At 69.9% G+C, this 54,729-nt stretch carries 37 protein-coding genes and 4 pseudogenes; 18 read left to right on the forward strand and 23 right to left on the reverse strand.

Annotation, left to right across the window (positions count from 1 at the left end):
• A pseudogene (locus tag ACF1A1_RS37650) lies at positions 1-95 on the forward strand (AbfB domain-containing protein); the annotation flags it as partial.
• A gap of 25 nt (positions 96-120) precedes the next feature.
• Here the strand turns inward: ACF1A1_RS37650 and ACF1A1_RS37655 are convergent.
• From ACF1A1_RS37655 to ACF1A1_RS37675, 5 genes are all read right to left on the reverse strand, one after another.
• Positions 121-843 (reverse strand): FadR/GntR family transcriptional regulator, encoded by a 723-nt coding sequence (locus ACF1A1_RS37655; protein WP_392006468.1) that lies wholly within the window; start codon positions 841-843, stop codon positions 121-123.
• Positions 834-1,820, reverse strand: coding sequence for an aldo/keto reductase (locus ACF1A1_RS37660; protein WP_392006470.1), 987 nt, complete (start codon positions 1,818-1,820; stop codon positions 834-836). The genes ACF1A1_RS37655 and ACF1A1_RS37660 overlap by 10 nt, the downstream gene beginning before the upstream one ends.
• A 79-nt stretch (positions 1,821-1,899) precedes the next feature.
• Positions 1,900-3,045, reverse strand: a complete 1,146-nt coding sequence (gene eda, locus ACF1A1_RS37665; protein ID WP_392006472.1) for a bifunctional 4-hydroxy-2-oxoglutarate aldolase/2-dehydro-3-deoxy-phosphogluconate aldolase — start codon at positions 3,043-3,045, stop codon at positions 1,900-1,902.
• Positions 3,046-3,683: 638 nt separating this feature from the next.
• On the reverse strand, positions 3,684-5,066 hold the full coding sequence (locus ACF1A1_RS37670; RefSeq protein ID WP_392006474.1) for a condensation domain-containing protein: 1,383 nt from the start codon (positions 5,064-5,066) through the stop codon (positions 3,684-3,686).
• Between the two features lie 120 nt (positions 5,067-5,186).
• Entirely contained in the window at positions 5,187-8,129 is a 2,943-nt protein-coding gene (locus ACF1A1_RS37675; protein ID WP_392006476.1) for a glycoside hydrolase family 3 C-terminal domain-containing protein, read from the reverse strand.
• 711 nt (positions 8,130-8,840) lie between these two features.
• On the opposite strand from ACF1A1_RS37675, the gene ACF1A1_RS37680 reads away from it, so the two are divergent.
• The 7 genes and pseudogenes from ACF1A1_RS37680 to ACF1A1_RS37710 all read left to right on the forward strand — a co-directional run bounded on the left by ACF1A1_RS37680 (position 8,841) and on the right by ACF1A1_RS37710 (position 19,384).
• Entirely contained in the window at positions 8,841-11,210 is a 2,370-nt protein-coding gene (locus ACF1A1_RS37680; protein WP_392006478.1) for a xyloglucanase, read from the forward strand.
• Between the two features lie 59 nt (positions 11,211-11,269).
• The gene (locus tag ACF1A1_RS37685) at positions 11,270-11,653 is read left to right on the forward strand and encodes a hypothetical protein (protein WP_392006480.1); all 384 of its coding nucleotides are present in this window, start codon (positions 11,270-11,272) and stop codon (positions 11,651-11,653) included.
• 63 nt (positions 11,654-11,716) lie between these two features.
• A complete protein-coding gene (locus ACF1A1_RS37690; RefSeq protein ID WP_392006482.1) occupies positions 11,717-13,852 on the forward strand; it encodes an alpha-galactosidase in 2,136 nt (711 codons plus the stop codon).
• 23 nt (positions 13,853-13,875) lie between these two features.
• Positions 13,876-15,405 (forward strand): glycoside hydrolase family 43 protein, encoded by a 1,530-nt coding sequence (locus tag ACF1A1_RS37695; protein ID WP_392006484.1) that lies wholly within the window; start codon positions 13,876-13,878, stop codon positions 15,403-15,405.
• 225 nt (positions 15,406-15,630) lie between these two features.
• Positions 15,631-15,969 (forward strand): annotated as a pseudogene (locus tag ACF1A1_RS37700) (cellulase family glycosylhydrolase); the annotation flags it as partial.
• Positions 15,970-16,207: 238 nt separating this feature from the next.
• Positions 16,208-16,369: pseudogene (locus tag ACF1A1_RS37705) on the forward strand (hypothetical protein); the annotation flags it as partial.
• 360 nt (positions 16,370-16,729) lie between these two features.
• Positions 16,730-19,384, forward strand: a complete 2,655-nt coding sequence (locus ACF1A1_RS37710) for an RICIN domain-containing protein (RefSeq protein WP_392006486.1) — start codon at positions 16,730-16,732, stop codon at positions 19,382-19,384.
• Between the two features lie 516 nt (positions 19,385-19,900).
• On the opposite strand, the gene ACF1A1_RS37715 is transcribed toward ACF1A1_RS37710, so the two are convergent.
• Positions 19,901-20,176 carry a hypothetical protein gene (locus ACF1A1_RS37715; protein WP_097222335.1) on the reverse strand — a complete coding sequence of 92 codons (276 nt, stop codon included), beginning with the start codon at positions 20,174-20,176 and terminating at the stop codon, positions 19,901-19,903.
• The gene (locus ACF1A1_RS37720; RefSeq protein ID WP_392006488.1) at positions 20,173-20,991 is read right to left on the reverse strand and encodes a phytanoyl-CoA dioxygenase family protein; all 819 of its coding nucleotides are present in this window, start codon (positions 20,989-20,991) and stop codon (positions 20,173-20,175) included. Before ACF1A1_RS37720 ends, ACF1A1_RS37715 begins: the two co-directional genes overlap by 4 nt.
• Before the next feature lie 82 nt (positions 20,992-21,073).
• Between ACF1A1_RS37720 and ACF1A1_RS37725 the strand changes: the two genes are divergently transcribed.
• Positions 21,074-21,895: a helix-turn-helix domain-containing protein gene (locus ACF1A1_RS37725; RefSeq protein ID WP_392006530.1), complete on the forward strand. Its 822-nt coding sequence runs from the start codon at positions 21,074-21,076 to the stop codon at positions 21,893-21,895.
• A gap of 116 nt (positions 21,896-22,011) precedes the next feature.
• On the opposite strand, the pseudogene ACF1A1_RS37730 reads toward ACF1A1_RS37725, so the two are convergent.
• Positions 22,012-22,305 (reverse strand): annotated as a pseudogene (locus ACF1A1_RS37730) (transposase); the annotation flags it as partial.
• 309 nt (positions 22,306-22,614) lie between these two features.
• The gene (locus ACF1A1_RS37735; protein WP_392006490.1) at positions 22,615-23,784 is read right to left on the reverse strand and encodes an ROK family transcriptional regulator; all 1,170 of its coding nucleotides are present in this window, start codon (positions 23,782-23,784) and stop codon (positions 22,615-22,617) included.
• A gap of 586 nt (positions 23,785-24,370) precedes the next feature.
• Between ACF1A1_RS37735 and ACF1A1_RS37740 the strand changes: the two genes are divergently transcribed.
• The 3 genes from ACF1A1_RS37740 to ACF1A1_RS37750 all read left to right on the forward strand — a co-directional run bounded on the left by ACF1A1_RS37740 (position 24,371) and on the right by ACF1A1_RS37750 (position 27,448).
• The gene (locus ACF1A1_RS37740) at positions 24,371-25,720 is read left to right on the forward strand and encodes an aspartate aminotransferase family protein (RefSeq protein WP_392006492.1); all 1,350 of its coding nucleotides are present in this window, start codon (positions 24,371-24,373) and stop codon (positions 25,718-25,720) included.
• 22 nt (positions 25,721-25,742) lie between these two features.
• The gene (locus ACF1A1_RS37745) at positions 25,743-26,822 is read left to right on the forward strand and encodes a phosphotransferase (RefSeq protein ID WP_392006494.1); all 1,080 of its coding nucleotides are present in this window, start codon (positions 25,743-25,745) and stop codon (positions 26,820-26,822) included.
• Positions 26,823-26,947: 125 nt separating this feature from the next.
• The gene (locus ACF1A1_RS37750) at positions 26,948-27,448 is read left to right on the forward strand and encodes a site-specific integrase (protein ID WP_392006496.1); all 501 of its coding nucleotides are present in this window, start codon (positions 26,948-26,950) and stop codon (positions 27,446-27,448) included.
• A 92-nt stretch (positions 27,449-27,540) separates the two neighbouring features.
• Here the strand turns inward: ACF1A1_RS37750 and ACF1A1_RS37755 are convergent, their stop codons facing one another.
• The 4 genes from ACF1A1_RS37755 to ACF1A1_RS37770 form a co-directional block, all read right to left on the reverse strand.
• The gene (locus tag ACF1A1_RS37755) at positions 27,541-28,266 is read right to left on the reverse strand and encodes a DUF6817 domain-containing protein (protein WP_392006498.1); all 726 of its coding nucleotides are present in this window, start codon (positions 28,264-28,266) and stop codon (positions 27,541-27,543) included.
• Between the two features lie 32 nt (positions 28,267-28,298).
• Positions 28,299-29,591: an NAD(P)/FAD-dependent oxidoreductase gene (locus ACF1A1_RS37760; RefSeq protein WP_392006500.1), complete on the reverse strand. Its 1,293-nt coding sequence runs from the start codon at positions 29,589-29,591 to the stop codon at positions 28,299-28,301.
• Between the two features lie 51 nt (positions 29,592-29,642).
• Positions 29,643-30,311, reverse strand: a complete 669-nt coding sequence (locus ACF1A1_RS37765) for a haloacid dehalogenase type II (protein WP_392006501.1) — start codon at positions 30,309-30,311, stop codon at positions 29,643-29,645.
• A gap of 572 nt (positions 30,312-30,883) precedes the next feature.
• Entirely contained in the window at positions 30,884-32,101 is a 1,218-nt protein-coding gene (locus tag ACF1A1_RS37770) for a PucR family transcriptional regulator (protein WP_392006503.1), read from the reverse strand.
• An 884-nt stretch (positions 32,102-32,985) separates the two neighbouring features.
• Here ACF1A1_RS37770 and ACF1A1_RS37775 point away from each other — a divergent pair.
• The 3 genes from ACF1A1_RS37775 (at position 32,986) to ACF1A1_RS37785 (ending at position 38,170) form a co-directional block, all read left to right on the forward strand.
• Positions 32,986-36,012, forward strand: a complete 3,027-nt coding sequence (locus ACF1A1_RS37775; RefSeq protein ID WP_392006505.1) for an aminotransferase class III-fold pyridoxal phosphate-dependent enzyme — start codon at positions 32,986-32,988, stop codon at positions 36,010-36,012.
• Positions 36,013-36,233: 221 nt separating this feature from the next.
• On the forward strand, positions 36,234-37,184 hold the full coding sequence (locus ACF1A1_RS37780; RefSeq protein ID WP_392006532.1) for a succinylglutamate desuccinylase/aspartoacylase family protein: 951 nt from the start codon (positions 36,234-36,236) through the stop codon (positions 37,182-37,184).
• 515 nt (positions 37,185-37,699) lie between these two features.
• On the forward strand, positions 37,700-38,170 hold the full coding sequence (locus ACF1A1_RS37785; protein ID WP_392006507.1) for an Lrp/AsnC family transcriptional regulator: 471 nt from the start codon (positions 37,700-37,702) through the stop codon (positions 38,168-38,170).
• Between the two features lie 68 nt (positions 38,171-38,238).
• On the opposite strand, the gene ACF1A1_RS37790 is transcribed toward ACF1A1_RS37785, so the two are convergent.
• The gene (locus ACF1A1_RS37790; protein WP_392006509.1) at positions 38,239-39,669 is read right to left on the reverse strand and encodes an aldehyde dehydrogenase family protein; all 1,431 of its coding nucleotides are present in this window, start codon (positions 39,667-39,669) and stop codon (positions 38,239-38,241) included.
• Positions 39,662-40,750, reverse strand: coding sequence for a homoserine dehydrogenase (locus ACF1A1_RS37795; RefSeq protein ID WP_392006511.1), 1,089 nt, complete (start codon positions 40,748-40,750; stop codon positions 39,662-39,664). The genes ACF1A1_RS37790 and ACF1A1_RS37795 overlap by 8 nt, the downstream gene beginning before the upstream one ends.
• Before the next feature lie 300 nt (positions 40,751-41,050).
• Between ACF1A1_RS37795 and ACF1A1_RS37800 the strand changes: the two genes are divergently transcribed.
• The 3 genes from ACF1A1_RS37800 to ACF1A1_RS37810 all read left to right on the forward strand — a co-directional run bounded on the left by ACF1A1_RS37800 (position 41,051) and on the right by ACF1A1_RS37810 (position 45,468).
• A complete protein-coding gene (locus tag ACF1A1_RS37800; RefSeq protein WP_392006536.1) occupies positions 41,051-41,239 on the forward strand; it encodes a hypothetical protein in 189 nt (62 codons plus the stop codon).
• Positions 41,240-41,528: 289 nt separating this feature from the next.
• Entirely contained in the window at positions 41,529-42,626 is a 1,098-nt protein-coding gene (locus ACF1A1_RS37805) for an extracellular solute-binding protein (RefSeq protein ID WP_392006513.1), read from the forward strand.
• Between the two features lie 160 nt (positions 42,627-42,786).
• Complete coding sequence (locus ACF1A1_RS37810) at positions 42,787-45,468, forward strand: SpoIIE family protein phosphatase (RefSeq protein ID WP_392006534.1); 2,682 nt, start codon at positions 42,787-42,789, stop codon at positions 45,466-45,468.
• A 51-nt stretch (positions 45,469-45,519) separates the two neighbouring features.
• Here ACF1A1_RS37810 and ACF1A1_RS37815 read toward each other — a convergent pair whose 3' ends face one another.
• The 8 genes from ACF1A1_RS37815 to ACF1A1_RS37850 all read right to left on the reverse strand — a co-directional run bounded on the left by ACF1A1_RS37815 (position 45,520) and on the right by ACF1A1_RS37850 (position 54,601).
• Positions 45,520-46,254, reverse strand: a complete 735-nt coding sequence (locus ACF1A1_RS37815; RefSeq protein WP_392006515.1) for an SDR family NAD(P)-dependent oxidoreductase — start codon at positions 46,252-46,254, stop codon at positions 45,520-45,522.
• Between the two features lie 48 nt (positions 46,255-46,302).
• Entirely contained in the window at positions 46,303-47,712 is a 1,410-nt protein-coding gene (gene aspA / locus ACF1A1_RS37820; RefSeq protein ID WP_392006517.1) for an aspartate ammonia-lyase, read from the reverse strand.
• A 92-nt stretch (positions 47,713-47,804) separates the two neighbouring features.
• Positions 47,805-49,088, reverse strand: coding sequence for an NAD(P)/FAD-dependent oxidoreductase (locus ACF1A1_RS37825; RefSeq protein ID WP_392006519.1), 1,284 nt, complete (start codon positions 49,086-49,088; stop codon positions 47,805-47,807).
• A 49-nt stretch (positions 49,089-49,137) separates the two neighbouring features.
• Positions 49,138-49,803: a haloacid dehalogenase type II gene (locus ACF1A1_RS37830; RefSeq protein ID WP_392006521.1), complete on the reverse strand. Its 666-nt coding sequence runs from the start codon at positions 49,801-49,803 to the stop codon at positions 49,138-49,140.
• A gap of 46 nt (positions 49,804-49,849) precedes the next feature.
• Entirely contained in the window at positions 49,850-50,788 is a 939-nt protein-coding gene (locus ACF1A1_RS37835; protein ID WP_392006523.1) for an aldo/keto reductase, read from the reverse strand.
• On the reverse strand, positions 50,785-52,245 hold the full coding sequence (locus tag ACF1A1_RS37840) for an aldehyde dehydrogenase family protein (RefSeq protein ID WP_392006525.1): 1,461 nt from the start codon (positions 52,243-52,245) through the stop codon (positions 50,785-50,787). Before ACF1A1_RS37840 ends, ACF1A1_RS37835 begins: the two co-directional genes overlap by 4 nt.
• Complete coding sequence (locus ACF1A1_RS37845) at positions 52,242-53,195, reverse strand: succinylglutamate desuccinylase/aspartoacylase family protein (RefSeq protein WP_392006527.1); 954 nt, start codon at positions 53,193-53,195, stop codon at positions 52,242-52,244. Before ACF1A1_RS37845 ends, ACF1A1_RS37840 begins: the two co-directional genes overlap by 4 nt.
• A 23-nt stretch (positions 53,196-53,218) precedes the next feature.
• Complete coding sequence (locus ACF1A1_RS37850; RefSeq protein ID WP_392006529.1) at positions 53,219-54,601, reverse strand: aminotransferase class III-fold pyridoxal phosphate-dependent enzyme; 1,383 nt, start codon at positions 54,599-54,601, stop codon at positions 53,219-53,221.
• Positions 54,602-54,729 lie beyond the last annotated feature (128 nt).

Raw genomic sequence — 54,729 nt, forward strand, 5'->3', positions numbered from 1 at the left:
TGCGCCACAAGAACAACGAGGTGTGGGTGGAGAAGAACGACGGGACGTCGCTGTTCGCCGCTGACGCCTCCTTCACGGCCCGGGCCGGCCTCTCCACAGTGAGCCGGCGCCGCCCGCCCGTCACTTCCGCTCTGTCGTCCGGACGGGGAAGGGCTCGGCCGAGCGCAGGTGTTCCCTCAGCCACTGCTCGGTGTTGCTCACGTGCAGCAGTGCGGCGGCCTGGCTGAGGGCGGCGTCACGGGTGGACAGCGCGGTGAAGATCGCCTCGTGCTCGGCGAGGGTGCGGCCCGCGGCCTTGTCGTCGACCAGGCCGCGCCAGATGCGGGCGCGCAGGGTGCGGCCGGAGATCCCTTCCAGAAGGGTGAGGAGGGTCTCGTTGCCCGTGGCCGAGACGACGGCGCGGTGGAAGGCGGCGTCGTGGGCGTTGAGTTGTTCGACGTCGTCGCGGGCCTCGCGCATGGCGTCCAAGTGCCGCTTCACTTCGGCCAGTTGGGCGTCGGAGATCCGGGGGGCGGCGAGGGCCGTGGCCATCGGTTCGAGGAGCCGCCGTACCTCCATGAGGTCCTGCAGGGCGACCGAGTCGCCCTGCAGCAGCTCCACCGCGCCGCCGAGACCCTCCAGGAGCAGGCTCGGCTGGAGGCTGGTCACGTACGTGCCGTCGCCCCGCCGTACCTCCAGGACGCGGGCGACGGCCAGCGCCTTGACCGCTTCGCGGGCGAGGTTGCGGGACAGTCCCAGCTGGGCGGCCAGGTCCGGCTCCGGTGGGAGCTTCGAGCCCGGCGGCAGCGCACCGGTCCGGATCAGCTCACGGATCTGTTCGATGGCCTTGTCCGTCAGAGACACCGCGCATCCCTCCCCCCACCATGCCCCGACAGCACGTCCGACCGGATCAACCCCTGAGTGCGAAGATCGTCCCAGAGGCCGTCGGGGACGTGTTGACCATGGAGTTCCACGTTTCGTCCGACCTGTTCCGCAGTCCGCATGCCGAGGGTGACGTCGATGATACTGGGATGCGTGTTCGGGAAGGCGATCGCGGCGGCGGGCAGGGTGGTCCCGTGCGCCTCGCAGACCTCGGCCATCGCCCGAGCGCGGTCGACCAGGGCCGGTGGTGCGTCGCGGTAGTCGTACTTCATGCCCTCGGCGGGCCGGTCCCGGGAGAGCAGTCCCGAGTTGAAGACCCCCACCGCCACCACGCTCTTGCCCAGTTCTCGTGCGGCGGGCAGGACGTCGTCCAGCGCCGACTGGTCCAGGAATGTGTAGCGCCCGGCCGGCATCACCACGTCGGCAGCCGTCTCGCGCAGGAAGCGGGCGAGCATCGCCGACTGGTTCATGCCGGCTCCGATCGCGCCGATCACACCCTGGTCGCGCAGCTCGGCGAGGGTGGGGTCGTAGGAGACGGTGACGCCACGGCGGCGGGCCGCGGCCATGGCCTCGTCCGCGACGTCCACCGTGGTGTCGGACAGGCCGGCGAAGATGCCGCCGGTGTGGAACCAGCGCACCCCGGCCGCGAACACCGTGTCCCAGTCGACATCCCCTGTGCGTAGCTGAGATACGGCGGTGTGCGCGCGGTCGCTGACGCCCAGCGCGCCGTGGATGCCGTAGTCGCGTTCGACGAAGTCGAGGCCGTTGCGGGCGGTGCGGCCGATGCCGTCGTCGGGCACCCAGCGGATCAGCGAGGTGTCGACGCCGCCCTGGAGGATCAGGTCCTCGACGAGCCGGCCCACCGCGTTGTCGGCGAGCGTTGTCACGACGGCTGTGCGCAGGCCGCAGCAGCGCCGCAGTCCGCGTACGACGTTGTACTCGCCGCCGCCTTCCCACACCTGGAAGGTCCGGGCGGTGCGAATGCGTCCCTCGCCCGGGTCGAAGCGCGCATCACCTCGCCGAGGGCCACCACGTCGATCACGTCATGCTCCTCTCCACCGCCTCCGCGGTCAGCCGGCGGGTCTCCTCGTGGTCGCCCCGCTCCAGGTGGGCGGCAGTGGCCAGCCAACTGCCGCCGACGGCGAGGACCGCCGGGTCGGCGAGGTAGGCGGCCAAGCGGGAGGCGTCGATCCCGCCGGTCGGTACGAAGCGCGTCCGCGGGAAGGGCGCCGCGAGCGCTCGCAGCGCCCTCACGCCGCCGAGCGGTTCGGCGGGGAAGAGCTTGACGGTGTCGAGGCCCGCCTTCAGGGGGCGCATCAGCTCGGTGGCGGTGGCGATGCCGGGAACCATGGGCACCCCCGGCTCGCGGCACTTCGCGACGACCTCCTCATCGAAGCCGGGCGAGACCACGAAGCGGGCCCCGGCCGCCACGGCCCGCTCCGCCTGCCGGGGCGTGACGACCGTGCCGGCGCCGACGGTCAGACCACCGTGGGCAGCCATCTCCTTGAGCACCGGCTCGGAATCGGGGGTGCGGTAGGTGACCTCGGCGCACCCGGCACCGCCCGCCGCGAGCGCGTCGGCCAGCCGGCCGGCGGTCGAGACGTGCCGCATGGTCAGCACCGGCAGCACACGGGCGCCGTCCAGCACGGAGGCCAGGTCGGTGCCGGTCATCGGCCGAGCCATCCGCCGTCGACGGGCAGGACGACCCCGTGCAGCCGGCCGGGATGCGGTCCAGGATCGCCTTGCGTGGCCCTCGGCGTAGGAGCGCTGAGTGGAGAACGCCTTTGTGTGGCCGTGCCCGTCACGCTGTGCCTTGCGCAGCAGGGCGAGCGTGCCCTCCGGGTCGGCGATGCCGATCTTCCGGCCGCGCGCGGTGCCCGCGGGCAGGAACTGCACGAACTCGTCCACGTGGCCGATGGCGAGCCCTCCGGTGTCGAGCACCCGCGGGTCCTGTGCCTGCCGGGCCCTTGAGGAAGGTGGTGTGCGCGGACAGCCGCGAGCCGTGCCGGCCGGTGATGATCCGGCCCGCCGGGTAGGACTGCTCGGCAAATCTGCGCTGGCCGGGATCCTGCCGGCCGCGGTCCACGACCAGCGCCTGCTCGACGCGCTGAAGATGGTGCTGGCCTCGGTGACACGCACCGGCGTTGCAAGACCAGGCCGCCGGACGGCCGCCGGCTGTCCCATGCCCGGCTCCAGGCCTGCAACGACGCCCAGGGCAACGTCGTACGGACGCCGGAACACCTGGCACCCCTGCGCACGGTCCCGGGCCTGGACGGGCGGGACGTCATACGGGAGGGCTGGGACGGCCGGATCACCGTACGGTTCACCGTCACCGACGGCGGCCGCACCTCCACGGACGAGGTGATGCTGTGTGCCGCCCCGGTCCTGACGCGTTGGGCGGAATCCCCGGTGACGTCGACCGCCCCGTCCCGGTTCACATCGGCGCGAATGTCCGCGCGTACGCCCCGGGTGTCAGCGGCCACGGCGGCCGGCACCGTGCCGGAGACCACTGCCAGGGCTCTCGCCGACACAGGCGCCGTCTTGGGCCCGACGGTGCTCATTCACCCGCTCCTCTCGGCCTTGACCTGCACCTCCATCCCATCGCGGCGCCCGAAGCCGCACACTCCCCCGACCAGCGGGACCACCCCCGCCGACAGGCCGGACTCCGGCCATCCGAAAGTGGGACGCGTTGCACCGACGGCGGCACCGTTGCCCGGAAAACCGCAGCACATGCTCAGTCGGAGAGGCAGGCCGCTCGCATCAGGCAGCACACCCGGCGTCGTGAGTGATCTCGACGCCGGCCATCCGCGCTCCGCCGCGCCCTATGCGCCGGCGAAGGAGGCGCTCCTTGCGGCGTGACCGCCGATCGCGGCTGCGACCAGCCGGCTCTCGAAGGACCGCAGTATCTGTTCGAGATCCGTCGCGTCGAACGACGTCGCGTCCGTCCCGAGACTGATTCCGGCCGTCTCGGACATGCCCCACACATCGAAGGAGAGGTTCCCGGAGTACGCGTCGACGGGTTTGGGAAATCGTCGGTAACGGCTGGAGGCCATGGCTCGGTCGAGGTCCTGCGGTGCCCTGTCCGTGCGAGCCCGGATCAGCGTGCGGGGCGCTATGGGGCGGATGTTGACCACGTACGGGTTGTGTGCGGAGCGGCCCAGTTCGGCGGAGACCTCGTCCAGGGATCTGGCGTAGCGGTCGGGCTCTCGCAGGCTGACGGAGGAGGATCTGACGAGTGCCGCGTCGACGGCTCGGCACAGCGCCGGGAACCGGTCGCTGCCCAGGGACGTGTCGACCGGGACGAGGGCCCTGCCGGCGATATGGGCCACCGCCTCGCGGGCAATGGTGGTGTGCCGGTTGGGCATCACGGTGTTGAACACGCAGGTGCCGATGCCGAGGTGCTCGGCGAGCGTGCGCGCGTATGCGGCGTGCAGGACGGCGGCCGCGGATGTCCGGTACTGCTTCGCCAGAGCGGCTGCCGCGAGGGCGACCGCCGCGGAGTCGAGGCATACGAAGTTGTAGACGGCGGCCCTGTGGCCCGGGGGCGCCTGGAGTTCGGGCATGGCGGACCGACGGAGCATGGCCCGGTCATGGGTGTCGACACGATGGGCGTGCCGCCGCCCCGAGGGACTGGCTTCGAAGCTCGCGATCTGCCGCGGCTGCCACCCCGAGCCGAGGTCGGCGCCCGGATCGGCGACCAGTCGGGCTATGTGTTCGGCCGCGATCCGGGCGCTCGTCGTGTCCGCCGAGAAGTGGTGCAAGGACAGCGCGATGTGGATGGGTCTGCCGTCCACGGTGATGACGGCGGCCCGCAACGGCAGGTCGTCCGGCGCGAATCCGGGCTCGGCCAGTCGGAGCGTGAAGGCGCTCAGCTCGTCGTAGGTCGGCGGGGCGTCGGAGGCGTACTCGTCGATCCGGAGCACGCCGGAAGCCACGACGACCGCGCGCGGGTGTCCGTCCGCGTCACGTGGATAGAGGGTGCGCAGCGCCTCGAAGTGAGCCATGACCGCGGCGAAGGCATGCAGCACCGCGGACATGTCGGGCCGGCCGTCCAGTGCCCGCCCCATCCGTACGTTCCTGTTGCGGGGTCCGTGGAGATGGGGGTGGCATCCTTCGCGTTCATGGGCCTTCTGCGACCAGGTGAGTTCATGCTCTCCGGCGGTGCCGGCGACGAAGACGACGTCATGGCGTGCGGTCTGTCGCATACCCGCCCCGGCCCTCCTCCGGTACGGACGACGTTCATGCAGAGGATAGATCCGTGCGTCACTGCTCGGAAAGTGTGGAACGCGGGGGCGGACCGTCTTCTTGCCGCGTCCCGCCGCTCCTCAGCACGTCCCGCCGGCGATCGCGGCCAGGTGGACGCCGCCCCGCAGAACGAGATGCAGATCGTGCACCCCGGTCACCTCCTCCGGTATCCGCGCGCTGACCGTGCGCCAGTCGCACCGGCCGTCGGTGCCGGTGGTGACGCGGAGGGCGGCGAGCAAGGTTCCGGCACCGGGAGCGCCGTCGGCGTAGATCTCGACGGTCGCGTCCTCCTCCGTCGCGCACGACACCTCGGCCGTGATGACCCGCGGCCCGTCTGCCGGGCTGCCCAGGTCGACTGAGCCGTAGCGCAGTGCGCAGGGGATGTCACCGGTCGCCGGGGTGACCGCCTCCCCCTTCTCCCGGGTGGCGTCGACGAGCGTGCCGCCCTCGCACTCGTCGAAGTCGACGGCCTCCAGTCGTCCGCCGAGGAGAGTGCGGGCGGGGAGCGCCGGCCCCGTCACGGTGAGGGGCGCTGTCAGGGCGATGGCTTCGGCCGAGTGCCCGATCAGGATCTCGTACGGCCCCGGGTCCACGGCGAGGGCGCCCGCCGAGACGGACCAGTGGGCCAGGGCCGCGACGGGCAGGTCGAACTCCAGCCTCCGCCGTTCACCGGGGGCGAGGGAGACCTTGCGGAAGTCCGTCAGTCTGCGCCTGGGCGCGCGATGGCGGGCGGCGAGCGCGCGGGTGTAGAGCTGCACGGTCTCGGTGCCCGTGCGCGTCCCGGTGTTGGTGAGCTCGACGCTCACGGTCAGGGTGTCGTCCTGTGTCGCTTCCCGGGCGGACAGCCGCAGGCCGGAGTAGGCGAAGCTGGTGTAGGACAGGCCGTGCCCGAAGGGGTACAGCGGTGCGGCGTCGTGGTACTGGTACGTCCAGCCGGCGCTGATGATGTCGTAGTCGAGGCGGCCGGGCAGGGGGTCGTCGCCGCGGTACCAGGTCTGCGGGAGCCGTCCGGAGGGTTCGGCCCCGCCGAGCAGGATCGCGGCGAGTGCCCGGCCCGTCTCCTGCCCGCCGTGGGAGGTCCACACCACGGCGGGCAGGTGCTCGTCCGCCCAGTCGACGGCGTACGGGTAGCTGCTCATCACGACCAGTACCGACTCGGGACGCTCGGTGGCGACGGCGCGCAGCAGGGCCTCCTGCGGGGGCGGCAGCGAGATGCCCGCACGGTCCTCGGTCTCGCGGCCGTTGATGTGCGGGTCGTTTCCGAGGACGACCACGGCGACGTCCGCCGAGGCGGCGGCCGCGACGGCTTCGGCGATTCCGTCCCTGACGACCGTTCGGGTCCAGCGTTCCGCCTGCTCGGGGGCTTCGGCAGAGAGGGTGACGCGGCCGGTGGCGGGGTCCACGGCGGCGTAGCGGCCGTTGCTGATGTTGCGCAGCAGTTCCGTGCCGTCCGGCTGGGGTTCCAGCCGGAAGGTCTCGTGGACGAACCAGCCGTTCGGCTGCGTCTGGTCGGCGGCGAGGGTGAGGTCGCCGTCCTTGAGGGTGACGTAGCGTTCCGTGCGCGCGTTGCGGAGGGTCAGCACGCCTTCACCCCAGTCGAACAGGTCGTGGCCGGCGTTGTCGCCCGTCTCCTGCTCGTCCGAGGGAGCGCCGGCCACCATGGGCCCGCCGGGGTCGAGCGCGGGCACGCGCAGGAGGCCTCCGGTGGAGGCGGCGCGCAGCGTGATCCGGTCGACTCCCTCCGCGCGGACCGCTTCGGCGCCGTGCTCCTTGAGTGCCGCCTCCAGGCCGGTCGCAATGGTGATCCGGTACGGCATGGTGCCGCTGTACCAGTCCTCGAAGAGGGTGTCCGCCAACGGGCCGACGAGCGCGACGCGCCCGCCGGGGGCCGGTGACAGCGGCAGTGCGCCGTCGTTCTTCAGCAGCACCACCGACTCCGTGGCGGCGCGCAAGGCGAGCGCCCGGTGGGCGGGGCTGTCCACGGCGTCGTCGCGGATGCCGGCGTAGGGGTCGAGGTCCGGATCGAACTCGCCGAGGCGGAAGCGTATCGACAGGTGGCGGCGCGCGGCGCGGTCGATGTCGGCCTCGGTGAGCAGCCCGCGGTCGACCGCCGTGCGGAGCCTGCCGAGGGTGATGCTGCCGTCCTCGTCCAGTTCGGTGATGCTGTCGACACCGGCCCGTACCGCCGCCGCGTGGGAGGTGGGATGGTCGTCGAAGTAGTGCTCCGATTCGGCGAGGTTGGTCACCGCTCCGGCGTCGCTGCAGACGAACAGCTCGTGGCCGGTGGGCTCGGCCCAGCGCCGTACCTCGGTCTCGAGCAGTGGACTGACATGGCAGGGGCGGCCGTTGATGAGGTTGTAGGCCGGCATGACGCCGGTGGCGGCGCCGGACGCGATCGCCGGGCGGAAGGCGGCGAGGTCGTATTCGTGCAGCACCCTGGGCGGTACCACGGAGGAGGTGATGTCGCGCTCGTCCTCGTTGTTGTAGGCGAGGAAGTGCTTCAGGAGCGGTGCCGTGCGCAGATAGACCGGGTGGTCCCCGGCCAGCCCGCGGCAGAAGCTGACGGAGAGCCGGCCGGTGAGCAGCGGATCCTCTGCGTATCCCTCCTCGTTGCGGCCCCAGCGGGGGTCGCGCAGCAGGTTCACCACGGGGGCCCAGACCTGGAGGCTGTGCCGGTGGCCGTCGGCGGCGGGGCGCTGGTGGAAGGCGCGGGCCTCGGTGCCGACGGCCGTGGCGACCTCGTGCAGCAGCTCCTCGTCCCAGGTGGCTCCCAGGCCTACCGCTTGCGGGAACACGGTGGCCGGCCCCAGCCAGGACACGCCGTGCAGCCCTTCGGTCCCGGTCTTGAAGGGGGCCAGTCCGAGGCGCGGGACTCCTGGTGAGTACTGGTAGAGCAGCTCGATGCGCTCGTCGAGCGTCAGCCGGGAGATCAGGTCGTCGACTCGCCGGGCGAGGGGGAGCGCGGGGTCACGGAACGGCAGGTCGGTGGTGGGCGGCTCGGGGGATGTGGCGGCGGTACTCACCTGAGAAGTCCCTTGCAGGAGGTCGACGGAGAAGGCGTGGGAACCGTGGGCGACTGCGGAGCCGGGCGGCGTACCGCTTTTGTCGATCACACTGTCGCGGAGGGAATCGAAGCGCTTCGACGTTGGCATGACGGTGAGTCGTGTGTCAATCACAGGCCGCCCAGCCGTCGCGAGCCATTCGTCCGGCGCCGGCGTTCCTCTTTGAGAGTTCACCTGGAAGACCAGCTCACCTGGGGCAAAGCCACATGGAGGGCGGTGCGTGCTCTCACCCACGACCGTGCCTGTTACCGAAAAGTGACCTTGGCGGGCCGTTGTCGCCCCCGGAAGCACGGCCTTACTCTCACCGAAACGTCGAAGCGCGTCGACTCGGTTTGCTCCCGCCCTCCGGACATGAGACCACCGGACGACGCAGCGTCTGCCCGCCCGTCGGTCGGATCGACGCAAACGAAGGGCCGCAACGACATGAGCAGTGAGATGAACCGCCGAGTCGTCCCGCGAACAGCCGCCGGCGTGGAGACCAACTCCGGCCTCAGCGACGGAGAATCCATCACCGAGCGCCTCGGCGGTCCCCCGACTCCGGCCGCCCCACCGGTACGGCACCCTCGTCGCGCCGGACGAGGCCTGCGGAATCGCCTTCTGGAGCCGGCCGGCCGGACCGCGGCTTGTGCGCAGGCCCCGTACGGACCCGCACCCGAAAGGCAAGGACCCGTCATGACCCATGCCCCGCATCTCTCCCGCCGAGGCCTGCTGGCCGCAGGCGCGGCCACGGCCGCACTCCCCCTGCTCGCCCCCTCCGGTGCCTCGGCCGCACCCGTCACATCCGCCACATCCGCCCGCGTGGCCGGGAAGGTCCGACACACGCCCTACACCTTCCGCAACGCCGAGATAGTCGGCGGTGGCTTCGTCACCGGCATCGTCTTCAACCAGCGCGAGCCCGGACTGGTGTACGCGCGCACCGACATCGGCGGCGCCTACCGCCTCGACACGGCGTCCCGGCGGTGGGTCCCCCTCACCGACTGGATCGGCTGGGACGAGTACGGCCACACCGGCATCATCAGCATCGCCACCGACGAGGTCGACCCCGACCGCGTCTACCTGGCGGCGGGCACCTACACCCTCCCCGACTGGGACCCGACCATGGCGGCGATCCTGCGCTCGACCGACCGCGGCCGCACCTGGAAGACCACTCCCCTGCCGTTCCGGCTGGGCGGCAACATGCCCGGCCGGGGCATCGGCGAGCGGCTGGCGATCGACCCCCACCGCAGCAGGATCCTCTACCTGGGAGTGCGCGGGGGCCACGGGCTGTGGCGCAGCACCGACCACGGCAAGACCTTCGCGCAGGTGACCAACTTCCCCAACGTCGGCGACTTCGTGCCCGACCCCACCGACCCCGACGGATACAACGGCGACAACCTGGGCGTGCTGCAAGTCGTCTTCGACAAGCGCACCGGCAGAGCAGGCAGGGCCACCCGGACCCTCTACGTCACCGTCGCCGACAAGGACAACATCCTGTACCGGTCGACCGACGCGGGAGCGACCTGGGAACGCGTCCCCGGACAGCCCACCGGCTTCATCCCGCACCACGCGGTCTTCGACCACGTCGGCGGCTACCTGTACCTGGCGACCAGCGACACCGCCGGCCCGTACGACGGCTCCAAGGGCGACGTGTGGAAGCTGGACACCGCCACCGGCACCTGGACCCGCATCAGCCCGGTCCCGTCCACCAGCGACGACAACCAGTACGGTTACAGCGGCCTGACCATCGACCGGCAGAACCCGGACACCCTGATGGTGTCCACCCAGGTCAAGTGGTACCCCGACTGCATCCTCTTCCGCTCCACCGACGGCGGCGCGAGCTGGACCCGCGCGTGGGACCTGGGCCCGAATGCCGAGCGCACCCTGCGCTACGACATCGACATCTCCGCCGCCCCCTGGCTGACCTGGAACGCCTCGCCGTCGCTGCCCGAGATGGCGCCCAAGCTGGGCTGGATGATGGAGTCCGTCCAGATCGACCCCTTCGACTCCGACCACTTCATGTACGGCACCGGCGCGACGATCTACGGCGCGGACAACCTGACCGACTGGGACGGCGGCGGCACGGTGCACCTGTCCGTGCGGGCCCAGGGCCTGGAGGAAACCGCCGTCATGTGTGTGATCAGCCCGCCCGTCGGCGCGGCGCACCTCTTCTCCGGCGTCGGCGACGTCGGCGGCTTCCGGCACACGGATTTCCGCAAGGCGCCGAAGATGTACGACAGCCCGACCTTCGGCGGCACCCCGGCCCTGGACTACGCGGAGCTGGCGCCCCACACGATCGTGCGGGTCGGCCACCCCACCAGCGGCTGGACCCAGCACTTCGCCATCTCCACCGACAGCGGCGACACCTGGACGCCGTCGCGCAGTGAGCCGGCCGGCGTCACCGGGCCCGGAGTCGAGGACCAGGCCGTCGCCATCAGCGCCGACGGCAGACGGATCGTCTGGTCCCCAGCCGGAGCGCCGGTGAGCTGGTCCGACGACCACGGAGCGACCTGGACGGCCTCGAAGGGGCTGCCGACCGGGGTCCCCGTACGCTCCGACCGGGTGAACCCGGCGAAGTTCTACGCCTACGACGCCGGCGTCTTCTACCTCAGCACGGACGGCGGCAAGAGCTTCGAGGCCACGGCGGCGACCGGCCTGCCCACCGCGGGCAACGTCCGCTTCAAGCCGGTACCGGGCCACGAGGGCGACATCTGGCTGGCCGGCGGCACCAACAAGCCCACCACCCCCACACCGTACGGGCTGTGGCGGTCGACCGACTCCGGATCGTCCTTCACCGGGTTCGAAGTGGTGGACCAGGGCGACGTCGTCGGATTCGGCAAGGCCGCACCCGGGTCCCCGTACCCCGCCGTCTACACCAGCTCCAAGATCCACGGCGTGCGCGGCATCTTCCGGTCCGACGACGCGGGCCGGACCTGGATCCGCATCAACGACGACCGGCACCAGTACGCCTGGACCGGCAACACCATGACCGGAGACCCCCGGATCTACGGTCGCGTCTACTTCGGGACGAACGGACGCGGAGTCATCTACGGCGGCCCGAGGTGAGCTTCGGCTCCCGGCCGCCCTGTGTGATCCCCCCACTCAGCACACGTTCCGGAGGGCTGATGAAATCCCGTATCGGCTGGGCCGCGCTTCTCACGGCTCTGGCTCTCGTCTTCACCCTGCCGAACTCGGCAGTGGCAGCGTCACGGACGTACTGGTTCAAGCACTACGCGACCGGCAACGCGATCCCGGCCGCGACCAACGTCAGCCTGGGCGGCCGCACCTGGGACATCTACGAGTACACCTGGAGCAATGGCGGCCACACCCTCAGCTTCCTGGACAGGAGCAAGTCCGGCTGGTGGTCAGGCAGCCTCATCCCGTTCTTCAACTACGGGCTGAACAGGGGCTTCTACACAGGCGACCACTACCTCAACAGCGTCATGGCCGGCTGGGAATTCGGGCCCGGCGACTATACGGCTCACTCCTGGGGCGCCGTGGGCTTCTGACGCCGCGCCGCCCTTGTGCATCACCGCGCCGCACACCACGGCCACTGACCTGGAAAGGACACCATGGAGAACGGACAGCGGAGCTTCCGCTGGGGTCACGACGCCCTGCATCTCGAGTTCGTCCTCGGCGACGACGGCAGCGCCCGCCTGACGCATCTCGGACTGCCCGGCGAAGCGGGCAGCGACCCCGGTGCGTCCCTGCCGCTGGTGGAGGTGACGGCCGCGGGTCACGGCCGTGGCTGGTCGGGCAGCCGCCTGATCGGGACAGCTCTCGGCGGGCGGCTGCGCCACCGGGCCCACCGCGCGGCCCGCGACGGCGACTGGCACACGCTGACCGTGCATCTCCACGACCCGGAAACCGGATTGGTCGCGGAGGTGACCTACCGGTCGCCGGACGGCATCCCCGTGCTCCGCAGCGAAGTGACCCTGCGCAATGAAGGGCGGACCACGCTGCACCTGGAGTCGGTCAGCTCGCTCGCGGTGGGCTGCCTCACCCCGCAGGACCCGGCGGCCGTCGACGCCGCCGACCTGCTGTGGGCGGACAACGACTGGCTCGCCGAGTGCCGCTGGCAGCGGCAGCCGATGCGCCGGACCACCCCTGACGTCAGCGGACGCGTGAAGTACGGGCACGGCAAGGCCGGCTTCGCACTGAACGGCCAGGGCACCTGGTCCAGTTGCGGACACCTGCCCATGGGCGGCCTGACGGACCGGCGTACCGGCCGCACCTGGGTGTGGCAGATCGAGCACAACGGCGGCGGCTGGCGCTGGGAGTGCCAAGAGCACGACCATGCGGCCTACGCGGCACTGTTCGGGCCCACCGACGCCCACCACGGCTGGCGCCACCCTCTGGAACCGGGCGCCGTCTTCAGCACCGTACCCGCCGCCCTGTCCTTCAGCGCCGACGGCGGCCCCGACGCCGCGTTCGCCTCACTGACCCGCTACCGCCGCGCCCACCGCCGCCCGCACACCGATCACCGGCGTCTGCCCGTCATCTTCAACGACTACATGAACTGCCTGATGGGCGACCCCACCACCGACAAGCTGCTGCCGCTGATCGACGCGGCGGCCGAGGCCGGCGCCGAGTACTTCGTCATCGACGCGGGCTGGTACGACGGCGACAACGGCGGCTGGTGGACCACCGTCGGCGCCTGGGAACCGGCCGCCTCCCGCTTCCCCGGCGAGAAGGGGATCCACGAGGTGCTGGACCGCATCCGCGAGCGCGGCATGGTCCCCGGCCTGTGGCTGGAGCCCGAAGTCATCGGCGTGCACAGCCCCATGGCCAAGTCCCTGCCCGACGAGGCGTTCTTCCGTCGCAACGGCGTCCGCCTCACGGAGTCCGGCCGGCACCACCTGGACCTGCGCCACCCCGCGGCCCGCGCTCACCTGGACCAGGTCGTGGACCGCCTGGTCGGCGAGTGGGGCGTCGGCTATCTCAAGCTCGACCACAACATCGACCCCGGCTCCGGCACCAGCGCCCACCCCGGCGAGACCCCGGGCGCCGGCCTGCTCGGCCACAACCGAGCGCATCTGGACTGGCTCGACGGCATCCTGGACCGCCATCCGCACCTGGTGGTGGAGAACTGCGCCTCGGGCGGCATGCGATGGGACCACGCCCTGCTGTCGCGGCTGCAACTGCAGTCCACCAGCGACCAGCAGAACCTGCAGCTCTACGCGCCCATCGCGGCCTCCGCACCCACCGCCGTCACCCCCGAGCAAGGCGCCGTGTGGGCCTATCCGCAGCCGGAGGACTCCCTCGACGAGGTCGCCTTCACCATGGCCGGCGCCCTCCTCGGCCGCATCCACCTCTCCGGCAACTTGCCCGAACTGGGGCCCGAGGCCCGCGCCCTGGTCCACGAGGCGGTCGCCGTGTACAAAGCCGTCCGCGCCGACCTGCCGGGGGCCGTGCCGTCCTGGCCGCTCGGCCTTCCCTGCTGGGACGCCCCCTGGATCGCCCTGGCCCTGCACACCCCCGCCACCACTTACCTCACTGTCTGGCGCCGACCGGGCGGTCCGGCCACCACCACCCTCCGGCTGCCCGAGCAGGCGGGCGACGCGGCCCGTGTCGAGGTGCTGTACCCCGCCGCGCGTCAGGCCGTTGCCGTCTGGAACCGGGACACCGCCGACCTCACCGTGACCCTGCCCACCGCGCCCTCCGCGGTGCTGCTGCGCATCACCCGCACGGAGCCGGACGCTCGCTGAGCGCCGTCCCTGCTGCCCACCCGATGAAAGGACGACCAAGGGTGCCCGCCCAGAACCAGCCCGCCAGCGCCACCAACCCCGTGCTCCCCGGGTTCCACCCCGACCCGAGCATCTGCCGGGTCGGCGACGACTACTACCTCGCCTGCTCCAGCTTCGAGTACTTCCCCGGCGTACCCCTCTTCCACAGCCACGACCTCGTGCACTGGCGGCAGATCGGCAACGCCCTGGACCGACCGGAGCAGTTGCGCCTGCCGGCCTCCATGCCTTCCTCGGGCGGCATCTACGCCCCCACCCTGCGCCACCACGACGGCCGATTCTGGCTGATCGTCACCAACTGCAGCGAGGGCGGCGGCAACCTGATCGTCACCGCCACCGCCCCCTCCGGACCGTGGTCGGATCCGATCCCCGCACCCGACGTACCCGGCATCGATCCCGACCTGGCCTGGGACGAGGACGGCACCTGCTGGTGCACTGTCGCCGGGGTCGCACAGGTCGGCCTCGACCCGTCCACCGGGCAGACGTACGGCACACCGCACAAGCTCTGGTCCGGCGGCCCCGGCGCCAAGGCCCCGGAGGCGCCGCACCTGTACCGGATCGGCGACTACTGGTACCTGCTCATCGCCGAGGGCGGCACCGAACGCGGCCACGGTGTGTCCATCGCCCGCGGCCGCACGCCGACCGGCCCCTTCGAGCCGTGCCCGGCCAACCCCATCCTCACCCACCGCGGCACCGACCACCCCATCCAGAACACCGGCCACGCCGACCTGGTCCAGGGCCCCGACGGCTCGTGGTGGATGGTCTTCCTCGGCGTCCGGCCGCGCGGCGGCACCCCCGGCTGGCACGTGCTCGGCCGGGAGACCTTTCTGGCACCCGTGACCTGGGAGGACGACTGGCCCGTCGTCGGCGAGGTCACCACGGACCTCTCCACGCTCCCGTGGCCGCTCTCCCCCGCCCCCGTCGAGGAAGGGCGCGACGACTTCGAGCTCAGCGCACTCGGGCCGACCTGGATCTCCGTGCGGGACCGCCCCACCGAGCTCTGCACCACCAAGGAGCGCCCCGGATGGCTGACGCTCCACGCGCGGGGCGGCTCCCTGGACGAGCCCGACGCGGTGTTCACCGGCCGCCGCCAGCAGCACCTCACCTGCCGGGCCCGCACCCTGGTCGACCCGGAGCAGGGTCGCGGCGGCCTCGCTGTCCGCCTCGACGAGCGGCACCACTACGCGATCGAGGCGTCCGGAACGGAAGTACGGGTGATCGCGCGCGTCGGCTCCCTGCGCACGGTCGTGGCCGAACAAGCCGTACCCGCCGGGCCACTGGTCCTCGCCCTCACCATCTCGGACCCACCGCCTCCGCACGGGCCGTGCACCGGACCCGACATCGTCTCCCTCGGCATCGAGCAACCCGACGGCACGTTCACCGAACTCGCGGCCCTCGACGGCCGCTACCTGTCGACCGAGGTCGCCGGCGGCTTCACCGGCCGCGTCATCGGCATGTACGCGGCTGCGGGCACCGTCCACTTCGACTGGTTCGACTACGAGCCCCTCGAAGGCTGAACCGACAGAAGGGCACGACCAACCGAAAGGGCCCACACATGCAGGACCTACGGCAACCCGCGCACCACCGCGGCCGCGGCACCAGCCGCCTGCCCCCTGTTCCTGGCCCTCGCCGTCATGCTGGGTCTGGCCGGCGGCGCCTCGACCGCCGCGACCGACCACACGGCAGAGCCGACATGGTCCGCCATCAGAGTTCCGGCCCGCGCCATGGACGCCGTCGCCGCGATGCAGCCCAGCTGGAACCTGGGCAACACCCTGGACGCCATTCCCCACGAGGAGAACTGGGGCAACCCGAAGGTCACCCGGGACCTGTTCACCACCATCCGCGGGGAGGGCTTCCGCAGCGTCCGGATCCCGGTGACCTGGTCCGACCACCAGTCGCTGAACGACCGCCATCTGATCGCCACCGTGCACTACTACAGCTGGTATCCGTTCAGCATCAACCTCGCGGGCGGCACCCACTACGACGAGGTCGCCCGCAACGACCTCAACGACGCCTTCGCCCGCATGCGCGACACCTTCGTCGCCAGGGACATCCCCGTCTACCTCGGTGAGTACGGCCTGCTCGGCTACCCCGACCACACCCATCCTTCCCGTGTCGAGCGGGGCGAGGCGCTGAAGTACTACGAGCACTTCGGACACGCGGCACGCCTCGCCGGAGTCACCACCGCGCTGTGGGACCCCGGAACTCGGGCCTACCTGAACCGGGAGACCCTGAAGTGGACGGACCCGGCCCTGGATCGCCTGGATCAAGGCCGGCTGGACCACCCGTTCGGGAACGGCCTCCTTCGACAGGGTCTTTGTGCCGAAGTCGGAACCGATCACGGCCAAGGCGGTCACTCTGAATCTGAACGGGTCCAGGTTCCCGGGACCGTGGCACGGCAAGACGGAGCTCGTCGAGGGACGCGATTACACCCTGTGGGACAAGACGCGGCTCGTCCTCACGGCCGGCGCGCTGACCCGGCTGACGGGTGACCGCGAGTACGGCGTGAACGCCACGCTCCAGGCCCGGTTCTCCCGTCCGACGGCAACTGCGGCGTGGGAGCCGGCTCCTCGGCCGGACAGTTCCTCCCGGAGGTCGCCTACAAGATGATCCACGGCTACTGATCCGGGGCCGCTCGGGCGCGGTTCCGGCACCGGATCAGGGGCGAGGGCCCTCCTCCAGATGGATCAGCGCCTACCGCGCCACGAGGTGATCTGAAAAAGTTCCCGGCTCGCGGCAACCTGTGCGGAACCTGTGGCGACAAGGAAGCGGATCCGGCCAGTTCCGGGGCCGGGATCCTGCTTTCCACTGTTGAACAGCATGCAAGGAGAACGCCTCTCCATGAACAACCCCACGAACGGCGGGCGCCGCGGCCGACACCGCCGTCGCTGGACCGCCACCGCTGTGATGCTCGGCGTGCCCGCCGCGGTCGTGCCGTATCTCCTGTTCGCGCAGGAGGACTCGCAGGCCGCGACGGTCGACGGCGATGCCTACTACCGTCTGGTCTCCGTGCGCAGCGGCAAGGTGCTGGACGTCAGCAGCTTCTCCACCGCCGACGGCACCCGTATCCAGCAGTACACCGACCAGAACGCCGCCAACCAGCAGTGGAGACTGAGACCCACCGGGGACGGCTACTACGAGCTGGTGAATCGCAACAGCGGCAAAGTGCTGGGTATAGCGGGCAATTCGACCGCCCAGGCGGCCGCCGCCGAGCAGCAGACCGACAGCTCCGCCACCTCCCAGGAGTGGCGGATCAGTGATGTGAGCGGTTCCGACGCCGTCACCTTCACCTCCCGCCGGAGCGGCCAGGTCCTGGAGGTCTTCGGAGGCTCCACGGCCCAGGGCGCGGCGGTCATCCAGTATCCGGGCCACGGCGGCACCAACCAGCAGTGGAAGCTGGTGAAGACGGCCCAGACCCAGGCGGCCGGGACCGGCGGGGCGCAGACCACGGCCGCGGCCGGACCGTACAGGTGGCAGAACGCCCAGGTGGTGGGCGGCGGTTACGTCACCGGGCTGGTTTTCAACCCACGGGAGAAGGGCCTGCTGTACGCGCGCACCGACATGGGCGGCGCCTACCGCTGGGACACCGGGGCCGAGCAGTGGATCCCGCTGACCGACTGGCTCGGCGAGAAGGACTGGAATCTGCTGGGCATCGACTCGCTGGCCACCGACCCCGTCGACCCCAAGCGGCTCTATCTCGCGGCGGGCACCTACACCAACGAGTGGGCGGGCAACGGCGCGATCCTGCGCTCCACCGACCGGGGCCGCACCTTCCAGCGCACCGATCTGCCCTTCAAGCTGGGCGGCAACGAGGACGGCCGCGGGACGGGGGAACGGCTGGCGATCAACCCGTCGGACAACGGCACCCTGCTGCTGGGGACCCGCAAGAACGGCCTGTGGCGCAGCACCGACCACGGCAAGACATGGCGGCAGGTCTCCTCGTTCCCCGTCAAGGACGGGGCGAGCAGCGGCGCGGGCATCTCCTTCGTGACGTACGGCCCGGCCGGCAGCAAGACGATCTACGTCGGCGTCGCCGACAAGTCCACCTCCCTCTACCGCTCCAGCGACGGCGGCAGCACCTGGCAGGCCGTCTCCGGGCAGCCCACCGGCCAACTGCCGCAGCACGGCGTGCTCTCCGGTGACGGCTCGCTGTACCTGACGTACACCAACGCCCTCGGACCCAACGGTGTGACGGCGGGTTCGGTGTGGAAGTACACGCCGGCCCGCGGGGCGTGGAAGAACGTCTCCCCGTCCCAGGGCAGCTACGGGTTCTCCGGTCTGGCCGTCGACCCGCGCAAGCCCTCCACGGTGATGGTCACCACCCTCGGCCGCTGGTGGCCCGAGGACGAGATCTACCGGAGCACCGACGGCGGCACGACGTGGAAGGCACTGGCCGAGAAATCGGTGCGGAGCGCCTCCGCGGCTCCGTACGTCGGTACCCACACCGGGCACTGGATGACCGCCCTGGCCATCGATCCCTTCAACTCCGGGCACGTGCTGTACGGCACCGGCAACGGCATCTGGCGCAGCAAGGACGCCACCGCCACCGACAGCGGCGGCACCAGCCACTGGAGCTCGGGGGCCCGAGGGCTGGAGGAGACCGCGCTGCTGGACGCGGTCGCCCCGCCCGGCGGCGCGCAAGTCGTCACCGCCATGGGCGACCAGGGCGGTTTCCGCCACGACTCCCTGACCAAGGTGCCCGCCGGGCGACTGAAGAACCCGCTGATGACCAACAGCACCGATATCGACTTCGCCCAGTCCAAGCCCTCGATGATGGTCCGCGTCGGCCGGGGCGGCGACAAGGACGGCGCCTACTCCACCGACGGCGGCGCCAGCTGGAACGGCTTCAAGGCAGAGCCGGTGGCCGGTGCCCAGGACGGCCATGCCGCGCTCGCGGCTGACGGCTCCACCATCGTCTGGACCCAGGCCGGTCAGGCCCCGTACCGCTCGACCGACAACGGGGCGAGCTGGTCGAGGGTCAGCGGCCTGGGCAACGACGCCGTGGTCGTCGCCGACCGCTCCTCGGCCAGAACCTTCTACTCACTGTCCGGTGGCACGCTCTACGCCAGCACCGACGGCGGCGCGACCTTCACCGCCCGCGCCACCAACCTGCCGGCCGACGGCCGGCTCGAGGCCGTCCCCGGCATCGCCGGGGACCTGTGGATCGCAGGCGGCGGCAAGGGGCTGCTGCACTCCACCGACGGCGGCCGCACCTTCACCACGCTCAAAACGGTGCAGTCCGCCTCCGCCCTCGGCTTCGGCAAGGCCAAGCCGGGCACCAGCTACCAGGCCCTGTACCTGATCGGCACCGTCAAGGACGTCACCGGAGTCTTCCGCTCCACCGACAAGGGCGCCACCTGGCTCCGCGTCAACGACAAGGCCCACCAGTGGGGCGCCATCGGCGGCGTCGGCGTCATCACCGGCGACCCCGACACCTACGGCCGCGTCTACGTCGGCACCAACGGACGCGGCCTCCAGTACGGCGACCCGTCCTGACCCACACACCCGAGCGGGGCCGCAGCCACTACGGCCGGCGGCCCCGCCATGGCTGAGAGACCTCGCGGGAGGCGTAGGCCGCGTCACCTCACCCTGGCAGGGCGTCCAACACGGCCTGCTCGACATGCGCAGCGGCGGAGCGGAGCATGGTCCGAGACCTTGATGACCGATGGCGACGCTCAGCAGACCACCACGGTGAAACGCGGTGCGAGGCCAGCCGTCGAAGGACGTTGGCGGTGACACATCCGCAGGCCGGAAGAGCCGCGGGCATGGAGGCGTCGAGGCCCGGGAGTACGCAAGCCGCCCACACCCCTGGAACGCCGATCTCGTACGACGTGTCGGCGAGGCCGTCTCCCCGCCGTGGTGAGCAGCGCCGTACAACTCCCGTATCTCCGCCACGAAACCCTGAATGTCATATACATGCCCTTCGGGCCGTAGCAATCTCTTTCTCGAGACGGTCTACACGAGGGTGAGGCAGATAAACGCAGGTAGTTCTGTCGAAGCGTGTGACCTGTGTCAAAGGCGAAGGCCGTCCTCCACCTTCTCGAAGAAGAACTCGTGCTTCAGGAAGGAGACGTCGTACTCGTGACCGGGCTGCGGGGGCAGCAGTTGGGAGGCCTGGAACAGACGCCACCCGTCCTGCAACGCGCCAAGCCCGGTGGAATAGGGCGGCTCGTCGCTGTCACCGGTCGTCGGACGGGTCCGGCCGGTCCCGTCGTAGCGGGACCAGCCCACGACGGGGGAGTCCAGCGCCGACGTCGCGAGATAGAGGACCAGAACCTGCTGCCTCATGCGTGACTCCCCAGGGCCGGCCGGTTGCTGACGCGCGTGACCCAGTAGTCGACGTCGAACGAGTCGTCTCCGGTCAGGGCCCGCCACAGCAGGACCCGGTTGTAGATCTCCAGCCGGCCCGTGGCCCACTCGTACCAGGGGAAGTACGTGTTGAGTTCCGCGGTCACCGCGGGGTCGTGCAGGTCGGAGACGTCCCACAGACGCACCTGCGGCACGGTCGGGTTGAGGCGGAGTTTGTACATGTAGCGCCGGCCCGCGGTGTCGTTGCGGCGGCCACTGTGCCAGATGCCGTGATGGACGAGAACGACCGTGCCCGCCGGGCAGGTCAGACGGGTCTGTCCCCGGAGGTTCTGGACGCGGCCGACGTCCGTCTCGTTGATCCTGCGCAGATGGCTTCCGGGCACGCTGAGGGTGCCGCCCATCTCGGCGGTCACCTCGTGCGGGTAGTACATGAGCTGGATGTCGAACGCGTCCTGCCGGACGTCGATGATCGCGTCCCCGTGGAGCGGCTGCGCCTGTCCCTCGTGCGGCTCGCGCACATGAACCGCATGGTGGTCGACGGTCGGCTCGGGGCCGACCAGGCTCTCGACAGCGCCCGCGACGACCGGCAGGGCGAGCAGCTCGTGGACGAAGGTGTCCTGCGCGAACGCCCCGCCCAGCGGAGTGCCGTAGGACACTTCCGGCAGGCCCTCGGTCAAGGCCGCGATGGCCCGCTCATTGATCTCCTGCGGCACCACCCCGTCCAGGCGCAGGAATCCCTGCCCGACGAAGCGCGCCACCTGAACAGATGTCAGGAGTTGCTTGCTGGTTGACATGCGACGAACGTAGGTGCCCAGTCCGGCTCGGTCGTGGGCTGAAATCGTCCAGTGCTGGTAATTTTCCGTCCTCGTGAAACACGTGACGTTGCGGCTCGACGAGGCGCCCACCGTGGTTGATGCCGGCATCGGGGTACACGGCGTCTCCACCGCCCACGATGTCTTCCGGCTGCCTGATCTGTGGCAGCTGCACCTCTACCACTACGTGGGTGCTCTGTCCCTCGGGCAGTCGGTCCACCCCATACGCCCTGGCCACGTCAGCCTCGTGCCGCCGAACACGGAGGTGCACTTTCACTACCGGGGCAGGTCGGAACATTTCTACGTCCACCTGCGGCTGCACGACGGCGGAACCGCGCGGGTGGTGCCGGTGATGCAGGACGCCGCGGCCGAGAGCACCCACCTGGCCGACCTGCTCCGACACGCGGTGACGGCCATGCCGACCTCTGCCCCACGAGCCACGGCCGAGGTCTGGACCGCTCTGTGGCGCATCGCCGAGCTGCCGAGGGGCGAGGGAGCCGGGCGCCGCCACCCCTTCGTGGCCGCAGCCCAGGCCTACGTCGAGGAACACCTGGCAGGCCCGCTGTCCGTACCGGACGTCGCTCGCGCCGTCGGAATCTCCCACACACACCTGACACGCGTGTTCCGTGCGGAAACCGGCCTCACGGTCGTGTCGTACATCCGGCACCGACGCCTTCAGCGCGCCCGTCACCTTCTGCTGTCCTCCACCCTGTCCATCACCGCCGTCGCCGCGGCCGTGGGCATCGCCGACCTCCAGGCCTTCAACAAGGCCTGCCGCCGTGAACTCGGCGCGAGCCCGCGCGACGTACGTGCGGCTGCCCCGACGGGGCTGGGCGACCGAGGCCCGCACGAGAGCCCCATCGAGACGGCACGCCAGTGCCGCTGACGGGGCCTCATTGCTCGGCGTGACCCCGAGCGGCCACGGTCCATACCACGAGTGATCGAATAACCGTCGAAGCGTGCTCCCCGCCCGGCGGGCCCGCGTCGACACGGGGCAGTCTCCAGTCGTTTGTAGCAGCAGAGGGCGGCGGCGAGGCCGAGAAAGGCCAGGTAGTTGCGAGGATCGCGCTCGTAGCGAGGGCTCAGACGTCGGTAGCCGGACAGCCAGGACATCGTCCGCTCGATGACCCAGCGGTGGCGGCCCAATCGTTCGCTGGACTCGATGCCTTTGCGCGCGATCCGTACTCCGATGCGTTTGCCGCGTAACCGTTTTCGCAGGTCGGCTCGGTCGTAGGCTTTGTCCGCGTGGAGACGCCGGGGCTTGAAGTGGCGGCCGCGGTGGGGGTCGTGTCTCGTTGCAGCCGCGAGGAGCTGGACGCCGTGGCCGCCGAGCTGAACAGTCGACCACGAAAGACGCTCGGCTGGGCTACCCCAGCCGAGCGCCTCGCCAAGCTCCTGGCAACAGCCAGTCGATCAACTTGTGTTGCAACACCCCCTCGAATACGCCTCACCCGACGTCGGGCCGCCGACGCCTGCAGCCCTGGGGGTTTGCACGGACCGGGTGGCCAGAGTCGGCACAGGCAGAGTCGTCACCACGAACAGCCACCCCAGCGCAGCGGGGGAACCTCGCTTCAACATGAAGCGTGGGTTGGTTTGGTGGCCGAGTCAGAAGGCTGGTGCGGATCGCTCTGTATGTTGGCCCTGGCGACGCGCCCCGAGCACAGCGTCTCGTATCCGGCCCTGAGCCATGGTCAGGCACGCGTACACCGCTCCTTCTGCCGTCGACAGGCCGATCACCTGCGTCACCGCCTTGATCTCTGGGACCGCCGGAAGGCTCTGGTCCAGTCGCCTGCGCACCTCGGGAAGCACTTCTTCGACAAGCGGGCGCAATCGACCCACGAAATAAACCGATTCAGGGTCCAGCATCACGGCGACGACGCTGACAGCAGCCGCGATTGCCGTGGTGAACGCTTCCAGCACCTCGGCGTGCGCCATCTCTTCGTGTGGTTCCAGCCAGAGGTCTTCGATGCGTTCCAGGTCGAGTCCGCGCCCACGGGCAAAGCGAAGAAGACCTCTCGTGCTCAGCAGCTCATCGAGGATCTCATCGTCAACCCCGGAGGAGAGCACACCAATGTCCCCGAAGGTAGGCGTCCGCCCGCGGGCGAGTTCGTGATCTGTGCAGCTGGCGAAGTTCAGGTTGGTGCTGAGGCTGAAGAGCGCGGCGTTCCTGACGGTGGCGTCGTTGGTGAGGATCCCGAGCAAGGACGCATTGGCGTCACTGTCGAGGAGCACGGGAGCATTGATCAGGTCTTCAATGGCTCGCTGAAGATCAGAGCCAGTGAAGATTTTCATCGGCTCCGCCGGGCCGAAGATCTCCTTGCCGATCCGGACCCGGCCTGGCACCGCGGCGACGACCTGGCGCAGTGGTCCCTGTGCGGATTCGCTGGCCTTCGCAATCAAGCCGACCAGCCATTCGGCGCCTGCCCTGACCTCGTCGTGGTCCTCGGTGGGAACCGTCACGTGCTGGACCTCGCGGCCCCTCAGATCGGTCACGAGGACGCAGGTGGTCTGCGCGCCGAAGCTGATACCCACGACGTGCCCGGTCGTGCCGGGCACGTCCAGATAGGTGGACCGGCGGCCGCGGCCGACAACCTCATCCACTCCGCCGTCGATGACGAAGCCATCCGCCCGAAGCTCCTCTACGGCTCGGGACACCGTGGCCTTGCTCAAGCCCGTGAGCTCGATGAGCTCGTTCCGCGTCAAGGGCGCCCGGGTCAGGACTACATCAAGGACCGAGGCCTTGTTGTAGTCGCGCGATGTGGGGTTGCTGGTCACCTCATGACCATAGCGAGCCCGATACGCCGAGCGAGCCGGGCCCGGTTTGGACGCGACGATCAACGGTCCTGCACCGCATGTCGCCGAGCCGACGCTCACGGTCAGCGCCTTGCCGCCGGCAAGTCGGACCGCCTGAGCCGCAGGAAATCGGGGTGCTTTGCCACGGGCAGGCTCGATGATGTTACGCCCGTCGTCGAAGCTTCCGGGGGCCGCGGCCAGCGAAGAGACAGGAACGCCTCCCGCCGGTCAGCCTACCCCTGGCCGGTAACTCGGGGCCCAGCGTCGCGCTGGTCGGCCGATGGATCAAGGTCTTAGATTGAGACGCTATAGATCGACTTGCCTGACGAACGCAGCAATGATCGGGTCGAAGGGCGGGACGGGCGCCGGCGAAAAGCCCGGGGTCGAGTGAGGCCATGGTCGACATAACCGCGAGGAGACCTCACGGAGCGCCGTACCGGCTCGACGAGCACCGTGCAGCTCCCGCAGGCTTATTGTTTCAGGTTGGAACTGGAACCAAAAACGGGTAGGGTCTCAGCCGCAGCAGCAAGCAACTCCGACGGAACCAGGCCGAAAGGTTGTGCCCACGATGACTTCGACGCTGAGTCGAGCCCTCGCCCACTACCCCAACCGGTTCGACCCGGGCGGCCTGAGCGAGCTCCCCGAACACCTCCAGGAGACCATCCGACGCCGCAACAAGGTGCTCGGTCCTGGTTACACGCTCATCTACAAGGAGCCGGTCGAGTTCGTCTCCGGTCACGGAGCCCACCTGATCGACCGCGACGGCTACGACTACCTCGACGCGTACAACAACGTTCCGTGCGTCGGGCACGCCCACCCACACGTGGCCGAGGCCGTCTCCCGCCAGATGAGTGCAGTCAACACCAACACCCGCTACGTCCAGGAGTCGCTGGTCGACTATGCGGAGCGGCTTCTCGCGACCTTCCCCGAGGAGCTGTCGAAGCTGAGTCTCGCGTGCAGCGGGTCGGAGGCCAACGACCTCGCGGTGCGGGTGGCGAGGTTCCACACCGGCGGTGAGGGCATCATCGTGACCCGCTGGGCCTACCACGGCCTCACTCGTGAGGTGGCGAGCTTCTCGCCGACTCTGGGCACAGGATCACCGCTGGGACCGAACGTCCGGCTCATCGATCCTCCTGACCCGCGGCTCGTCGCGCCCGGAACCACGCTCGCCGAGCACATGCGCAACCAGGTGCGCGGCGCGATCGACGACCTCGAGCGCCACGGTTACCGACTCGCGGCGCTGATCACCGACTGCGCCTACTCCAGCGATGGAATCTTCACGGACCCGGTCGGTTACATGAGGGCCGTCGTGGAGGAGGTGCACGCGGCCGGCGGTGTCTACATCGCGGACGAGGTGCAGTCGGGATTCGCCCGGCTCGGGGATTCGATGTGGGGCTTCACCCGCCACGCTGTGCTGCCGGACATCGTCACCATGGGTAAGCCGATGGGCAACGGATTGCCGATCTCCGGTGTGGTTTTCCGACCCGAGGTCTGCGAGGAGTTCGGACAGAACGTTCGCTACTTCAACACCTTTGCCGGCAGCTCGATCCCTGTGGCCGCCGGCGCCGCAGTCCTGGATGTCTTCGAGAACGAGAACGTGCAGCAGCGCGCTCTCGAGAACGGCACGGCTCTGCGCGCAGGGCTCCAGGAGATCACGAAGGATTCCCCTTACGTAGCTGAGGTGCGCGGCAGCGGTCTCTACGTCGGTGTGGAGCTCGTCAAGGACCGGGAGACGCTCGAGCCCGACCGCTCACGCACCGAAGACGTCATCAACGACATGCGCGACCGTCGGATCCTCATCAGCGGCACGGGCAAAGCGGCGAACGTTCTGAAGATCCGTCCCCCGCTGGCCTTCACCTCCGCCGATGTGACCCGATTCCTGGAGACTTTCTCCGAGATCGCGAAGGACCGTCTGTAGCAGGCTGGCCAAGGAACTGACCATGAACAACTCACCGGCAACGAGAATCGCTCAACGGCTCTTCGAGGAGAGCGGCCTGGCATCGTCTCACGAGCCCATCGACGTCATGCTGGTGAGCGCCCTCCTTGAGCGGCATTACCACGTCGGCGGACGCCTCGATCGACTGGCGACGGAGAAGGACGACACGTTCAGGCTCAGGACCGACTCGAACGACTACCTCGTGAAGGTTTCCCACCCTGACGAGGCAGAGATGACTGTCGCTCTACAGACCGCCGTGATGCGTTTTCTCCAAGGCGCCGCTCCGGAATTGCCGGTCCAGCGGGTGAAGCCGACCGTCGGCGGAGACGACCGTGTGGCCATCGAAACGAACGACGGCAGGACTCGAGTCCTGCGGGTGTTCGACTTCGTCGAAGGTCCGGTCCTGGCACGAACGAATCCAACCGCGGAACAGCTCGCCCAGGTGGGCGAGATGCTGGGACGAGTCGACGTGGCGCTGAAAGCATTTGAGCACCCCGCGGACCGACGAGGGCTGGTATGGGACCTCCGGCATTTCCACCAGCTGACCGGACTTGTCGAGCACACGCCGAATACCGAGCACCGTCAGTTGGCTCAGGAGGTCTTCCGGCTTTTCGACAGAGCCGTCGTCCCGAGGCTGAATGATCTCGAAACGCAAGTGATCCATGGCGACTACAGCCCTTACAACGTTGTGGTGGATCCGCAAGGCGACGACTTTGTCACCGGCGTCATCGACTTCGGTGACACCATGCGCAGTGCCGTGATCTTCGACCCTGCTGTCTCCCTGGCGAACCTGCTCGGCCGGGCGCCGGATCGCCCCTGGCGGGATGCCTGCGCCTTCGTCGCCGGCTACGAACGGGCACGCCCCATCGAGGACTGGGAACTTCCGCTGCTGCCGATTGCCGCGCTGGCACGACTCACGCTGCGCGCGCTGATCACGAACTGGCGCGCGGAGCGCGTACCAGAACGGCGCGACTACCTCCTCGGCCACGCCAAGGACGATTGGGTCAACGTCGGGCGGGCCATGGCCGTACCCCTGGGCGACGTCATTGCGCAACTTCGGGAAGGCCGTCATGACCTCGCCTGAACAGGAGCGACCCCCCGGTCGTGCGCGAGCTCGACGGCGCCCGGCCCGAACAGGGCGTACTGACGTCGAGCCCTGCACACCCATTGTCTCAACAGCATCGCGCAGTTCCCTTTTGAATTGGCGTGTTGAAGCCAATCAAGAAGGGTGCGCTTGCCGTGAATCGGCGCGTGTTCTGGGTACCGCCGGACGCGGTACGGGGAGGGGTCCGGGCGGGTGTCGTCGAGGGATGGGACAACCTCCCATCCCTCGAGGACGCCGTTGGTGAGATGGCCGACGACCCCGTCCTCCTGTCACCACATCACCGGGTAGACCCCCTCCTCAGCCTGTACTGCCAGTCCGGCACCTTCCGCCGCTACGAGGAGGAGACCCGCCGCAACTACGTCACGGACATCACCCTGCTACTGACATTCCTGTGGAAGCGCGGGCGGGGCTGGTTGGAGACGACGCCGAGTGATCTGGAGGACTATGAGCACTGGCGGCGCAGGACGGAGGGGAATCCAAACCGGGTTGGCGGGTCGAAGTGGGGGCGTGAACCGGCCGCGTTCGCCAGCCTGTTCCGATGGGCCATCCGCGAGGAAGTCGCCTTTACCGACTCTCCGAGTGTTCCGGTCGGCCCTGACCTGTGATGATGCGCCACGTAGGTGTTCATGACGAGCAAAGTCCGTCCCCTCTCACGCCAGCTGCTCTAATGTCGCCGACGCTGGATGGGGTGTGGTCTTCATGAGACTGCCTCTGTCCTCAATCTCTGCGGATGGCTGCGAGGTAAGAACGGCATCGCAGGACGACCAGGCAGGCTGGCTGAGCAGGGGGCGAAAGCGGGTGAACAGGGCGAGGAGTTCGCCTCCCTACTGTTCCCGGAAGGACGGGTCGATGCAGACGAGGTCGAGTTCGTTGGCGGCCGTGCGCTCGGCGATGTCGTGACGCCGTTGAGGTTCGGGGAGGCCAGCGTGACCGGTGACCCGGTTGCTCCGATCACCGCCGCGAGTTCGGCACGGCGGTTTAGGGACAGCAGCGCGGTGTGGAAGCCGTCGGTGCCGTAGTACGCGTGGCACAGGCCCGCGAGCCGGAGGGCGGGGCGGGCGCCCCACGCCGCGAGCTGCTCATGGACGCGCTGGAGGCGCGCGAGGAGGCTCCCTCCGGGACGGACGAGCTCCGCCGCACCGATATCGCGCAGGAAGGCAACGGCCTGAGCGATGCGGAGGGGAAGGCAGACACGGGCGGGCTCCTTCCGTCGCTCGGTCGGCGCCCGTCCGTGCCTTCGCCTGGAGCCCGGACCGCGCGAAGACGCCGGACGGGTTGCCGTTGCCTCGGTGTGCGCCCTTGGCCTCGCGCTTTCACACCCCGCCTCGGTCTGGACGGCAGCCGTCGAGTTCGTGACGGGATCCGCGACTGCGCTTTTCGAGTGCCGGAAACGACATGGCAAGGGCCAGTGGCGGGCGGACACCGCCAATGGCCCTTCCGGTGAATCGCTGTTGGTCAGCGCAGGCGGTCCTTGGCCTTGTAGTACGCCCCGCCGAAGGGCAGGAACCAGGCGGTGCCGTTGTAGAAGGGGACGGGAACCTTGGGGAAGCCAAGGTCACGCAGGGGGTTGGCCTCCGGCTTGCCGTCCATCATCTCGGCGACCGCCCGGCCCATGTAGGTGGCCATCTGGACTCCATGGCCGCAGTACCCCATGGAGTAGTACAGGCCCTTGGCCCCCTCGGCCTCACCCGCGTGCGGGATGCGGTCCCAGGAGAAGCCGACCATGCCGCCCCAGACGTAGTCGACCCGGACGTCCGCCAGTTGCGGGAAGATCTCCGTCATCTCCCGCTTCAGGACGTCCCCGCTCTTCACGTCGGAGGCCGGGTTGGAGGGCGCGAAGCGGGCCCGGCCACCGAAGGCGAGGCGGTTGTCGGGGGTGAGGCGGATGTAGTGGCCGACGTTCTTGGAGTCGACCACCAGGCGCCCGTTGGGAATGATGTCGCGAGCGCGCGCCTCGCCGAGCGGTTCGGTGACGATGATGAAGCTGCCGACGTTGATCAGCCGCTTCCGGAACCAGGGCAGCGCCTTGTCGGTGTAGGCGTCGGTGGCCGCCATGACCTGCTTGGCGCGGATGGTGCCGTGCATGGTCTCGACGAGGAAGCCGCCGCCGGGAGTCCTCGTCAGGCCCGTGGCGGCGTTCCGTTCGTGGATCTCCGCACCGGCGCGTTCGGCGGCCTCGGCCAGGCCATGGACGAACTTGCCCACATGCAGGGCCGCGCCGAGCGGGTCGAGCAGGGCGCCGTGGTAGTACTCCGAGCCGAGTTCGGCGCGCAGTTCGTTCTTGGTCAGCAATACCGTGTCGTGGCCGTAGTTCTCGGCCAGATCGCGCTGCTTGGCCCGCATGGCGTCGAAGTGCTGGGGCTTGAAGGCGACGCCGAGGCGCCCGGCACGGTGGAAGTCGCAGTCGATCTTCTCCTTGACCGCTAGCTCCTCGACGAGGTCCACCGCGTCGCGGAACGCATCGTAGATCTCACGGGCGCGCTCCATCCCGTAGCGCTTGCGGGCCTCGGCCGGGCTGATGGTGATGCCGGGGTTGCAGTGACTGCCGTTGCGCCCTGAGGCACCCGAGCCGACCTTGTCCTTCTCGACGAGGACGACCCGGGCGCCCTTGCGGGCGGCGTGGTAGGCGGTGGACAGTCCGGTGAGGCCGCCGCCGATGACCACCACGTCGGCCTCGTCCGGCAGGTCCTTTCCGGACCGGTCGGGCAGGGCGGGAGCGGTGTCGAGCCAGTAGGGGATCTGCTTCATGGGCGTGCGTCCTTTGCGTTCTCTGTCCTGTGTCGCCGTGTCGCCGTGGGGTCAGCAGCCGAGCAGGGCCGGCAGGCCGGAGAGGTCGGGCAGCTCGTCGTAGGGCTGGTAGTCGGCGCTGCCGCTGTGGAATTCGTAGCGGTTGATCCACACGCGGCGAGCGAGGCCGAGGTCGCGGGTGGGGATGAGGTCGTACTCCCAGCCCTGGGCGACGTGGATGACCTGGGCGGGGTCGATGTCCATGGTCTGGAAGGCGTACTCGAAGGTCTGCCGGGACGGCTTGTACGCCTTGGCCTGCTGGGCGGTGATGACATGGTCGAACTCGACGCCGATGTTGGCCAGGTTGTGGGCGATGAGGTCGTCGTCCGTGTTGGAGATGATGGCGATCTCGTACCGGGACTTCAGCGCCCGCAGGGCGGCCGGGACCTCGGGGTGGGGGCCGAAGGTGGGCACGGCCGCGACCAGGGCCTCGCCGTCGGACTTCCGGTACTCCAGGCCGTGCAGACGCATGGCTGCCTCCAGGCTGGAGGGCAGCGCCTCGCGGAAGGGGCGGTAGGCCTCCAGGACGGCCTGGAACCGCATGACGCGGAAGTCGTCGAGGAACTCGTCGACGTTCAGGCCGTCCAGGTCCAGCCGGTCGGCCAGGACCTTCAGGGTGGTGGGGCCGAGCTGGAAGTCGACCAGGGTGCCGTAGGCATCGAAGGTGACGATCTGACGCATGATGTTCAACCTCTTTCCGGGCGTATCGGACACCCCGTTCACCGGGAGTCACGATCTCGTCGAGCGTGGCCAGGTCCGCCGCATCGGGGGTTCAGGAGGCTGCCGCGGCGTTGGCGGCGACCTGTTCAGGGGGCAACGGGGCTTGCGGGGGTGCCCGAGGGGCCGCCGCTGGAGGACGAGCCCCCCGGACAGGGCCGGGGACGGTGAATGCTGATCAGGTAGTCGGCGGCAGCACCATTACTGCTCCGAGTGCGATGAGCCTTTCTCCAACCCGAGGTGATGCGTCAGTGAAGCACCGTGGACAATCCGGCAACAAGGGACGTGAGGCCGCGAGATCGACCGCGTATTTTGTGCCTGTGCACAATTTCCTGTCAGGAACCTGGTGCGGTTCCCGCCCGAGCCGGCAGGCACGAACTGCCGCCGCTTCGCGCTGCCGCCCGGCGGCGTGACCGGACTGTCGGCCGCCAAGACTGCCGTCCTCATGAAGGGCATGTGGCCTCTGACCGCGGCGCTGCGGCTCCGGCTCTCGCGGTCCCCGGCCGGTTGCCGCAACCCGTCCGGCAATCGGTGGATCAGGACACCGTCGCTCGGAAGCGGGCGCCCGCGTCCGTGTCCAGCCAAGCCAGGGCGAGGACCAGCCGGGCGGCGTCGTTCGGTCTGGACAGCTTCAGCCCGGTCGCCTCTTCCGCGGCCTGCAGGCGATTGCCCACCGTGTTCCGGTGACGGTAGGTGCGTGCGGCCACCTCGGCGACCGAGCCCAGGTCGAGGTACCAGCGCAGGGTCTCGAGGATGCTGTCGCGGTCGCGCAGCTCGAGGAGTGGACGCAGCACGTCGGTGGCCATCGCACCGGTGAGCTCCTCCTGCGCCGACATGATCGCCCCGACCCAGTGGCCCTCCACGTGGCGCACTCCGGGCTGCGCGGAGCTGCGGATCGCCGCCCGTGCGAACCGGATGCCCCGTGCCGTCAGCGCCAGCCCGGGGACTTCCGCGACGCCGCAGCGCCACGGGGCGAACGGCCGGAGCATGGCGAGCATGGTCACTTGATCGCACCGTCCGTGACGGATGATGCCGAGGAGCTCGTCGCCCATCCATCCGAAGTGACGCAGCAGGCCACCACGACGCAACGCATCGTCGACCTGGGACAGAGCCGGGTCCCCGGTAGGAACGGATTCGACCACGACCACGGTCAAGGCGACGTGCTCGGAGAAGCCCAGCAACGTCGAGGCCTCGGCGACCGTGGAGGGATCCTGCTCCCCTTCCAGGACGAGGCGGCTGAAGGCGCGGTTGCGCACCTCCGTACGACGGCTCGCCAGGTCGCGCTCGGTGCGGCGGTAGGCGTCGACGACCTCGACGCTGTTGGCGTCCGTCGCCTCCCAGACGCGGATCAATCCGTCGAGGAAGTCGGGATCGGCGCTGATGCCACGTGCTCGCCCCTCCGCGAGCACGGCCTCCCACAGGGTCCTGAGGTCCAGCTGGAAGGAGTGCATCAGAGCGGTCAGGGGAAACGCCTGTTCCGCTCGCTCGCGTCCCACGTCCTCGGTGGCGCGCGAGACCGTCCGGGGCACGGGACCGCCGGCCAGCCGGGTCAGGGCGAGTTCGAGGGTTCGTCGCATCCCCTCCCGTTTCTGGACCGGGTCCCAGTCCGCCGACGCGTAGGCGGCCTCCTCGGCTTCCAGCTGTTCGAGAGCACGAGAGGTCAGTTCGTCGAGTCGTTCCTCGAGGAGCTGGCGCGCGATCGCCTGCACGGCGTCGTGGCGGGCCCCACCCTGGCGGCGTCCCGGGCCGCTCACGAGGACCGCCCCTCGCGACGACAGCCGTCACCGGACGGATACGGGGCCGTCTCCGGGAAATGCCGCTGACATGCCGGTGGGGCTTCCTGCCAGAAATTGTGCACAGGCACAAAATACAGGGCCGATGTCGCGGCCTCGCGTCCCTTGTTGCCGGATTCTCCGCGGGGTTTCATGTTGATGCATCACCTCGGGCTGGAGATGGCTCGTGAATGACCACCCACTTGGAGCAGCCATGGCGCTTCCGTAAGCACCTGATCCCCAGTCCGTCAATTTGAGTAGGCGCTGCTGAGAGGCGCCGCGTCCCTCGGGTCAGTCCCAGCCTTCCCCTACGGGGCCCGCCAGGACCGCGATGGCCAAGGCGGCCGAGCCAACCGGTTCGCCAGGCAGAGCGGGATCGGGATCACCCAGGATTCCCCCAGAGACTACGCCGAGCTCAAGGCGAGGGTCGAGGACCAGAACGTCACCCGGGACGTCATGACGGCCGCCGCGTGAGCTGATGACCGGTCTCGATGAACGCTCCGCCTTTGACGCACGGCCCACCTCGGACCTGATCGCCGACCAGGAGTTGGAGCGCGTCCTGGTCCGGGCCCCTGCAGCCGTGGGAGTGGGGCATCGAAGTACCGAACGGGGGACTTCGCCTGGACCTGTCGGTCGCCGACGTGGTCGAGATCTGTGCAGCCCGTGAAGCGATCGAGACCGCAGCCGCGGCCGCCGGCCCGCCTCCGCCCAGGAACCGCATCGATCGGACCGCCCGGGAGCCGACCGACACCGTCGGGCAAAGGTCCGACATGGGTGGTGGCGGGGGGCCGGCCACGCCCCGAGCGTCGTGACGCAGGCCCACGGTGAGTGATGAGCGACCTGACGACGAGAGAGAGAACGCACCGATGACCTCAGCGACCACCACCGGCCAGGACGGAACGGCCATCCCCGGTCACACCGGCCAACTGCCGGGCTCGCTCCTCGATCAGGTGCTGCGGCAGTCCTTCGGACTCGAGGGATATGTCCAGCACCCACTGGGAGGGGAGGTCGACCAGAACGTCCGGATCACCGGCGATGACGGCATGCGCTACTTCGTACGGGTCACCCGCGCGGAGCCGGACTCAGCCGACGTCTTCTGGCAGAACTCACTCCTCCAGCATCTGGCCTCCACCGTTCCCGACCTTCCGGTGCCACGACTGGTCCCGACACGTGACGGGAAGTGCCTTGCCGGCGTCGTCCACGGGGGCCGAACGCACGTGGTCCGCGTGATGAGCTGGCTTGAGGGCCGGGTCCTGGCGGATCTCGACGACCACCCCGCGGCGCTTCTGCGTCAGCTGGGAGAAGCCGCTGGGCGGCTGAGCCTCGGACTCTCCAGCATGGAGCCACCGGTGGGCTTGCAACCGCACGACTGGGACATGCGCCGGGCCGCTGAGATCGTCGAGGCGTCGCTGCACGCTGTACAGGACGCGGACCGGCGGGAGTCGGTCCGCACGATCATGGGCTGGTACGACGACCTCCTGCCGGCATTGGACCGACTGCCGCGGAGCGTCCTGCATCAGGATCTCAACGACGCCAACGTTCTGGCCGACGCCGACGAGGACGGGGTGCTGCGAATCTCGGGCATCGTCGACCTGGGCGACTCGCTCTACAGCGTGCGCGCGGCAGAGGTGGCGATCGCGGCGGGCTACGCCATGGTCCGCAAGGCCGACCCGCTCGCTGCGGCGGCCGAAGTCGTGGCCGGCTTCCACTCGGTACTCCCCCTCACGGCGGAGGAACTGGCGGCTGTCTATCCGTTGGCGGCCGCCCGGCTGTGCATGAACGCCGTGACGTGGACGCGCCGGGTCGCCGAGAGCGACACGCCGTACGGGCGGACCCGCGTGCAACACACCTGGCCGACGATCGCGCAGGTGGCCGAGGTCTGCCCCGACGTCGCCGAGGCGACGTTCCGGATCGCCTGCGGACTCCCCCGGACGCCGGAGCAGGGGGGCTTGGAAGGGGTCTTGGCAGAGGCGGCCCGAGACGGTGCCCCGCACACACCGGCCCCGCAGCTGCTCGACCTGCGACCGGCAAGTGATCTCTACGACGAAGTCAACTGGCACGATGCGAGGGCGGTGCGCGCGCACATCGACGACGCCCTCGACGGACGGCGGCGGCGGGGCTACGTGCCCCACCTCAGCGCCTCCCTGCTCCTGGGGGGCCGGCGCCGCCCGGGAGTCGACGAGCCCGCGACGGTTCAGGTCGGCGGCTCGCTGATCGTGGCAGACGCCGAGGAGGTTGCCAGCCCGCTGCCCGGCGTCGTCGAGGCCCACGGTGGCCCCGGCATGCCGTTGGTGCTGCGACATGCGGTCGAGGGGCTGGAGTTCTGGACCTGCTGGTGGGGACTCGACGACACGCCGCCCGTCGCGGCGAGAGTCCCGGCCGGGGCGCCGTTGGGACGCGCCGGCGCGAGCGATGAGACGGACCCGCTCGGGCCCCGCGTCCAGGTACAGGTCCACCGCACCGCGCGGATGGCCACGTGGCCGCCGCCGCGCGCCGTGCCGCCCTCCGCACGGCAGGTATGGAGCCACCTGTCACCCGACCCCGCCCGGCTCTTCGGGTTCACCGAGTCCCCCGCCGCGGCCCCCACCATCGACGACGTCGTCTCCGTGCGCCGTCGCCACATCGCTCGCTCCCAGCGCAACTACTACCGCGACCCGATGAACCTCGTGCGCGGGCGGGGCGTGTGGTTCCACGACGAGGACGGTCTGGCCTATCTGGACTCGCTGAACAACGTCACCCACGTCGGCCACGCCGAGCCACGGGTGACGGCCGCCGCCACCCGGCAGCTGCGCAAGCTCAACACCAACAGCCGTTTTGTCTACCCGCAGATCGCCAGTTACGTGCAGAAGCTGGTGGCGACGCTGCCCGACCCGCTCGAGGTCGTCTTCCTCGTGTGCACGGGCAGCGAGGCAAACGACCTGGCGCTGCGGATCGCCCGCCAGGTGACAGGACGTCAGCACATCGTCAACATCGACGGCGCGTACCACGGAAACACCGGCGTGGTGACCGGGATCAGCCCGAACCGTTACAAGGGCCCCGGCGGCGCCGGTGCACCCGCCACCACCCACGAGGTCGTCATCCCGGACCGCTACCGCAGCACCTACGGGTACGACGACCCGGACGCCGGAGTCAAGTACGCGCGCGACGCCGCGGCCGTCATCGAGCGGATCGCGGCCGACGGCCGAGCCCCAGCCGCCTTCATCGCCGAGTCCCTGATGGGATCGGGTGGGAACATCGTGTTCCCCGACGGCTACCTCGATGGCGTGTTCACCGCTGCCAGGCGGGCGGGCGCCCTGTGCATCTCCGACGAGGTCCAGGTCGGCGTCGGACGACTCGGGCCCTGGTGGGGTTTCGAGCTCCAGGGGGTGGTCCCGGACATCGTCACGATGGGCAAGCCGCTCGGGAACGGGCATCCCCTCGCGGCGGTGGTCACGACTCGGGAGATCGCCGACGCGTTCGACACGGGCATGAAGTACTTCAACACCTTCGGCGGCAACCCGGTCTCCTGCGCGATCGGCGAGGCCGTACTCGACATCGTCGAGCAGGATGGGCTGAGGGAGAACGCCGTGAGCGTGGGCGGGTACTTCGCCCAGTCGCTGCGCGAGCTCCAGCGGCGTCAGCCGCTCATCGGCGACGTGCGGGCAGAAGGGCTCTACCTCGGCGTCGAACTGGTCCGTAACCGCACCACCAAATTGCCGGCCACGGAGCAGGCCTTCATGGTCACCGAGCTCATGAAGGAGCGAGGCGTCATCGTCTTCCCCAATGGTGTGCACGACAACGTACTGAAGATCAAACCGCCCATGACCTTCCGCCGCGAGCACGTGGATCTCTACGTCGACGCGCTGGACGAGGTCCTGTCCCTGCCCGAGCTGCGCTCGGCCGTTCAGTCCTGAGACGGGCAACCGTCCACTGAGGCAATGAACGAGAGCGGCCGCGCAACGCGAGAAGTGCCCTGCTGGCCGGCTTCTCCGGCCAGGGCTTCAAGATCTCGCCCGCCATGGGCGGCATCGCCGCGGACCTCGCCCTTCAGGGCCGCACCTCCCAGCCGACCGACTTCATCACCACAAACGGCCGCACCGCGGCCTGAGCCAGAAAGAGGAAAGACATTGGCCCGCTGCGGGCCGAGCCCGGCCAGAAGAAGCGCGGGGTTCTGCCCGCCGGCCTGGGCACCACGACGGCGGAGGTTCCCCTGATCCTCGTCAACGGCTCCCGTCCCGGCCCGCGGGTCGTGATCACCGGTGGCGTCCACGGCGGCGAGTTCGTCGGCGTCGACGCCGCCACCCGCCTGGCCGGGCTGCTGGAGCCGGACGACGTCGCTGGCCAGGTGGTGATCTGCCCCGTGGCCAACCCCCCGGCCGTCTACGGGGGCAGGCTCAACATCTCCCCGCTGGACGGCGTGAACATCAACCGCGTCTTCCCCGGCGACAAGGACGGCGGCCCCACCGACCGGATGGCGGCCTGGCTGTTCGAGCACCTGATCGACGGTGCCGACGCCTACGTGGACCTGCACAGCGGCGGCATCGACCAGCATCTGCTCGACTTCGTCGGCTACCGCCTGACCGGCGACGACGAACTGGACGCGAAGAACAGGGCGCTGGCCCACGCGGTCGGATACGAGCGGGTCATCTTCAGCACCAGCCCGGACGGCGGCAACAGCCACGCCGCCGCGAACCGGCAGGGTGTCCCCGCGATCCTCGTCGAGACCGGGCAACTCGGCTACCGCGACCCCGCCACCGTACGCAGGCTCCTCGACGGTCTGCACCGGATCCTGCACCACCTCGGTGTCATCGAGGCGCCGCAGCACCTCGCACCGGTGACCGTGCAGCCGCGCGACTGGATCTGGACGGGCGAGGTCGAATCTCCGGCCTCAGGCCTCTGGTACCCGGACGCGGTCACCGGTGACGAAGTGACCGAGGGACAAACCATCGGCCACATCATCGGCCCCGTCGACGGCGCCGAACTCAAGGTCTCCGCCGTCTCCACCGGAACGATCATCTACAACATGAACGGGCTGACCGTGCGCCCCGGCACGCACCTCGCCGCCATCGCCACCCCCCACGACTGACGTGCCTCATGCCCGCCCACTCAACCGCCCCCGTCCCAGTGAGCCGGCCTTCCCGCCGAGCCCGTCCTCCCCGGTGGCCGATCTCAGCTCACGGAGGGCGAGCGCGACGCACTCGCCGGTGCGCCCAACCACTACGACAAGGGCTTCGACACGGACATCGACTGGTGGCTGCAGAACGAAGCGCCGTCACCAACGCTGGTTGGAGTGGACCCACGGCTCGACACGGTGTCGCCACACCGTCCGTCAAGGTGGCCGGCGGCAAGCCGGCCACCGCGACCGGCGCAGCGCAAGAAGCTCCGCGACCAGCCTGGTCCGCTTCGACCGGAGCGGCGGCCTGCTGAAGGCCCGCCGCCACGGCCTCGCCTCCGGCACCCGGTCGCGCCGGAGACTCCTCCCTCGCGGAACAGCAGGGGATCCGGGCGGTTGCCGTGCCTGCGCCGCCTGAAGGTCTGCGGCAGTACGCCTTGCCGAGGGGGTTTGCAACCTCGACCGATTCGCGAAGGAGACGGTCCGCTGTGGACACCATCGACGAGAAGATCATCGCCGAGCTGACCCGCAACGCCCGCATCTCGCACTCCGAGCTGGCCGGCAAGGTGCTGCTGTCCCGCAACGCGGTGCGCCAGCGCATCGAACGGCTGGAGCGCCAGGGCCACATCGCCGGCTACACCATCGTCCGCGTGGGCCACGACACCGGCGATGCCGTCTCCGCCCTCGTACTCGTCCACCGCCAGGACCGCATGCGCGGCGGCGACGTCCTGGCCGCACTCAAACGCATCCCCGAGGTCGTCATCTGCGAGATCCTCAGCGGCGACTTCGACATCATGGTGCGCCTGGAAGCAGCCTCACTGGAACGCGTACGGAGCATCTGGGAGGACATCGCCAAGATGCCCGGCGTACGGGACACGGTCACCGCGCTCACCCTGTCCAGCGTCGTCAACCGCCCACGAGGAGAACGGAGTACACGGAATACAACGCCACCGGGGTGAGCAGCGCATCGGCAGGTGCTCGCCGGTTACCGTTCAGTGCCAAGGGTTCGCGCTCGGTACAGAGACGGTCATTGGACCACTTCACTGATGTGGTTGACGCAGACGACCTTGGGCTGGGTCATCTCCTCGAAGGCGAAGCGCACGCCCTCGCGGCCCATGCTGCCGTACTTGAATCCGCCGAACGGCATGGCGTCGAAGCGGTAGTCGGACGAGTCGTTGATCATGACTCCGCCGGCTTCCAGCAGCCGGGCCGCGTTCAGGGCGCGGTCCAGGCGGGAGGTGAAGATGCCCGCGTGGAGGCTGTAGTCGATGGCGTTGGCCTGCTCGACGGCGTCCTCGAAGGACGTGAACGGCTGTAGCACGACGACCGGGGCGAACACCTCCTCCTGCCGGATCGAGCAGGTCGCCGGGACGTCTTCCAGGACGGCCGGCGTGTACAGGGTGCCGGTGGCGTCGTTGCCGCACAGCAGCACCGCGCCCTCGGCCACCGCGGTGTCGACCTTGGCCCGGGTGGCGGCGGCGGCCTCCTGGGTGATCATGGGGCCGACGTCGGTGTGCTCGTCGAGGGGGTCGCCGACGCGGAGCAGCTTGGTGCGGGCGACGAAGGCGTCGCGGAAGCGCTCGTAGACCTCGGCGGCGATGAGGATCCGCTGGGTGCCGATGCAGTTCTGGCCCGCGGCCCAGAACGCGCCGGAGACACAGGAGGCGACGGCCTCGTCCAGGTCGGCGTCGTCCATGACGATGACCGGGGCGTTGCCGCCCAGGTCCATGGCGAGCTTCTTCAGGCCGGCCGTGCGGGAGATGGCCTCGCCGGTGGCGAATCCGCCGGTGAAGGACACCATGCGCACGTCGGGGGCGGCGACGATCGCGGCGGCGATGCCGGCGTCGCCGTTGACGACGGTGACGATCTCCTCGGGCAGGCCGGCCTCGATGAGGGTGTCGACCAGCCGCAGTGCGGACAGCGGCGTCAGGGCGGACGGTTTGAGGATGACCGCGTTGCCGCCGGCGACGGCCGGGCCGAGCTTGTGAGCGACCAGGTTGAGGGGGTCGTTGAACGGGGTGATCGCGGCGATGATGCCGAGCGGTTCGCGGGTGAACCAGCCCTGCCGTTTCTCCGAGCCCTCGTAGGAGTCGAAGGGGATGACCTCGCCCGCGTTGCGCCGTGCCTCGGCTCCGGACAGGGACAGGGTGTTGACCGCGCGGGCCACTTCCTTGCGGGCCTGGGTGATGGTCTTGCCGGCCTCGCTGACGATCAGCTGGGCGAAGGACTCGGCGCGCCGCTCGATCAGGTGGGCGGCGCGTTCCAGGACCGCGGCCCTGGAGGCGCGGGACAGCGCGGCCGCGGTACGGCGCCCGCACCTGGCCTGCTGCAGGATGCTGCCGACGGCGCCCGCGTCGACGGTGGGCACCGAGGCGATGACCTCGCCGGTGTAGGGGTTGTGCACGGGCGCCGTGTCGGTGCCCGGTTCGATGTCGCGGGGCACGGCGGTGTCAGACACGGTGGGTCTCCTGGAGAACGGGGAGGGTGGGGGCGGTGTCATCGTCGGCGTGGCGCTGGTGGATGGCGATGACGTCCGACAGCAGGGCATAGGCGGTCTCGATGCGCCCGGCGCCCGGCCCGGAGACCGTGACGGTGCCGAGGAGGTCGGTGTGGAAGGCGACCGCGTTGAGGGGGCCGGAGATCCCGGCGAGCGGGTGCTGGGCGGGCAGGGCGAGCGGGGCGACGCGGGCGTCGACGCTGCCGTCCTCGTGGCGAGTGGCGGAGCCGACCAGCTTCCAGCACAGGCCCTTCGAGGCGGCGTCTCGCACTTCATGGGGGGTGATCGCGGAGATGCCCTCGCAGAAGACGTCCTCGCGGCGCAGGTCGGCGCCGAGGACCTCGTTGGCCAGGATCATGACCTTGAGCTGGACGTCGTGGCCCTCGATGTCCGCGGTGGGATCGGCTTCGGCGTACCCGAGGTTCTGGGCTTCGGCGATGGCCGCCGACAGCTCGATGCCCGCTTCGAGGCGGCCCAGGATGTAGTTCGAGGTGCCGTTCATGATGCCCTGGACGCCGGTGATCTCCAGGCCGCCGAACATGCGCTCGGCGGTGCGCAGGACGGGGGTGCCGCTGAGTACCGAGCCCTCGAACTCGAAGCTGACACCACGCTCGGCGGCCAGCTGCTTCAGTGCGCGGCCGGCGAGTGCGACCGGTCCCTTGTTGGTGGTGCACACGTGCTTGCCCGATTCCAGGGCCCAGCGCACATGGGAGAGGGCGGGCTCGCCGTCGGTGGGGTTGGTGAACGTCGCCTCCGCGACGATGTCGGCCGGGACCTCGCGGATCACCCACTCGTTGCGCGGATCAGCGCTGCCTCCGGCAAGGCCCGCGAAGCGCAGCTCCCCGGGCTCGGCGGCCAGCAGCGGCGTCAGATCGATGCCGTCGGTGTCCACCAGGGAACCGGCCCGCAGATCGGTGATCGCCACCACCCGCAGGGCGAAGCCCAGCTCCTTCGTCAGGCGTTCCCCGTTCTGGGATATGAGCTCGGCCAGCGCGCGATTGACGCCGCCGAATCCGATGAGGGCGAGATCGTATCGGACCATGAGTTCGCTCCTTGACAGTCCGCCGCCTCCACGGGGCGGCTGCTCAGAGCCTCGCTTCCCTGCCTGTCACCTGCTCCATGCCACAACGACCACGAGGCGTGCCGATCTGCTGTGTCCTATGGCATTTCGCTCGCCCCGCGTCCGGCAACACCGCGCTGGAGAAGGCCGGACGGCCTGTGCCGGGACCGGGACGACGGCCCCCACCGTGCGCCTACTGCTCCACAAGGCGGACGGCTGAGGTTGCGGCAGAACGAGTCCGCGGGCGCTTCGGCACGGCCGCAGTGCGCACGCCGCCCTCGCGTGACCGACTCGCTCAGCCGTCGGCCGGGTGGCGCGGGCGCGGCGGCGCCGTCCTCGTCCAGCGCGGTGAGTCCTTCGGCGACGGACAGCCTGCTCAGCACGGTGGCGTCGTTGCTGTACGGCGACAGGGCCTGCACCGGCGGCACGGCGAGCGCCACCCGCAGCCGGCCCAAGGCGAGACTTACTTGACCTGCCTCGACAGGTGAAACCTCAATCAATGGACGGCTCGTGAAGGGCCGTTCGGCATACCTGCGGCCAGGACCGACCAACGCCTCGATGCATCCGCCGACGTCCTGTCGCCGCGGTGTAGTGCCAGGTCATGGCGTCCCCGACCGCATGGTCCTACCATGGCGTGACCCGGCTCACCGTCGCCCCGGCTGACCCATGGTCCGGCGTCCGCCCAGGCGACGAGCGTCGGCGGCGTCCCGCGAACAGCCAGCGCCGAGGGCCTCGCATCCGGCTTCGCAGGAGGCATACGGTGACGGACGTCAGGATCGACCGCAGAGCGTTCCTACGCGGGATCGGCTCCGTCGCGGCAGGTGCCGCCGCCACTGCGTTCACCGCATGTGGAGGCCGTGCCGACCGGAAGACCAACGACGCCGGGAGCAGCAAGACGCTCGTCGTCCGTGACATCGGCGGCGCCTACGGTGAAGCGAACCGCAAGGCGGTCTACGAGCCGTTCAGCAAAGAGACCGGCATCCAGGTCAGCGTGGTCAACATCCCCTTCTACGCGCAGATCCTTGCGCAGATCAAGGAAGGGCGACCGCAGTTCGACGTCATCGACATCGACATGAGCGCATTGGCACGCTTCGAGCGGGACGAGGCCACGCAGGAGCTCGACCACGACCGGCTGAAGAGCACGAGAAATGCCGGCATCGCCGAGTCGCTGCTCACCTCACACGGCGTCGGCAAGAACTACTGGGCCAGCGTCATGGCGTTCCGCACCGACGCCTTCGGCGGGAAGAAGCCCGATTCCTGGGCGGACTTCTGGGACAGCGGTGCGTTCCCGGGCAGCCGGGCCCTGCAGGGCCCGGACGCGGGCCCACCGGAGCTGGAGTTCGCCCTGCTCGCTGACGGTGTGGCCCAGGACAGGCTCTATCCCCTCGACGTCGACCGCGCCTTCCGAGTCCTCGACGAGATCAAGAGCGCCGTGCGCGAATTCTGGGCCGACGGCGCTACGCCGGGACTGCTACTGCAACGCGGACACGTCATGGCCTCCAGCGTCTGGCACGGCCGCCCCAACCAGCTCATCAAGCAGGGCGCACCGCTCGCCTACCAGTGGAACGGCGCCCGCCGGCAGAGCAACGGCTTCGGCATCCCCAACGGCGCCCGGAATGTCGACGCCGCCTACAGGCTCATCGACTTCGCCCTGCGGCCCGAGGTGCAGGCCCGCTTCGCGGAGGCCTACCCCATGGGCCCGGTCGTGCCCGCCGCCTACAAGTACCTTCCCAGGGCCGCCGCGGACCTGGCCAGCTCCCCGGAGCACCTTTACACCGGCTTCGACCTGGACGTCGACTGGTGGGTGGAGAACAAGGACGCCGTCACCAAGCGCTGGCAGGAATGGGCGCGGTCCTGAGACGACGCGGAAGGGGCCGGACCTGTCCGGTCCCGTCTCTCCGCCACCGATTCCTGCCGGGCGACGGGAGGGACATCCCGTGAACATGACCAGCATCTTCGGTCGGCACCAGCGGCCCCACGGGCCCCCTGCCCAGCCGCCCGGAACCCGTGTGCGCTCCATGCTGAACGTGCGCAGCGTCGCAGGCCAGGTGTTCCTCTGGCAGCTGGTTCTGGTGGTCCTCTTCGCCGCTGCCGCGGGGGTGGCGCTCGTCCTGCAAGCCCGGCACTCAAGCACGCAGGAGGCCCGCCGGCTGTCGTTGGGGGTCGCCCAGACCTTCGCGCGCGCCCCGGGCACGGTGGACGCCATGAAGTCCGCCGATCCGACCGCCGTCCTGCAACCCCGCGCGGAGGAGACGCGCAAGCTGACGGGCGTCGACTTCGTCGTGGCGATCGATCCACGGGGCTACCGCTGGACCCACCCGGACCCGAAGCTGATCGGGGAGCACGTCTTCGCGCTCCGCAAGGAGGCGGCCGCCGGCCGGCCCTTCACCCAGGACCTCGAAGGCAGCCTGGGCCTCGCCGTGGAATCGACGGTCCCCGTCTTCGACACCGGGGGACAGAAGATCGTCGGCCTGGTGTCGGTCGGGGTCACGGTCAAGAACGTGAACACCGTGGTGCAGCGCCAGATGCCGCTCCTGCTCGGTTCCGTCGGCGGCGCGTTGGCGCTGGTCATGGGTGGTACGGCACTGGTGTCGGGGCGGTTGCGACGGCAGACCCACGGTCTGGGCCCGGCCGAGATGACCCGGATGTACGAGCACCATGACGCCGTGCTGCACGCGGTGCGGGAGGGGGTACTGATCATCGGCGGTGACGGCCGGCTGCTGCTGGCCAACGACGAGGCACGGCGACTGCTGAATCTGCCCGCGGACGCCGAGCAGCGCCACGTCACCGATCTGGGTCTGGAGACGGGCACCGCCGAACTGCTGCTCTCGGGCCGGGCCGCCACCGACGAGGTCCACCTGACCGGCGACCACCTGCTGGCGGTCAACCTCCGGCCCGTCGACCAGCACGGCGGAAAGGGGGGCAGTGTGGCCACGCTGCGCGACACCACCGAGTTGCAGGCGCTGACGGGCCGGGCGGCCGTGGCCAGAGAGCGGCTGCGCCTGCTGTACGAGGCGGGCGTGCGGATCGGCACCACGCTGGACGTGGTGCGCACCGCCGAGGAACTGGCCGAGGTGGCTGTCCCCCGGTTCGCCGACGTCGCCACGGTCGACCTCCAGGATCCGGTCCTGGAGGGTGACGAGCCGGTCGGGCAAGGCGCCGAACTGCGCCGCGCGGCGGTTCACGGCGTGGGCGGGGCCTGGCCCCTCTTCCCCATGGGGGAAGTCACCCGCTTCGTTCCGAGCAGCCCCGTGGCCGTCGGCGTCGAGCGCGGCCACGCCGTCCTGGATGCCGACCTGACCGCGTCCCACGGCTGGCGGGCCCAGGACCCCGAACGCGCCCGGCGCATCCTGGACCGCGGCCTCCACTCCCTGATCACCGCGCCGCTCCAGGCGCGTGGCGTGGTACTGGGTGCGGTCAACTTCTGGCGTGCGGAGCAGGACGCCTTCGAGGAAGAGGACCTGGCCTTCGCCGAGGAACTGGCCGCCCGGGCCGCGGTGGCCATCGACAACGCCCGGCGTTACACCCGCGAGCATGCCCTGGCCGTGACCCTGCAGCGCAGCCTGTTGCCTCGCTCCCTGCCCGAGCAGTCCGCCGTCGAGGTCGCCCACCGCTACCTGCCCGCCCGGGCCGGGGTCGGCGGCGACTGGTTCGATGTCATCCCGCTGCCCGGGGCCCGGGTCGCCCTGGTGGTGGGCGACGTGGTCGGCCACGGCCTGCACGCCGCGGCCACCATGGGCCGGCTGCGCACCGCGGTGCGTACCTTGTCGTCCCTCGATCTGTCCCCGGACGAGCTGATCAGGCACCTGGACGAGTTGGTCACGCGGGTCGACAGCGAGGGGGACGACCGTGAGGGAATCACAGGGGCGACGTGCTTGTACGCCATCTACGACCCGGTGGCCGGCCGGTGCTCGCTGGCCAGATCCGGGCATCCGGGACCGGCCCTGGTACACCCGGACGGCACGGTTCAGCAGTTGGACGGGCCCGTCTCGCCGCCGCTGGGGCTGGGCGGCGGGCTGCCCTTCGAGGCCGCCGAGTTCACGCTGGCCGAGGGCTCCCAGCTGATCCTGTACACCGATGGACTGATCGAGGACCGGAACCGGGACATCGACACGGGCCTCAAGATGCTGCACGACGCCCTGACGGGGCCCGGCCGGACCCCGGAGGAAACCTGTCAGGCCGTCCTCGACGCCCTGCTGCCGGCCCGCCCGAGCGACGACATCGCCGTACTCGTGGCTCGCTCCCGTCTGCTCGATCCCTCCCAGGTCGCCCACTGGGAGGTGCCCGGCGATCCCGCCGCCGTCGCCGGAATCCGCGCCGATGTCGCCCGCCGCCTGGAGGAGTGGGGGCTGGAGGAGCTCGCCTTCTCCACCGAGCTGGTGATCAGCGAGCTGGTCACCAATGCCATCCGCTACGGCACCGGCCCGAGACGGCTGCGGATACTGCGCGACGGCGCCAGCCTGATCTGTGAGGTCGCCGACGGCAGCAGCACCTCACCGCACCTGCGCCGGGCGACCGACACCGACGAGGGCGGGCGGGGATTGTTCCTCGTCGCCCAGTTCACGCAGCGGTGGGGTACCCGCTACATGCCTCGCGGCAAAGTGATCTGGACCGAGCAGTCGCTCCACGGTGCGACGACCGAGCCTGACGCAGACATGACCGAAGCGCTGCTGGACCAATGGAGCGACGCGGACTGGTGATGGCGGTGCCGCGCTTCGGGTCCGGGCTGCACCGGCGCCATACCGTGGGGTTCAGAACGCCGTGTAGCCCCCGTCCACGGGAAGCACGGCACCGGTGATGTATGACGACTCCGGGCAGGCGAGGAAGAGAACCGCGTCGGCGACCTCCTCGGGTGTGGCGAGCCGGCGCAGCGGTATGGAGTCCTCTCTCATCCGCCGGTAGGCGTGGGGGTCGGGACGCCGCTGGAACGAGGCCTCGATGATCGGGGTCACGGTCAGACCGGGCGCGACCACGTTGACGCGGATGTTGCGGGACGCCCATTCGATGGCAGCACCCCGGGCCAGCGCGATGAGGCCGCCTTTGGCGGCGGAGTACATGGTCTGGTTCGGCATGCCGACCATGCCGAGGCGAGAGCTGACGCACACCATCGACGCTCCTGACTCGGGAGCCAGCGGCATCAGGTGCTTCATGACCAGGAAGGCGCTCAGCAGGTTGCTGTGGAGCAGGTCGCGGGCGTCGGCGGCAGTCGTCTCCGCGAGCGGGCTGGAGCGCTGGAGTCCGTGGCAGAGGACGACCACTCCCACGTCCCCCAGGTGATCTGCTGCTCGGGCGGCGAGCTCGGCGACGAAGGTCTCGTCGTTGAGGTCTCCCGCGAGGTACAGATCGTCCGGGTGGCTCTCGGGCAGCTCAGGTCGCCGTCCGGTCAGCAGGAGGTTGGCGCCTTCGCGACGGAAGTGGGCGGCGACCGCCTGACCGATCCCGCTCGATGCTCCGGTGATCACGGCGTTGACGTCCTGCAGTCTCATGTGCGTTCCTCGTCGGGCCGGGACTTCCCTGCGAAAAGGGCGGGCGCGTCAGGCCAGTACCTGACCACTGCCGGCCACGGCCTCCGGGCGAAGCAGGTCGGTGAGGGTCTCGGCGGGCAACAGGCCCTTCTCCAGGACGAGTTCGGCCACGCCACGCCCGGTGGCGAGGGCCTCCTTGGCGATGTCGGTGGCGGCCGTGTACCCGATGTGCGGGTTGAGGGCGGTGACCAGACCGATGGAGTTCTCCACGGTCGCGCGCAACGCCTCGGTGTTGGCGGTGATGCCGTCCACGCAGCGCTCGGCGAGGGTCACACAGGCGGCCCGCAGGTGGGTGATCGACTCCGACAGGGAGTGCAGGATGATCGGCTCGAACGCGTTGAGCTGGAGCTGTCCGGCCTCGGCCGCCATGGTGATGGCCACGTCGTTGCCGATCACCTCGAAGGCGACCTGGTTGACGACCTCGGGGATCACCGGGTTGACCTTACCGGGCATGATCGACGAACCGGCCTGCACCGGCGGCAGGTTGATCTCACCGAGTCCCGCGCGCGGCCCGGAGGACAGCAGGCGCAGGTCGTTGCAGCTCTTCGAGAGCTTGACGGCGATCCGCTTCAGCACGCCCGACATCTGGACGAAAGCGCCGCAGTCCTGTGTCGCCTCGACCAGGTTGGCGGCCGTGACAAGCGGCAGACCGGTGATGGCGGCCAGGTGACGGCGGGCCGACTCGGCGTACCCGGCTGGGGCGTTGAGGCCGGTACCGATCGCCGTGGCGCCCAGGTTGATCTCATGGATCAACTCGACGGCCTCGGCAAGACGGGACCGGTCCTCCTCGATCATCACGGCGTACGCGGAGAACTCCTGCCCCAGCGTCATCGGCACCGCGTCCTGCAACTGCGTACGGCCCATCTTCAGCACGTCACGGAACTGCACGGCCTTGCGGGCGAAGGCGTCCTGCAGGACAGCCATCGCCTTGAGCAACCCGCGCACCGCGAACACCGTCGCGATCTTGACCGCGGTCGGGTACACGTCGTTGGTCGACTGACCCAGGTTGACGTCCTCATTCGGGTGCAGATACCGGTACTCGCCCTTGGCATGGCCCAGCAGCTCCAACGCCCGGTTCGCGATCACCTCGTTGGCGTTCATGTTCGTCGAGGTGCCCGCGCCGCCCTGGATGACGTCGACGACGAACTGGTCATGCAGCTCGCCGGACCGGATCTCCCGGCACGCGGCGACGATCGCGGCCGCCTTCCTCGCCTCCAGCAGCCCCAGCTCCTCGTTCGCGAGGGCGGCGGCCTCCTTCACGGCGGCCAGGGCGTCGATCAGGTGCGGGTAGGCGGAGATGGGAGTGCCGGTGATCGGGAAGTTCTCGGTGGCACGCAGGGTGTGAACACCCCAGTACGCCTCGGCGGGAACCTCCCGGTCGCCGAGAAGGTCGTGCTCGCTACGGGTGACGGCGGTCATGGGTGTACGGGCCTTCTCTCTGGGGGCATCGCGGGGGCCTCCCGCACGGCTGCGCGAAAGGCCCCCGCTGTGTCACCGGTTTCGGCACCTGCTCAGAGCAGGCGGTCCTTCGCCTTGTAGTAGGCGCCGCCGAACGGCAGGAACCAGGCGGTGCCGTTGTAGAAGGGGACGGGGACCTTCGGGAAACCGAAACCGCGCAGCGGGTTGGCCTCCGGCTTGCCGTCCATCATCTCGGCGACGGCACGGCCCATGTACGTGGCCATCTGGACGCCGTGTCCGCAGTAACCCATGGAGTAGTACAGGCCGTTGACCTCGCCCGCGTGCGGAATGCGGTCCCAGGAGAAACCGACCATGCCACCCCATACGTAGTCGATGCGCACCCCCGCAAGCTGCGGGAAGATCTCGGTCATCTCCCGCTTGAGGATGTCACCGCTCTTGATGTCGGAGGCCGGGTTGGAGGGGGCGAAGCGGGCCCGGCCGCCGAAGGCGAGGCGGTTGTCCGGGGTGAGGCGGACGTAGTGGCCGACGTTCTTGTGAGCAACGAGCAGGCGGCCGTTCGGGATGAGCTCCTTGGCGCGCGCCTCCCCCAGCGGCTCGGTGACGATGATGAAGCTGCCGACGTTGATCAGCCGCTTGCGGAACCACGGCATCGACTTGTCGGTGTAGGCGTCCGTCGCCGCCATGACCTGCTTGGCACGGATGGTGCCGTGCATGGTCTCCACCACGAAGCCGCCGCCGGGGAGGCGGGTGAGGCCGGTGGCGGCGTTGCGCTCGTGGATGTCGGCGCCGGCCCGCTCGGCGGCGTCCGCCAGGCCGCCGACGAACTTGCCCACGTGCAGGCCCGCACTGTCCGGGTCGAGCAGGGCGCCGTGGTAGTAGTCCGTGCCGAGCTCGGCCCGCAGCTCGCTCTTGCTCAGGACGACCGTCTCGTGGCCGAAGTTGTCGGCCAGGTCGCGCTGCTTGGCCCGCAGACCGTCGAAGTGCCCCGGCTTGCAGACCGCGCCGAGGCGCCCGGAGCGGTTGAAGTCGCAGTCGATGTTCTCGGTCTTGGTGAGGTCCTCGACGACGTCGACCGCCACGCGGAAGGCGTCGTAGAGCTCGCGGGCCCGCTCCTGCCCGAAGCGCTTGCGCGCCTCGGCGGGGCTGATGGTGATGCCCTGGGTGCACATGCTGCCGTTGCGTCCGGAGGCGCCCGAGCCGACCTTGTCCTTCTCGACGAGGACGACCCGGGCACCCTTGCGGGCGGTGTGGTAGGCGGTGGACAGGCCGGTGAGGCCGCCGCCGATCACCACCACGTCCGCCTCGTCGGGCAGGTCCTTTCCGGAACGGTCGGGCAGGGCGGGGGCTGTGTCCAGCCAGTAGGGGATCTGCTTCATGGCGTGCGTCCTCTGTGTTCTCAGTCCTGTGTCGCCGGTGTGCCGTAGGTCAGCAGCCGAGCAGCTTCGGCAGGCCCGACAGGTCGGGCAGCTCGTCGTACGGCTGGTAGTCCGCGCTGCCCTTGCGGCCGTAGCGGTTGATCCACACCCGGCGCTTCAGGCCCAGGTCGCGGGTCGGGATGTGGTCGTACTCCCAGCCCTGGGCGACGTGGATGACCTGCGACGACTCGACACCCATGGTCCTGAAGGCGTGCTTGAAGGTCTGGCGGTCCGGCTTGTAGGCACCGGCCTGCTGGGCGGTGATGACATAGTCGAACTCGACGCCGATGTTCTTGACGTTCCGCGCGATCAGGTTGTCGTCGGTGTTGGAGATGATGGCGATCTCGTACTTGGTCTTCAGCTTCCGCAGGGCCTCCGGGACCTCCGGGAAGGGACCGAAGGTGGGGACGGCGTCAACAAGGGCCTCGCCGTCGGACTCGCGGTACTCCAGGCCGTGCAGGCGCATGGCGTTGCGCAGGCTGGAGTGCAGGACCTCGTGGTAGGGGCGGTAGGCCTCCAGGACGGCCTGGAAGCGCATGACGCGGAAGTCGTCGAGGAACTCGTCGACATCCAGGTTGTCCAGATCCAGCCGGTCCTCCAGGACCTTCAGGGTCGTGGGGCCGAGCTCGAAGTTGATCAGGGTTGCATAGGCGTCGAAGGTGACGATCTCTCGCATGGTGTCCAGCCTTGGTCTCTCGCGGTTTTCAGAGGGGGTGGGGGCTTCAGACGACGCGTTCGCCAGGGGCGACGATCGCGTCCAGCACGGCCAGGTCTGCCGGGCTCGGTATCCAGTCGGCCGCCGCCGCGTTGGCGGTGACCTGTTGCGGGGTCATGGCTCCGCAGATGACGGAGCCGACGGCGGGGAGGGCCGCCAGTGCGCCGACCGCGACCTGGAGGAGGGTCAGGCCCCGGTCGGCGCCGTATGTGGTGAGCGCCTCGGCCCTGTCGAGGGCCGCGTCGGTGAGCCAGCCCTGCCGCCAGGACAGGCGGCTGCCGGGCGGGGGCTCCTCGCCGCGCCGGTACTTTCCGCTGAGCAGGCCGTTGGCCAGCGGGTAGTACGGCAGCAGGCCGACGCCGTGGTGCAGACAGGCCGGGATCAGATCCCGTTCCGCACCGCGGTCGAGCAGGTGGTAGCGCGCCTGGGTGGACACGAAGGCGTCCGTGACCTGCTCGGCCGGGAGGTTGGAGCAGCCGATGTACCGGATCTTGCCCTCGGCGACCAGTTCCTGGAGCGCGGCGACCGTCTCCTCCAGCGGCGTGACGCCGTCCGGTTCGTGGTACTGGTACAGGTCGATCCGATCGGTGCCGAGCCGACGCAGCGACGCCTCCACCGCGTACCGGATGTAGGCGCGGGATCCGCGCGGACCGTACAGGTCGGCATCCCTACTCATCTCCATGCCGAACTTGGTGGCGAGCACGACGTCGTCGCGGTGGCCCTTGAGGGCGGCGCCCAGCAGGCGTTCGCCGTCGCCGCGCGAGCCACCCCGCTCACCGGACCCGCCGTACATGTCGGCGGTGTCGAACAGGGTGATCCCCGCGTCGAGTGCGGCGTGGACGACGACCTTCGTGCCGTCCTCGTCGAGACGGCTGCCGAAGTTGTTGCCGCCCACGCCGACTACAGAGACGGTCGGGCCGCGCTCACCGAGCGTGCGGTATCTCATGACCGGTTTCCGAAACCGATGCAGACGTTCTTGGTCTGCAGGTAGCTGGCCAGGCCCTCAAGGCCCTTCTCCCGGCCCCAGCCGCTGTGCTTATAGCCGCCGAAGGGGAGCTCGACGCCGGTGCCGACGCCGGTGGCGTTGACATAGACCTGGCCGGCCCGGATGCCCTCGGCCATGCGCATCGCCTTGTCGATGTCGCGGGTCCACACGTACGAGGCGAGGCCGTACGGACTGTCGTTGGCGATCTCCAGCGCCTCGTCCGCGTCGTCGAACTCGATGACCGTGACGACCGGGCCGAAGATCTCCTCGCGGGCGCACCGGGCCTGGTTGTCCAGTCCGGTCAGGACGGTCGGCTCGACGAAGTAGCCGTCGGCCAGCGCCGGATCCGAGGGAGCGCCTCCGCCGGCCCGTGCCACGGCGCCCTCCTCCCGCGCCAGCTCCAGGTACCCGAGGACCCGGTCCCGCTGCCGTGCGGCGACCAGCGGGCCGACGTCCGGGTCGGTGAGACCCGGGCCGACGCGCAGGGACGCGGCGTGCGCGGCGAGCTTGTCCAGGAACTCCTCGGCGCCGCGCTGGAGCAGCAGCCGGGTGCCGGCCGAGCAGGTCTGCCCGGCGTTGCCGAACGCGGAGGCGGCGACCGCGCCGAGCGCCAGGTCGAAGTCGGCGTCCGCGAAGACGACGACCGGCGACTTGCCGCCCAGTTCGGTGACCGAGGGCACCACGTTGGCGGCGGCGGCCTGCGCCACCTTGATGCCGGTCGGCACGGACCCGGTGAAGGTGACCTGGTCGATGTCCGGGTGGCCGGCGAGGGCCGCTCCGGTCTCGCCGTCACCGGGGACCACGTTGAGCACGCCCGGCGGAAGACCGCACTCCAGGGCGATCCTGCCGATCTCCAGCGGGGTGAGCGGGGCCTCGGGCGACGGCTTGAGCACCACCGTGCAGCCGGCGGCCAGCGCCGGGGCCGAGCCCCTCGCGGTGTTCTGCAGCGGGTAGTTGAACGGGATGATCTGGCCGGAGACGCCGATCGGCTCACGGACGGTGTAGTCGATCAGGCCGGGACCGAGCGGGATCGTCGAGCCGCCGAGCTTGTCGGCGACGCCCGCGTAGAACTCGAAGTAGCGGGCGGCCGCCTCGACATCGGCCTTCGCCTGGCGCAGCGGCTTGCCGACGTCCTGGCTCTCCAGGCGGGCCAGCCGTTCGCCCTGGTACCGGATGGCCTCGGCGATCCGGTACAGGATCCTGCCCCGGTCGGCTGCGCGCATCCGGGCCCACGCGGGTGCCGTGAAGGCCGCGCGGGCCGCCGCCACCGCCTGGTCCACATCGGCCTTGCCGCCCAGCGCCACCTCGGCGATGGCCGTGCCGTTCGACGGGTCGAGGACGGTGAAGGTACGGCCGTCGGCGGCGGGGACCTGCTTGCCGTCGATCAGCAGCTCGCTCAGCTGCGGTTCGCCGCTCATGGCTGGATCTCCCCCAGCACCTCGCCGAAGATGACGACCTCGTCGCCGGGACGGACGGTGCGGATCCGGCGCACCCAGAGCACGATGCCCTCCTGCGGGGCGGTGACCTCCTCCAGCGTGTTGCCGTAGTGGTCGGTGATGGTGGCGATCAGGTCGCCTTCCTTGCAGGTCTCCCCCGGCTCGGCGCGGGCGACGAAGAAGCCCCCGGCGGCGGAGCGGGCGAAGGTGCCCGAGACGGTCGTGTAGGTGTCCCGCAGCTCCGCCTCGCCGTCGGTCATGCCGAGGCTGCGCAGGATGTTGCGGATCGAGTGCATGTGGTGCTCGACGTTGGTCTCGCGGTACGTGGCGCCACCGCACTCGATGGTGATGGCGGGCTTGCCGGCTTCGAGGACGGGGTGGCGGACCGTGCCGCCCCACTTGCCGCCCTTCCAGACCAGCTCGTGTCCGGCGGCGAGCGCCAGGTCCGTCGCCAGGTCCTCGTAGCCGCCCTGGAGGATGACGAGCGGGGCGATCTCGCCGTAGGCGCCTCCGGTGTGCAGGTCGACCACGGCGTCGACGGCGGGGACGACCTGCTCGACGAAGGTGGCGGCCAGGCGCTGCGAGTAGGAGCCCTCAGCGTCACCGGGGAAGATGCGGTTGAGGTTGAGGTGGTCGATGCCGCTCGCGCGGGCGGCGGCCTCGAAGGCGGGGGTGTTCAGGCAGGGGATGCCGACGACGGTGCCGCGCAGGGTCGCCGGGTCGATCTCGGCGAGCACGCGGCGGATGGCCTCCTGGCCGTCGTACTCGTCACCGTGGACGCCCGCGTCCACACACAGGACCGGGCCGTCCTGGGCGCCGTTGACGACGATCAGCGGAATGCCGAGCTCCACGCCGTAGCTGCTGGTGCCGACCGGGATCAGGCCTTGGGCGCGCTCGCCCGGGGCGACGGTCAGCGGACCGATGGAGTACATGTGGATCCTTTCCAAGAGGTGGATCAGATGCGGGCCGATGCCTCGGCGAGGACGCCCGCGATGATCGCGGCGATACGGTCGAGGACGGCGCGGTCGCTGATCAGCGGGGGCGCGATCTGGACCAGTGGCGCGGAGCGGTTGTACACGCGGGCCAGCAGGCCGGCCTCGCGCAGCCGACGCGGGATCAGGTCGCCGATCAGCTCGGATCGGGCCTTGGCGCTGAAAGCGCCGTCGCCGAGGTCGCCGACGAGTTCGCAGGAGTAGAAGAACCCGGTGCCGCGGACGTCGCCGACGATCGGCAGGTCCTTGAGCGCCGCCATGCGCCTGGCCAGGTCGTCCTGGAGACCGCGGACGTTGTCCAGGATGCGGTCCCGCTCCATGATCTCCAGGTTGCGCAGGGCGATGGCCGTGCTCAGGGGGTGCCCGGCGAAGGTGTAGCCGTGGTTGAGGACCGCGCCCGGCCGGTTGATGACCTCGGTGACCTTGGTACCGACCAGGGTCGCGCCCAGGGGGGCGTATCCGGCGGTGATGCCCTTGGCGACGGTGACCATGTCCGGGCGGGCGCCGTAGCGGTCACCGCCGAACCACTCCCCGATCCGGCCGAAGGCCGTGATGACCTCGTCGGCGACGAGCAGGAAGCCGTACCGGTCGGCCAGCGCCCGCAACCCCTGCCAGTAGCCCTGGGGCGGGGTGATGCAGCCGCCCCGGTTCTGCACCGGCTCGGCGATGAGCATCGCGACGGTCTCCGGGCCCTCGGTCAGGATCGCGGCCTCCAACTCCGCGAGCAGCCATGCCGTGTAGACCTCGTCGTCCGCGAACTCCGCTGCGAGGCCGAGGCGGTTGGTGTTCGACACGAACCGGGTGTCGATCGCCGGCGGGCCGTACGGCTCCGTGAGGCCGGGGTCGTCGTTGAACGACAGGGTGCCGATGGTCAGGCCGTGGTAGGCGCCGCGTCGGGCGATCGCCTTGGTGCGGCCCGGCTCGCCGTGCAGGGCGTGGTAGCGGCGGGCTATCTTCCAGGCGGTCTCGACGGCTTCGGCGCCGCCGCTCGAGAAGAAGGTGTGCTCGATGTCGACGGGGGCGATCCGGGACAGCCGCTCGGCGAGTTCGATGGCCGAGGGATGCGCGGAGCCGGTCCACAGCGGGCTGTAGCACAGCTCGCGCAGTTGCCGTTCGGCGGCCTCGGCGAACTCGCCGCCGTAGGAGTAGCCGAGCTGGCAGCAGTACAGCCCCGACAGACCGTCGATGTAGCGCCTGCCGTCCGCGTCCTCGACGTACGGGCCGTCCCCTCGCTGAACGACGAGGAGGTCCTCGCCCTGGTCACCGAGCGATCCGTTGGCGGTCATGTGCAGCAGCAGGTGCCGCTGAGCGGTGGCCGCGGTCAGCTGAGCGGCGGCGGTGGTCATACGGCGTCGCCTCCGGGGTTGGCGACTCCGACCGTGTTCTCGACCGACAGCAGTGATTCCTGTCGTCCGGAGCCGAGCCAGCGCACCAGGGCCACCAGGCCCAGGGCGAGGATCGCGAAGGCGATGAG

The sequence above is a fragment of the Streptomyces sp. NPDC014995 genome, from assembly GCF_043080745.1.
Lineage (GTDB): Bacteria > Actinomycetota > Actinomycetes > Streptomycetales > Streptomycetaceae > Streptomyces.

What these genes read in the sequence shown, in the direction of transcription:
- eda (WP_392006472.1), bottom strand. Translation starts at nt 3,045, where the DNA reads ATGGGACAGCCGGCGGCCGTCCGGCGGCCTGGTCTTGCAACGCCGGTG.
- ACF1A1_RS37670 (WP_392006474.1), bottom strand. Translation starts at nt 5,066, where the DNA reads ATGCGACAGACCGCACGCCATGACGTCGTCTTCGTCGCCGGCACCGCC.
- ACF1A1_RS37680 (WP_392006478.1), top strand. Translation starts at nt 8,841, where the DNA reads ATGACCCATGCCCCGCATCTCTCCCGCCGAGGCCTGCTGGCCGCAGGC.
- ACF1A1_RS37685 (WP_392006480.1), top strand. Translation starts at nt 11,270, where the DNA reads ATGAAATCCCGTATCGGCTGGGCCGCGCTTCTCACGGCTCTGGCTCTC.
- ACF1A1_RS37690 (WP_392006482.1), top strand. Translation starts at nt 11,717, where the DNA reads ATGGAGAACGGACAGCGGAGCTTCCGCTGGGGTCACGACGCCCTGCAT.
- ACF1A1_RS37695 (WP_392006484.1), top strand. Translation starts at nt 13,876, where the DNA reads ATGAAAGGACGACCAAGGGTGCCCGCCCAGAACCAGCCCGCCAGCGCC.
- ACF1A1_RS37710 (WP_392006486.1), top strand. Translation starts at nt 16,730, where the DNA reads ATGAACAACCCCACGAACGGCGGGCGCCGCGGCCGACACCGCCGTCGC.
- ACF1A1_RS37715 (WP_097222335.1), bottom strand. Translation starts at nt 20,176, where the DNA reads ATGAGGCAGCAGGTTCTGGTCCTCTATCTCGCGACGTCGGCGCTGGAC.
- ACF1A1_RS37720 (WP_392006488.1), bottom strand. Translation starts at nt 20,991, where the DNA reads ATGTCAACCAGCAAGCAACTCCTGACATCTGTTCAGGTGGCGCGCTTC.
- ACF1A1_RS37740 (WP_392006492.1), top strand. Translation starts at nt 24,371, where the DNA reads ATGACTTCGACGCTGAGTCGAGCCCTCGCCCACTACCCCAACCGGTTC.
- ACF1A1_RS37745 (WP_392006494.1), top strand. Translation starts at nt 25,743, where the DNA reads ATGAACAACTCACCGGCAACGAGAATCGCTCAACGGCTCTTCGAGGAG.
- ACF1A1_RS37760 (WP_392006500.1), bottom strand. Translation starts at nt 29,591, where the DNA reads ATGAAGCAGATCCCCTACTGGCTCGACACCGCTCCCGCCCTGCCCGAC.
- ACF1A1_RS37765 (WP_392006501.1), bottom strand. Translation starts at nt 30,311, where the DNA reads ATGCGTCAGATCGTCACCTTCGATGCCTACGGCACCCTGGTCGACTTC.
- ACF1A1_RS37775 (WP_392006505.1), top strand. Translation starts at nt 32,986, where the DNA reads ATGACCTCAGCGACCACCACCGGCCAGGACGGAACGGCCATCCCCGGT.
- ACF1A1_RS37795 (WP_392006511.1), bottom strand. Translation starts at nt 40,750, where the DNA reads ATGGTCCGATACGATCTCGCCCTCATCGGATTCGGCGGCGTCAATCGC.
- ACF1A1_RS37810 (WP_392006534.1), top strand. Translation starts at nt 42,787, where the DNA reads ATGCTGAACGTGCGCAGCGTCGCAGGCCAGGTGTTCCTCTGGCAGCTG.
- ACF1A1_RS37815 (WP_392006515.1), bottom strand. Translation starts at nt 46,254, where the DNA reads ATGAGACTGCAGGACGTCAACGCCGTGATCACCGGAGCATCGAGCGGG.
- aspA (WP_392006517.1), bottom strand. Translation starts at nt 47,712, where the DNA reads ATGACCGCCGTCACCCGTAGCGAGCACGACCTTCTCGGCGACCGGGAG.
- ACF1A1_RS37825 (WP_392006519.1), bottom strand. Translation starts at nt 49,088, where the DNA reads ATGAAGCAGATCCCCTACTGGCTGGACACAGCCCCCGCCCTGCCCGAC.
- ACF1A1_RS37830 (WP_392006521.1), bottom strand. Translation starts at nt 49,803, where the DNA reads ATGCGAGAGATCGTCACCTTCGACGCCTATGCAACCCTGATCAACTTC.
- ACF1A1_RS37835 (WP_392006523.1), bottom strand. Translation starts at nt 50,788, where the DNA reads ATGAGATACCGCACGCTCGGTGAGCGCGGCCCGACCGTCTCTGTAGTC.
- ACF1A1_RS37840 (WP_392006525.1), bottom strand. Translation starts at nt 52,245, where the DNA reads ATGAGCGGCGAACCGCAGCTGAGCGAGCTGCTGATCGACGGCAAGCAG.
- ACF1A1_RS37845 (WP_392006527.1), bottom strand. Translation starts at nt 53,195, where the DNA reads ATGTACTCCATCGGTCCGCTGACCGTCGCCCCGGGCGAGCGCGCCCAA.
- ACF1A1_RS37850 (WP_392006529.1), bottom strand. Translation starts at nt 54,601, where the DNA reads ATGACCACCGCCGCCGCTCAGCTGACCGCGGCCACCGCTCAGCGGCAC.